The organism is Pseudomonas sp. GW823-FHT02E01 (assembly GCF_058797535.1).
The window spans coordinates 57672-115342 of sequence record NZ_JBXAJS010000010.1 but is presented as its reverse complement, the minus strand read 5'-3'; the positions used below and the strand labels follow the sequence as shown (position 1 = coordinate 115342).

Below are 57671 nucleotides of genomic sequence, written 5' to 3'. Positions count from 1 at the left end.
GGGTAGGATTTATCGTCGCGCAGCAGGATGTTATAGGGCGGGCGCCATTCCTTGATCAGCGTCTGCTCAAGCAGCAAGGCTTCGGTTTCGTTGGCGGTGATCGTCGTCTCGACCTGGGCGATACGCGCCACCAGCGCGGCGGTCTTGGGGGCAAGCCCGGTCTTGCGAAAGTAGCTCGACAGGCGATTCTTGAGGTTCTTCGCCTTGCCGACGTAGAGCAACCGCGCTTCGCTGTCGAACATGCGGTACACACCGGGGCGCCCGCTAACGGTCGACAGAAAGGCGCTCGGATCAAAGGTGTCGTTCATTTTCAGAGGCTGGCGTCGACCATGCCATGACGAACCGCCAACAGCGTCAACTCGACATCACTGCTGATCGAAAGCTTTTCGAAGATGCGGTAACGGTAGGTGTTCACGGTTTTCGGGGACAGGCACAGTTTATCGGAAATGATCTGTACTTTCTGGCAGCCGACGATCATCAGCGCGATCTGGATTTCCCGCTCCGACAAGGCATCGAAAGGCGAATCGTTGGTCGGCTGGAAGGACTTGATCGCCAATTGCTGGGCAATTTGCGGACTGATGTAGCGTTGCCCGGCAAATACCAGGCGAATGGCCTGGACCATTTCCGGCAAACCTGCCCCCTTGGTCAGGTAACCTGCCGCACCGGCCTGCAACAGCCGCGTAGGAAACGGGTCCTCTTCACACACGGTCACCGCGACGACCTTGATATCCGGATGACTGCGCAATAATTTTCGAGTGGCTTCAAGACCGCCGATACCCGGCATCTTGACGTCCATCAACACCACATCGGGTTTCAGCTCGCGCGCCTTGATCAGGGATTCCTCACCCGACTCGGCCTGGCCGACTACTTGCAGGCCATCGATGTCAGCCAGCATTCGTGTAATGCCTGTACGAACGAGATCATGGTCATCGACTACTAGCACCCTAATCAAGCAGACACCTCGCGATTTGGTCTTATTGGGTTGTCAGACACCTTAGCAAAAAGCATCTGGCAGACCTAGCGGAAAGCGTCAGATTAAAAGTTTCAATTCATCTTGAAAGGCTTGTCGCAAGCGTGTTGCAGCGATCCAGGCCGGGGATATCCAGCTGCATCCTCAGGAAACATTCGTCCTTGCCCACCACCCTCAATCCCTTACGCTCGTACAACGCTTGCGCCGGGTTGTTTTCGAAAACCGTCAGGCGCAACGCCGGGCGCCGTTCCTGGCGCGCCAGAACCAGCACCTGATCGATCGCCCAGGATCCAGCGCCCCGCCCACGAAACGCTTCGACGATATGCAATTCGCGGATATACAAGGCCCTGGCATCACGGCTCAGGCTGACATAACCCAGCACTTTGTCGCCCCATGCAATCAAGCGGTTGTCCCGCCCGGCCCAGGCCACGTCAAACGCTTCGTCCAGCCACAACAGGTCATGCTCAATGTAGTAACGCAGCATGCCTCTACAGGTCAGTTCGCGGGCAAATTCCAGGTCATCCGGTGTTGCCGGACGCCATTGGCATTCCATCATTCCAGCTCCACGGCGAGGGTCAGGTGCGTCCTTGTGACGATATGTTTTTTATTGAAGCGCAGAGTGTGTCACAACCTTCGGGGTACTCAAGCGATAGAAAGGGACGTCGTTGGCCGATAGCATTTTCTGATTGAATCTGCGTATCGGCCTCTAGTAAGCTCGACCCATCCATCGGAGACAGACCATGTTCAACGCCCTCTTACAGCTTGGTACCGCCAGCGCCCCGCGCTCGGTTGCGGCTGCCCGGGTGAACGACGGTTGTGCTCCGGTCAGCTTTTATTTTGGGTATTGGTTTAGCCACTGGCGCGCCTGATACCCACACGGCGCCCACTTTAAACGGGTCGCCACCAGAGAATTCTCAACCCCCGGTCGGCCTCCCGACCGGGGGTTTTGTTTTTTCGGCCCCAACACTTTTAGCGACACACCAGACATTCAGAGGATTAAGAACATGAACTACGCCACTTATTACCGTTACGACAGTTTTACCGCCTGGCGATTTACCACCCTCCGCTCGGGACAGCCTGCCGCCTCCGATCGGTCACCCACAGGTGGCAAGCACACACACACAGCCAATCCGGCCAATTGTCGAACACCCCAGTAGGGCCGAGCGCGCGGGCACGAACCCGCCACCAGCCCAGGAAGCCTTGAATATGAACTCGTCCGTCTCTGCACTGCCGCTGTCCACCTTGAGCCCTGCCAATGAAGCGCTGACCCTGCGGCTGCCCAGCTCATTGCAACTCAAACAGCAATTGCCCCTCGGCAACGCCCTGACCCGGCAAGTCACCGCCCACCGCCAGGCGGTTCGCGCGATCCTCAACGGTGAGGATTCCCGCCTGCTGGTCATCGTCGGCCCCTGCTCGATACACGATCCCGAATCAGCCCTCGAATACGCTGGCAACCTTGCCCGCCTCGCCGCCGAAGTCAGCGACGAAATGCTGCTGGTGATGCGTGCCTACGTCGAAAAACCCCGTACCACGGTTGGCTGGAAAGGCCTGGCCTACGACCCGCACCTCGATGGCAGCGATGACATGGCCGCCGGCCTGACGCTGTCCCGCGAGTTGATGCGCGAAATGCTCCGCCTGGGCCTGCCCGTTGCCACTGAACTGCTGCAACCGATGGCGGCCGGCTACTTCGATGATCTGTTGAGCTGGGTCGCAATTGGCGCCCGGACCACGGAGTCGCAGATCCATCGGGAAATGGCCAGCGGCCTGGGCATGCCTGTAGGGTTCAAGAACGGGACGGACGGCGGTGTTGGCGTCGCCAGCGACGCCATGCGTTCCGCCGCCCATCCCCATCGCCATTTCGGTGTCGATAGCCAGGGACATCCGGCAATCATTCAAACCCCGGGTAATGCGGACACGCACCTGGTACTGCGCGGCGGCCATCGCGGCCCGAACTACGACAGCGCCAGCATCGCCCAGGTGAATAGCGACCTCACCAGGCTCAGGATTCCGGCTCGAATCATGGTCGATTGCAGTCATGCCAACAGCGGCAAAGACCCGTTGCGCCAGCCAGCCGTTTTCAACGATGTACTTGAACAACGCCTGCAAGGCGATCGTTCGCTGATCGGCATGATGATCGAGAGCCATTTGTTCGAAGGCTGCCAGCCATTGAGTTCGTCATTGAAATACGGTGTGTCGGTGACCGATGGTTGCCTTGGTTGGGCCGGGACAGAACAGTTGTTGCTTGAAGCGGCAGATCGGCTGCGAGCGTCAAACAACGCCTGATAATCGACATCATCCGTCTGCCCTCCGGTCTTCATGGAAAGACTGGAGGGCAAATGGCAATCAATGTCCCATCAGGGACTGCACTTGAACCAGCGTCACCCCCGATTGCTGTCGGGTGCCGTCAAGGCGCTCGACTGAATAGGAAACACGGATCGCCGAATCTCGATGTTCCCTCCAGAACGGGTAGAGAACGATGAACACCAACGGCTCGCCAGCGGTGTCCCTGGTTATTTCGCGGTCGTCATGGTGATTGAGTTTCTCCCCGTCGCACTCCAGGTAAATCCGTTCTCCTTTTTCAGCGCTGGCGTTCTCGATGACGACGGTCACGCCATCCTGCGCATCATGCAGGTCCACCCAACCTTCGTCGGCTTCCAGCACAGTGGGTGCTTGCAGTGGTCGGCGCTCCAGGATGCCAATCATCAGTGCCGTTACTTCAGAATAACGGGGCCCCTGCCCTGATTGCTTGACGCAATAATCGACGGACACTGAGGAGCCCAGATTCCGCGTAATGCACTCCGGACTGACCCAAAACGACAGTTCGTCCCCCACCGCGAAGGACTCGACCTTGAGTGCATCACTGAAACTTGAGTCGACCGAAACGCCCGCCCAGGTCAGCAACACCCAGTCGCCCGCCGCCATGCGCGCATAGGGTTTGATCGTAACGATCGCCCCTTCTTTCACCCGATCCGGATCAAGCGTTCTACCCACCGCATCGTTCACCGTCGCGGGCAACAGGTTGCATTGCACGTCACCGACACTCAGCTGCAGACGATGGGAATGCACGGGCTCGGAAAATCGAGTGCTCGTGAGTGAGTAACCGATTTCCAGTGAGCCACCCTCAAGCGCCGCGATATGTGCACCACCTACGGCAAAGATGATGTCCTCGCCGACCCTTTCCTCACTGACAAAACGCGCCACCTGATGCTTGCAGGCGAGGCCATCGGCATCCAGCCCCGCCCAACTCAATAGTAATTTGTCGCCGCAGGTCATGCCTGGATACGGCTGGACCCTGATGACGGCTTTTTTGTCAGAAGGATTCAGAACACCGTTTTGCGCCTGCTCCAGCATGGGAGGTGGTAATGGTTGCTGCACGAGATTCAAGGTATCGGGTTCATAAGCAGTCATTCATTCGCTCCATTCCCTGGAATAGACACCGGACAGGTGGCCGGCTCTGGACGGCTATTTAACCCCATGGCAAACAATCGCGATGTCGGCCTCAAACGCTGACCCGCTCGGAAAGTCGATACACGCAAAGTAGGTCTTTGATCAGCAGCAAGCTGATTGCCGCGAAAAGTCCTCAAAGGATTCCGACCAAGGCTTCAGCCACTCTTGGGTATTCGCACTTGTTCTATTCCGTTTTCCGCAAGTTTCGCCGGACTTTTCATACATCGCGCCAACCTCGAGTGTTTTAGAGTGAAGCGCCATGCAGCCCCAATGAACTTCTGCGTAAAGGTATGAACATGCAAAGGAATGCAAGCACTTGTTACCCAATACTGCTGGTCCACGGCCTTTTCGGCTTCGAAAGAATCGGCAAGTTCGAGCTCTTTCACGACATCAGGCAGGCGCTGAGGAACGCCGGAGCCAGGGTGTTCGTTCCCCACTTGTCGGCCATCCATGACAACGAGGTACGCGGAGACCAATTGCTCGCACAGATCGAGCGGGTACTGGAAGGAACCGGTGCACACAAAGTCAACCTCATAGGTCATAGCCAGGGCGCACTGACCGCACGTTATGCCGCGGCGATTGCGCCACACAGCGTGGCATCGGTCACCTCTGTCAGCGGGCCGAACCATGGTTCGGAACTGGCCGACTTCCTGCGCAAGGCATTGACACCGGGCTGCCTGCCGGAACATGTGGCCGAGACAGTGGTGACCCTGTTCGCCGACTTCCTCGCGGCATTAAGCGACAATCAGTATCTACCGCGGAACGCCATTGCCGCCCTCAACGCGCTGACCACCGAAGGCGTAGGCGCATTCAACGACAAATACCCACAAGGACTGCCTGCCACCTGGGGTGGCAAGGGGTGCGAACGGGTCAACGGTGTTCATTACTACTCGTGGAGCGGCGTGCTGCCGCCGAATGCGCTCCAAGAAGGGCTTTATGCGCTCGATCCGTTCAACGTCTTCTGTCGAGCCCTTTCCGGTTATTTCGTCACGGAAAGCGAGCAGAACGACGGTTTGGTCGGTCGTTTCAGCTCCCATCTGGGAACGGTTATCCGGTCCGACTATTCACTGGATCATCTGGACACCATTGGCCAGCCGGCCGGTCAACTGCGTAAAGGTGTCAACCCGATTGAACTGTATGTCCAGCACGCCAGGCGCTTGAGGGACGCCGGCCTTTGAGGTGCGACTGCCGCGGATCCTGCGTGGAACGGAACTTTGAGGAGAAATAGCTCACTGAATCCGGTAGGCTCAGCACTTTATCGAGTATTGAAAGGAGTATTTTCCCATGGCTAAAGCCACTGCCCGTCACATCCTTGTTGCCTCCGAAGCCAAGTGCAACGAACTCAAGGCCCAAATCGAGGCTGGCGCCGATTTCGCCGAAGTTGCCAAGGCAAACTCCACCTGCCCTTCCAGCCGCCAGGGCGGTGACCTGGGTTCGTTCGGTCCGGGCCAGATGGTCAAGGAATTCGACACCGTGGTCTTCAGCGCACCGCTCAACGTGGTCCAGGGCCCGGTCAAGACCCAGTTCGGTTTCCACCTGCTGGAAGTGACCAGCCGTCAGGACTGATCGACGCCTGAGCTATTCACACAACGGCCCGCCTATTGGTGGGCCGTTGTGTTTTCAACGTGCAATACGGCTGGCGAGGGACGCGCCGCTAGCGTACAAATTGTCGTTAACGACCTCCGGCTCTAAGGCTGACAATGCGACTGGCTTTCCCTAATTTGCTGTTCACGGCCGTGGCCCTGCTGATGGGTGCCTGGGGCGTGCATGCGGCACCGCAACCGGCAATGACCGTGTACGGCGAACCGGCGAAATACCCTCCCGGCTTCAGTCATTTCGCCTACACCAACCCGCAGGCCCCCAAGGGTGGCACGATGCGGCGCTCGGCGATCGAAATCGGTCAGTTCGATCATGTTTTGCCTTACATCGACAAAGGCATCGGCGTTACACAGATTGACGGCTTGATCTACTCGCCACTGGCCCAACGCTCGCTGGACGAACCTTATACCGTTTACGGTCTGGTGGCTGAGAAGATGGAGCGCTCAGAGGACGGCCTGTCCCTGCGCTTTTACCTCAACCCCAAAGCGCGTTTTGCCGATGGCAAACCGATTACCGCCCAAGACGTGCGCTACACCTTCGACCTGCTGATGACCCAGGGCAGCCTGCGCTACCGAACCCAATTCGCCGATGTCAAAAGCGTCGAAGTGGAATCGCCACTGACCATCCGCTTTGATTTCAAGAACAACGAAAATCGCACCCTGCCCCTCGATATCGCAACCTTGCCGGTGTTTCCCGAACACTGGTGGAAGAGCCGCGATTTCGCCGGTGGCGGCGGCTATGAAGCGCCGTTGGGCAGCGGCCCCTATAAAGTCGGCAAGATCGATTCGGGGCGCAGCATCACGTTCGAACGCAATCCCGACTGGTGGGGCAAGGATCTGCCGGTCAGCCGTGGCCTGTACAACTTCGATCATTTCAGCATCGAATACTTCGGCGATACCGACGTGGCGCGCCAGGTCCTGCGCGGGGGCGCCTATGACTACAACCGGGAATTTTCCGCCACCGCTTACTCCATCGGCTACGAAAGCCCGGCCCTGAGCGATGGTCGCCTGCAAAAAGCCCACCTCGCCACAGAGGCGCCGCAACCGGCCCAGGGTTTTGTGTTCAATCTGCAAAAGCCCCTGTTCCAGGACCGTCGCGTGCGCCAGGCGCTGGTGATGCTGTGGGACTTCGAGTGGAGCAACCGGCAGATGATGCGCGACATGTACATCCGCCAGCAGAGCTTTTTTTCCAATACCGATCTCGCGGCCCGGCAACTGCCGGATGCCGGTGAGCGGGCGATTCTCGAACCGCTGCGCGGGCAGATTCCCGACGAGGTCTTCACCCAGGTGTTCGAGGCGCCGAAGACCGATGGCAGCGGCGTGATTCGTGACAAGCAGTTGCAGGCCCTGGACTTGCTCGAACAGGCCGGCTGGAAACCCGATGGCGACCAACTGGTCAATGCCCACGGCGAACCGCTGAGCTTCACGTTCCTGGTCAGTCAAAACGGCATGGACCGCCTGCTGTTGCCCTATAAACGCACGTTGAAACAGATCGGCATCGACCTGAACATCCGCCGCATCGACTCGTCCCAGTACGTCAATCGCCTGATGAGCCGCGACTACGACATGATCGTCACAGGCTACCCGGTCACCACCTCTCCGGGGGGCGAACTGGTCAATTACTTCGGTTCGGAGGCGGCCACCGACCCTGGCTCCAACAACTACATGGTGTTGAAGAACCCGGCGGTGGACACCCTGATCACCGGGCTGATCCGCGCCAATACCCAGGCTGACATGTTGCATTACGCCCATGCCCTGGACCGGGTGTTGCAATGGAATTACTACTGGATTCCCAACTATTACCCGCCGGGCACCTCAACGGTGTGGTGGAACCGCTTCGGCATCCCGAACGTGCAAGCGAGTAATGACGAAGCCATCGAGAGTTGGTGGGAGATGAGCACCACGCCATTGACCAACCAACAGATGACGGCCGAGCGTATCAGCCGAGGCAAACCCGGAGGGCCGCACTGATGTGGGCTTACATATTGCGGCGTCTGCTGCTGATCATTCCGACGCTGGTGATTATTCTCCTGGTCAACTTTGTCATCGTCCAGGCCGCGCCGGGCGGGCCGGTCGAACAGGCCATCGCGCACCTGCAAGGCATTGGCGGCGCCGCGGTTGGCGGCGGTTCCGGCGAGTCCATGAGCGGCAAATCACGGGCCAGTCGCGGGCTCGACCCGCAGTTGATCAAGGACATTGAAAAACAGTACGGCTTCGACAAACCGGCCCACGAACGCCTCTGGCTAATGCTCACCAGCTACGCGCGCCTGGACTTCGGCAAAAGTTTCTTCCGCGGCGCCACCGTCACCGACCTGATCCTCGAAAAAATGCCCGTGACCATTTCCCTCGGACTCTGGGCGACGCTGATCACCTACCTGGTGTCGATTCCCCTGGGCATCCGCAAGGCCGTGCACCATGGCAGCCAATTCGACATCTGGAGCAGTACCGCGATCATCATTGGCTATGCCATGCCGGCGTTCCTGTTTGCGATGTTCCTGATCGTGATCTTTGCCGGTGGCACTTCGCTGAACTGGTTTCCGGTCCGCGGGCTGGTCTCGGACAACTTCGAATCGCTGTCGACCCTTGGCAAGGTGGCCGACTACTTCTGGCATCTGGTGTTGCCCGTGACCGCCCTGGTGATCGGCGGATTCGCCACGCTGACCATCCTGACCAAGAACTCGTTCCTCAATGAAATCACCCGCCAGTACGTAGTCACCGCCAGGGCCAAGGGCTTGAGTGAACGACGGGTGCTCTACGGGCACGTGTTCCGCAACGCCATGTTACTGGTGGTGTCGGGCATTCCCCAGGCGTTCATCAGTGTGTTTTTTGCCGGTTCCCTGCTGATCGAGGTGATCTTCTCCCTCGACGGTCTCGGCCGCATGAGCTACGAAGCGGCAGTCTCCCGGGACTATCCGGTGGTGTTCGGCTCGCTGTTCATCTTCACCTTGTTTGGCCTTCTGATAAAACTGGTCGGCGACCTCTGCTACACCCTGGTCGACCCGCGTATCGACTTCGCCGCGAGGAACGCCTGATGCTCAAGCTTTCACCGCTGGCGCGTCGCCGCTTCGAGCGCTTCAAGAAAAACCGTCGGGGCTGGTGGTCGCTCTGGTTGTTTGTCGGCCTGTTCCTGATGACCCTGGGCGGCGAACTGATCGCCAACGACAAACCGCTGATGGTCAGCTATCAGGGCCAGTGGTACTTCCCGGTCTTCAAGCGCCACACCGAACAGGCCTTCGGCGGGCAACTGCCGTTCCAGGCCGACTACCGCAGCGACTACGTGCAGAAACTGATCAAGAAGGATGGCGGCTGGTTGCTGTTTCCACCGATTCCGTTCAGTGACGACACCCCCAACTACGACCTGAACAAGCCTGCCCCCAGCCCACCCTCCAGCGTCAATTGGCTGGGCACCGACGACCAGGCACGGGATGTCCTGGCCCGGGTGATCTTCGGGGCACGGGTGTCGATCCTGTTTGCCTTGATGCTGACCTTTGTCAGTGCCCTGATCGGCATCGCGGCCGGAGCCCTGCAAGGCTATTACGGCGGCTGGGTGGATTTGCTCGGCCAGCGTCTGCTGGAGGTGTGGTCCGGGTTGCCGGTGCTGTACCTGCTGATCATCCTGTCGGGCTTCGTCGAGCCGAATTTCTGGTGGCTGCTGGGAATCATGGCGCTGTTTTCATGGCTGGCCCTGGTGGACGTGGTGCGCGCCGAGTTCCTGCGCGGGCGCAACCTGGAATACGTCAAGGCCGCGCGCGCTCTGGGCCTGACCGACCGCAAAGTCATCGTGCGGCACATTCTGCCCAACGCCATGAACGCGACCTTGAGCTACTTGCCGTTCATTCTGACCGGGGCGATTTCCACCCTGACGGCGCTGGACTTCCTCGGCTTCGGCATGCCTGCCGGCAGCGCTTCCCTGGGTGAACTGATCGGTCAGGGCAAGCAAAACCTGCAAGCGCCATGGCTGGGACTGACGGCGTTCTTCACCCTGGCGCTGATTCTTTCTTTACTGGTGTTCATTGGCGAAGCACTGCGCGACGCTTTTGACCCTCGATCTTGATGCGGATGTTGATATGACCAACCTGATCGAAATCCGTGACCTCAGCGTGGCCTTCAGTGGCCAGACCGTGGTGCGCAATCTGTGCCTGGACATCCGCCCCGGCGAATGCCTGGCGCTGGTGGGCGAATCGGGCTCGGGCAAGTCGGTGACGGCCCACTCGATCCTGCAACTGCTGCCGCAAACCGATACCGAGACGACAGGCAGCATCCGCTATCGCGGCCAGGAACTGGTGGGCGCCGATGCCGGCAAGTTGCGCAAACTGCGCGGTAATCGCATCGCGATGATCTTCCAGGAGCCGATGACCTCCCTCAACCCGCTGCACAGCATCGAAAAACAGATCGGTGAAACCTTGCTGGTGCACAAAGGCCTGGCGGGCAAGGCGGCGCAAGCGCGGATCCTCGAATTGTTGCATCTGGTAGGCATCCAGAAACCCGAAGAGCGCCTCAAGGCCTATCCCCATCAATTGTCTGGCGGGCAGCGCCAGCGGGTGATGATCGCCATGGCCCTGGCGTGTGAACCGGAACTGCTGATTGCCGACGAACCGACCACCGCGCTGGATGTGACGGTGCAGCGCAAAATCCTGCTGCTGCTCAAATCCCTGCAACAGCGGCTGGGCATGTCGCTGCTACTGATCAGCCATGACCTCAATCTGGTGCGCAGCATCGCCCAGCGCGTGTGCGTGATGAAGGCCGGGGAAATCGTCGAGCAGGCGCCGTGCGAAACCCTGTTCACCGAACCCAGGCACCCTTATAGCTGCATACTGCTGCACGCCGAACCCGAGGGCGAAGCCTTGCCCCGGGACGAGCGCGAAAACGTACTGGAGGTGGACAACCTGCAGGTGCGGTTTCCCGTCGGTGGTGGCCTGTTTCAGCGCAAGACCTGGCTGCGTGCAGTGGATGGCATCAGCCTGAATATCCAACGCGGCAAGACCCTGGGCATCGTCGGCGAGTCCGGTTCGGGAAAGTCCACCCTTGGCCAGGCGATCCTGCGTTTGCTCGACTCCGAAGGCGGTATTCGCTTTCAAGGCCAGGCGCTGGACGGCCTGACGCAAAAACAGCTACGGCCGTGGCGCAAGAAGATGCAGGTGGTGTTCCAGGACCCTTTCGGCAGCCTCAGCCCGCGGATGTCGGTTGCGCAGATCATCAGCGAAGGCCTGGAAGTGCACAGCCAGTTGAGCACTGAAGAGTGCAATGCCGAAGTGATCCGGGCACTGAACGAAGTCGGCCTTGACCCCCAAAGTCGCCATCGCTATCCCCACGAGTTCTCTGGCGGGCAGCGTCAACGTATCGCCATCGCCCGGGCGCTGGTGCTGAAACCGGCACTGATCCTGCTCGACGAACCAACCTCGGCGCTGGACCGCACGGTGCAAAAACAAGTAGTCGCCCTGCTCCGCCAGCTTCAGGAAAAATACGGATTGACCTATCTGTTCATCAGTCATGACCTGGCAGTGGTGCGCGCCCTGGCCCACGACATGATCGTGATCAAGGACGGAAAAGTGGTGGAGCGCGGCGCCAGCCATGAGGTGTTTGACTCACCGCAGCATCCGTACACCAAGGAGCTATTGGCGGCGGCGATGTTGGGGCAGGCATAATCTGGCTGTTAAACCGCATCGCGGCCATCGTCGGAACGCCGCCCGGAGCAAGCTCGCTCCCACAGGGGATTTGTGAACGACACAGATCAACTGTGGGAGCGAGCTTGCTCGCGATGAGGCCACCACAAGCAATACACAATCAGGATCAGTGTCCATGAACACCACCGAAAGCCTCAAGGACTACCAGCGCGTTCGCTTGCTGGCGATCCGTTCGCTGTTCGAAATCATCGAACAATCAAGCGAGGGCACGGTGATTGTCGACCGCGATGCCAACATCGTCTGGATGAATGAGCGCTATGCCCGGCGCTTCGGCCTGCCATCGGCCGAAGTCGCGATCGGCAAGCCCTGCGAAAGCGTGATCCCCGGCAGCCTGCTGCGTGAGGTGGTGCGCACCGGCCGGCCGATTCTGCTGGATATGCAAGACACCTCCAAAGAACCGCTGGTGGTCATGCGCCTGCCGATTCACGACGATGCCGGCGTAGTCATCGGCGCCATCGGTTTCGCCCTGTTCGACGAGTTGCGTAGCCTGTCGCCGATGCTCAAGCGCTACATGAGCATGCAGGAAGAACTGGCCTCCACCCGCTCGCTGCTGCGGGCGCGGCAGACCAGATACAACTTCGCCCACTTCATCGGCACCAGCGCCGCCAGCCTGGAAGTCAAACGCCGCGCCCGGCGCAGTGCGAGTACCGAATCGCCGGTATTGCTGCTCGGCGAGACCGGTACCGGCAAGGAGTTGCTGGCCCAGGCGATCCACAATGCCTCGCCCCGCGCGCACAAGGCGTTTGTCAGTATCAACAGCGCGGCGATTCCCGAATCGCTGCTGGAGGCCGAATTCTTCGGCACCGCCCCCGGCGCTTTTACCGGTGCCGACCGCAAGGGCCGCGCCGGCAAATTGCAGATCGCTCAGGGCGGCACGCTGTTCCTCGACGAAATCGGCGACATGCCGCTGCCCCTGCAAAGCAAACTGCTGCGTGTACTGCAGGAAAAGGAATTCGAGCCGGTGGGCTCCAACGAAGTGATCCGGAGCGATGTGCGGGTGATCGCCGCGACCTCTACGGACCTGGAAGCCGCGATCAAGCGCGGCGAATTCCGCGCCGACTTGTACTACCGGCTCAACGTGCTGCCGATCCAGGTTCCGCCCCTGCGTGACCGCCTCGATGACGTGCCGGCGCTCAGTGAGGCCATTCTCGAAGAACTGCGCAGCCAGCATGAATTGCACCACGAAGCCCTGGAACTGCTGGGGCAACACGCCTGGCCGGGGAACATCCGGGAGCTGCGCAATGTGCTGGAGCGGGCCGCGCTGCTCAGTGATGATTTGCGCCTGACGGTGGCGGACATCCGCGGGGCGATCGGTACATTCATACCGGTGGAACGAGTGGCGCCCTTGACCATCGAACCGCTTGCCCACGAGACGTTCAGTGTGGCACGGGAGCGATTTGATCGGCAATTGATCGAAACCACCCTCGCGCAATGCGGGGGTAAGGTGCCTGATGCAGCGGCACGGCTGGGGCTTGGGCGGTCGACGCTGTACAAGAAAATGGCGGCACTGGGAATTGCAGAGTCTCAATAAAGAGACATTAGTCTCAATTGCTAGACAAACCATCGCGAGCAAGCTCGCTCCTACAGTAGACCGCGTTCTACTGAACTACTCCGTCCCCCTGCGGGAGCGAGCTTGCTCGCGATGAGGCCAGCACCATCGCCAAAAGTCTCGAATTAGAGACAACGCATCCGAACTCAACCCTCGCATATCAAATATACCCTTATATTTCAACAACTTAACAAGATGGCACAAAACTCGCTATACGCCTCTCCCACCAGGCTTCACCCAACAAAAATAACAACCCAGGAGACACACCATGAGTGTGATCATTGCCTTGGCAGCCCTCGCGCTGCTGATGCTGGCTGCCTACCGTGGCTACAGCGTTATCCTTTTTGCCCCGATTGCCGCCCTCGGCGCTGTCCTGCTGACTGACCCGTCTGCCGTCGCCCCCGCTTTCACTGGGGTGTTCATGGAAAAAATGGTTGGCTTCATCAAGCTGTATTTCCCGGTGTTCCTGCTCGGCGCGGTGTTCGGCAAGCTGATCGAACTGTCCGGTTTCTCGCGCTCCATCGTCGCGGCCGCGATTCGCCTGCTCGGCACCCGCCAGGCGATGCTGGTGATCGTGCTGGTCTGCGCCTTGCTGACCTACGGCGGCGTATCGTTGTTTGTGGTGGTGTTCGCGGTCTATCCGTTTGCCGCTGAAATGTTCCGCCAGAGCAACATCCCCAAGCGACTGATCCCGGCGACCATTGCGCTGGGCGCCTTCTCGTTCACCATGGACGCCCTGCCCGGCACGCCACAAATCCAGAACATCATCCCCAGCACCTTCTTCAATACCACCGCCTGGGCAGCGCCGTGGCTGGGCGTGATCGGCACGATCTTCGTGTTCTGCGCCGGCATGCTGTTTCTCCAGCGCCAGCGCAACAAGGCCCAGCGTACCGGTGAAGGCTATGGTTCGGACCTGCGCAACGAGCCGGAAACTGCCCCCGACCTGAAGCTGCCCAACCCGTGGCTGGCGCTGTCGCCACTGCTGGCGGTGGGCATCATGAACCTGCTGTTCACCCACTGGATTCCACAGGTGTACGGCAAGACCCACAGCCTCGCGCTGCCGGGCATGGCCACGCCGGTGACCACGGAAATCGCCAAGCTCACGGCGATCTGGGCGGTACAGGCAGCCTTGCTGGTCGGCATCCTCATGGTGCTGGTGTTCGGCTACAAGGCGATCAGCCGCAAGCTGGCCGAAGGCAGTAAAAGTGCGGTCAGCGGTGCCTTGCTGGCGGCGATGAATACGGCCTCGGAATACGGTTTCGGCGCGGTGATCGCGTCCCTGCCGGGTTTCCTGGTACTGGCCGACTGGCTCAAGAGCATTCCCAACCCACTGGTCAACGAAGCGATTACCGTGACCCTGCTGGCCGGCATCACCGGTTCCGCCTCGGGCGGCATGAGCATCGCGCTGGCGGCGATGTCCGAGCAGTTCATCAGCGCAGCCCATGCGGCGAACATTCCGCTGGAAGTGCTGCACCGGGTCGCCGCGATGGCCAGCGGCGGCATGGACACCCTGCCGCACAACGGCGCGGTGATTACCCTGCTGGCGGTCACCGGGCTGACCCACCGCGAGGCTTACAAAGATATTTTCTGTATTACGCTGATCAAGACCCTGGCGGTTTTCGTGGTGATCGGCACTTTCTACGCCACTGGCATTGTGTGAGGTATTCATGACGACTCTTTCGGGCAAGACCGCACTGGTCACCGGCTCCACCAGCGGCATCGGCCTAGGGATCGCCCTCAGCCTGGCCAAGGCCGGGGCCAACCTGATCCTCAACGGCTTTGGCGACGCCTCCCAAGTGATCGCCCAGGTGCAACAGTTTGGCGGCAAGGTCGGCCATCACCCGGCCGATGTCAGCGATCCGGCGCAAATTGCCGACATGATTGCCTACGCCGAACGCGAGTTCGGCGGCGTCGACATCCTGGTCAACAACGCTGGCATTCAACACGTGGCAGCAGTGGATGAGTTTCCGGTGGAGCGCTGGGATTCGATCATCGCCATCAACCTGTCGTCGGTGTTCCACAGCACCCGCTTGAGCCTGCCGGGCATGCGCGCCAAGGGCTGGGGCCGGGTGATCAACATTGCGTCAGTGCATGGTCTGGTCGGTTCGGCGGGCAAGTCAGCCTATGTCGCCGCCAAGCATGGGGTGATCGGCTTGACCAAAGTGGTCGCGCTGGAAACCGCAACCACCCAGGTCACCTGCAACGCAATCTGCCCAGGCTGGGTATTGACGCCGCTGGTGCAAAAGCAGATTGATGATCGTGCCGCCAGTGGAGTTGACCCGCAGCAGGCGCAGCACGATTTGCTCGCTGAAAAGCAGCCATCGCTGGAATTCGTGACACCGCCGCAACTGGGTGAACTGGTTTTGTTCCTGTGCAGCGAAGCCGGCAGCCAGGTGCGCGGCGCGGCGTGGAATGTTGATGGTGGGTGGTTGGCACAGTGACTGGCTGATAGACCCTTGTGGCGAGGGGGCTTGCCCCCGTTGGGTGGCGAAGCCCCCCCAAACACTCACAGACGATTCAGGTTGTCTGATTCACGACTGCTTCGCAGCCGAACGGGGGCAAGCCCCCTCGCCACACAAGCTCCCTCGCCACAAAAGCCGGCTCCACATCAGCCTGTGTGAAGGCATAAAAAAGAAGAGGCAAACCATGTCCGACATCCTCTGGCAACCCGACGCCAAACGCATTGGCAAGACCCGCATGGAAGCCTTTCGGCGCTTCATCAATCAGCGACACCACCTCAAGATCGACGACTACCCTGCCCTGCACCAATGGTCCATCGATCAGCGCTCGGACTTCTGGCAGGCCATCGTCGACTTCTTCGACATCCGCTTCCACGAGCAGCCCGACGCCGTGCTGCTCGAAGGCCCGCGGATGCCCAGCGCCCAATGGTTCCCCGGTGCAACGCTGAACTTTGCCGAACACCTGCTACAGCGTCGCGACGATGCGATCGCCGTGATAGCCGTCGGCGAAAACGGTCAGCGTGAACATTTGACCTGGGCTGAACTCGCCGAGCAGGTCGCCGGTTTTCAGAATGGCTTGATCGCCGCCGGCGTCGGTGTGGGTGACCGGGTCGCCGCGTGCATGCCCAACACCTGGCAGACACTGGTGGCCATGCTCGCCACCACCAGCCTTGGCGCTATCTGGTCCTGCTCCTCACCGGACTTCGGCACCCAAGGGGTGGTTGACCGTTTCGGTCAGATCGAACCGAAAGTACTGGTGACCTGCGCCGGCTACCGCTATGCCGGCAAGGAGATCGACCAGACCGCCAAGGTCAACGAGATCCTCCAGCGTCTGCCTTCGCTGCAACAGCTGATCGTCGTGCCTTACGCCCGGCCACAGGCGCACATCGAAGAATTCCACACCCAGGCCAACGTGACGCTGTGGGACGATTTCTACGAACCCGGCGGCGAGCCGGATTTCGTCCCCGTGCCCTTCGCCCATCCGCTGTACATCCTCTACTCCAGCGGCACCACCGGCGTGCCCAAATGCATCATCCACAGCACCGGCGGCGTGTTGCTGCAACACGTCAAGGAACACGGCCTGCATGGCGATCTAGGCCCCGGTGAACGGCTGTTCTACTACACCACCTGCGGCTGGATGATGTGGAACTGGTTGGTGTCGGCACTGGCCACCGGCAGCTCCGTGGTGCTGTACGATGGCTCACCGTTCCAGCCCGAGCCACAACGCTTGATCGACCTGATCGACGACGAACGCATCAGCGTCTTCGGCACCAGCCCCAAATACCTCGCTACCCTGGAAAGCAGCGGTATCAAGCCCCGTGAAAGTCATGATCTGGGCAGCCTCAAGACGTTGCTTTGCACCGGCTCGGCACTGTCGCCGCACAGTTACGACTTCGTCTATCGCGACTTCAAGGCTGACGTGTGCCTGGCTTCGATGTCCGGCGGCACCGACATCGTCTCGTGCTTCGTCAACGGCAACCCGATGTCGCCCGTGCGGCGCGGCGAAATCATGGGCAAGAGCCTGGGCATGGCCGTTGAAGTGTGGAACGACGAAGGCCACCCGGTGATCGGTGAAAAAGGCGAACTGGTCTGCACCCGGCATTTCCCGGCGATGCCCATTGGCCTGTGGAACGATCCTGATGGCGAAAAACTGCGCAAATCCTATTTCAGCCTGTTCCCCGGCGTCTGGGCCCAAGGTGATTACGCCGAACAGCTGACCCATGGCGCAATGATGATCCACGGTCGCTCGGATGCCGTTCTCAACCCCGGCGGCGTGCGCATCGGCACGGCGGAAATCTATCGCCAGGTGGAGAAAGTCCCCCAGGTGCTCGACTGCGTGGCGATCGGTCAGCAGTGGCAGGACGACGTGCGGGTGGTGCTGTTCGTGCGCTTGCGCGACGGGCTCGAACTGGACGAGGCCCTGCAACAGCAGATCCGCCAGGTGATTCGCGCCAATACCACGCCGCGTCATGTGCCGGCGAAGATTGTGGCAGTGACGGACATTCCCCGGACCATCAGCGGCAAGGTCGTTGAGCTGGCGGTGCGCAATGTGGTGCATGGGCAGAAAGTGAAGAACACTGATGCCTTGGCCAATCCCGAGGCGCTGGAGCAATTTCGTGACCGGCCCGAACTGATGGATTGAAATGGGATTACCTGTGGGAGCGAGCTTGCTCGCGATAGCGGAGTGTCAGTTCACATCAATGCAACGTGACCCGACGCCATCGCGAGCAAGCTCGCTCCCACAGGGTACTGTGTCGCCTACCGCTCACCCTGACGGGTCCTCCACAATCGACCACCTGTGCAAGAATAGACGCCAGCTATAGCGAATTGGCGCAGGACTCCCAGATGAACGCAATACCAACCGCCAGCGATGCCCAGGCCTTGATCGCCCGAATCGACTGGGCAAGCAGCCCGCTGGGCGCTGCCAGCACTTGGCCACAAAGCCTGCGAACCGCCGTGGACATCGTCATTCATTCACCGATGCCGATGCTGCTGTTATGGGGCCCGCAACTGACGCAAATCTACAACGACGGCTTCGCCCTGCTCGCCGGGAGCAAACATCCGCACGCTTTCGGACAACCGACACACCTGATCTGGCCCGAGTTGCAAGACTTCACCGACCCGATCTACAGCGCCGTCCTGCAAGGTCAGGTGCGCACCTACAGCGAGCAGCGCTTTACCCTGCAACGCGGGGGCCAGGAGTCTGACTTCTGGCTCGACCTGACCTACAGCCCGATCCGCGACGAAGGTGCCCAGGTGTCCGGGATCCTGGTCACCGCCATCGAAACCAACGAACGCCGGCGCATCGCCCTCGAACTCGAACAGCGCTCGGCGGCCAGCCTCAAGGCCCAGCGTGAAACCGAGGAACGCCTGCAACTGGCCCTCGCCGCCACCGATGCGGTCGGTACCTGGGACTGGGACATCAGCGAGGACCGTTTCATCGCCGATGCGCATTTTGCCCAACTGCATGGCATCGACCCGGCCATGGCCAGCCAATTGCCGATCAGTGAATACCTGCACGGCGTACACCCCGAAGACCGCGCGCTGATCGCCCGCAGCATCAAGCATTGCATCACCCATGGCACCGAATACGCCGAAGAGTATCGCCTGCTGCAAACCGACGGCCAGATGCGCTGGGTATTTGCCCGCGGTCGCTGCTACAAGGATCACCATGGCCGGCCAGTGCGCTTCCTCGGCGCCGCCCTGGACCTGACCGAGCGCAAACACACCGAACAGGCCCTGCGCCAGAGCCAGACCGAGCTGCAACTGATCATCAACGCCATGCCGGTCCTGATCAGCTACGTCGACCGCGAAGAACGCTTTCGCCTGAACAATGCGGCGTACCTCGACTGGTACGGGCTGACGCCGCAAGAACTTTACGGGCGAACCATTCTTGAGGTGCTCGGCGAAGAAGCCTATGCGCTGCGCGCCCCGCACATTAAGGAAGCGCTGTCCGGCAGGCCGTGCTGTTTCAGCATCAGCACGCCACACCGCGACGGCAGCATCCGCCAGGCCTTGATGAATTACCTGCCACGCCACGGCGCGGATGGCGCCGTGAACGGTTTCTACATCTTTGTGATCGACGAAACCGAGCGCAAAAAGACCGAAGAAGCCCTGCGTAACCTCAACGAAACCCTTGAAGAACGGGTTGCCGCCCGCACCCGCCAACTGGCCGAAGCCAACGAGCGCCTGCAAAACGAGATGTTCGAGCGCGAACGTGCCGAAGACGCCTTGCGCCATGCGCAGAAAATGGAAGCGGTCGGCCAGCTTACCGGCGGCATCGCCCATGACTTCAACAACATGCTCACCGGCATCATCGGCAGCCTCGACCTGATGCAACGCTACATTGCCGACGGCCGTGCCAGCGAGATCGGTCGATTCACCGAAGCGGCCGTGTCCTCGGCCAACCGCGCCGCCGCCCTCACCCATCGCTTGCTGGCGTTCTCCCGGCGCCAATCACTCAATCGCAAGCCGCTCAACCCCAACGAGCTGATCCACTCTCTGGAAGACTTGTTCAGGCGCACCAAGGGCGACCATATCGAGCTCGACCTGCAACTGGCCGAGAACATCTGGCGGGTCAACACCGATGTCAGCCAACTGGAAAACGCCCTGCTCAACCTGGTGATCAACGCCCGGGACGCCATGCCCGATGGCGGCGAGTTGCAGATCGAAACGGCCAACGTGTACCTCGACGGCAGTGACATGACGACCCTGGAACCGGTCAAGGCCGGTGACTACGTGATGATTGCCGTCAGCGACAACGGCACCGGCATGACGCCCTCGGTGCTGGCCAAGGCATTCGACCCCTTCTTCACCACCAAGCCCATCGGCCAGGGCACCGGTTTGGGCTTGTCGATGATTTACGGTTTCGCCCAGCAATCGGGGGGCCACGTCAGTCTGTTCAGCCTGCCGGGACGGGGCACCAGCGTGCGTTTGTACCTGCCGCGCCTGCATTCGACCGAGCCGGAAAAAGTTTTGTCGCCCGTCATCGGCGAGGCACCGGCGGCCATTGCCGGCGAAACCGTGATGCTGGTCGAGGACGATGCGGCGGTGCGCATGCTGGTATTGGACCTGCTCAATGAGCTCGGTTACCGAGCCCATGAAGCCGAAGATGCCAAGGGCGCCCTGCCGCTGCTGGAGTCGGACCTGCGAGTGGACCTGCTGGTGACGGACGTCGGGTTGCCGGGCATGAACGGCCGCCAACTGGCGGAAATCGCCCGTCAGCATCGTCCCGAACTGAAAGTGCTGTTCATGACCGGTTACGCCGAGATCGCCGCCGAGCGCCAGGGTTTTCTCGAAGAGGGCATGGACATGGTGGCCAAGCCGTTTTCCATCGATCTACTGGCCAACAAGATTCGCACGATGATCAGTCAACCGGACTGAGTTGAGGCATAATCGCGCGCCCCCCACTGCCGCCCACATAGCCACCACCGTTGCAAGGTACCGCCAATGAAAGCTCAAGCCCGCCATATTCTGGTGAAAACCTCGGAAGAAGCCGAGCAGCTCAAACAACGCATCGCCAAGGGCGAAGCGTTCGACGTGCTGGCCAAGAAGTATTCGACCTGCCCATCGGGCAAGCGCGGCGGCGATCTCGGTGAAGTGCGGCCGGGACAGATGGTCGGCGTGATTGATGCGGTGATCTTCAAGAAACCGCTGCGGGTGGTGCATGGGCCGATCAAGAGCAAGTTCGGGTATCACCTGGTGCAGGTGTTTTACCGGGATTGAGTGGCTGGTCAGGCCCCTGTGGCGAGGGGGCTTGCCCCCGTTCGAGTGCGCAGCACTCGTGAGTTCGCTGCACTCGGCATGTCAGATAAATCCGGTAGACAGGGTTTGGGGCTGCTTCGCAGCCCAACGGGGGCAAGCCCCCTCGCCACAAAGCCCCCCCTCGCCCCAGTTAATGCATTTCAATCTCTGGGAATCAGCGCCCCCGGCACCTGAATCACCCGGCTCGCCAACCGATGCCCGGCCTCGGCGGCTTGCGAAGGGCTGCCGCCCTTGAGCCGCGAAGCCAGATACGCCGCGCTGAACGAATCCCCCGCCGCCGTGGTGTCCACCACCCGCTCGACCTTCTGCGCCGGCACTTCGAACGACTCTCCATCACAACGAATCAGGCACTCTTGTGCGCCGCGCTTGAGCACCACTTCCGGCGTACCGATCTGCTCATACGCGGCAAACACCGCGTCAGCATCGGCATAACCAAACAACGCCTGTTCGTCATCCACCGTCAGCAACGCCAGGTCGACATACGCCAGCACACTGCGATATGCCGCCCGGGCGTCTTCGACCGATGCCCACAGCCGTGGCCGGTAGTTGTTGTCGAACACGATCCGCGCATCGCGCTGGCGGGCTTCGATCAAGGTTTCCAGCAGTTTTTCCCGACCTTGCGCTCCGAGTACCGCCAGGGTGATGCCGCTGAAGTACAGCACATCATAATCCGGCAGCGCGGCGAGAATCGGCGCGGCGGCCGGGGTGGTGAAGCAATCGCGGACGGCCGCTTCGTTGCGCCAGTACAGAAAGCGTCGCTCACCGGCGGCGTCAGTCTGGATGCAATACAAACCCGGTAGGCGTCCGGACAGACGCTGGACCATGGCGAGCCCGATATTTTCCGCCGCCCAACTCTGGCACATCGCGTCGCTGAAACTGTCATCGCCCAGGGCGGTGACGTAGTCCACGGAGCCGTCCTCTCCCAGTTCCCGGGACAGGTACACGGCCGTGTTCAATGTGTCGCCGCCGAAGCTCTGTTGCAGGCTGCCGTCGGCGCGATGCTGCAACTCGATCATGCACTCGCCGATCAGGGCGATGCGTGGAGTGTTGGGGCCCAGGGTGTTGATGGTGTTCATTGTTGTGGGGTCTCTGGTGTTTCGGTGTTGTCTGGTCGGCCGCCATCGCGAGCAAGCTCGCTCCCACATTGGATCTATGGCGTTTACAAAATCCCTGTGGGAGCGAGCTTGCTCGCGATGGCCGCAACTCGATCTCAAACCCTTAGAAACAGGTTTCCATGGTCTCGATGACGTTCAGTTGCTCATCCACCAGGCACCCGACACGCCACTTGTCGAACGTCAGGCACGGGTGCGAAGTGCCGAACGAAATGATGTCGCCCACCCGTAGATCAACCCCCGGTGCCACAGTCATGAACGCATGCTGGTCCATCACCGCAGTCACCCTGCAGACGCTCACATCATCGCCTTTGGCCGGCACGACGCCCGCCTTGTAGCGCAGCAATGGCACCGGCAAACCGGCGTCGTAGGCCACGTCGCGCTTGCCCAGGGCAATCACCGCAAACCCCGGCTCCGGCAGCGACTGCACGTGCGCCCACACCTCCAGCGCCGGACGCAGGCCTTCGTGCAGGTCGCTGCGACGGTCGAGCACGCAGCACTGCGCTTCCTTGTAGATGCCATGGTCATGGGCCACGTAACTGCCGGGACGCAGCACGCTGAGGAAACGCCCGGCGGCGTTCTGCGCTTCAAACGACTCGGCAATCAGGTCATACCAGGCCGAACCCGACGCGGTGATGATCGGCTTGGGAATGGCGAATGCACCGCTGTCCTGCAACTGCACCGCCAGGCGCACCAGTGACGCGGCGAAATCGCGGATACCGGTCACCGCGTGATCGCCGTGAATCACCCCTTCGTAGCCTTCGATCCCGGTCAGGGCCAGCGCCGGTTGCGCGGCGATGGCCTTGGCCAGGTCGAGCACTTGCTGCTCGCTGCGGCAACCGCAGCGACCACCGACCACGCCGTATTCGATCATGACGTTCAAACGCACGCCACGGGAGGCGAAATAGGCGCCGAGGTCGGCGACGTTGTCCGGGTGATCGACCATGCAATAGAAGTCGAACGTCGGGTCGGCCAGCAGGTCGGCAATCAGCGCCATGTTCGGCGTACCGACCAACTGGTTGGCCATCAGCACCCGGCGCACACCATGAGCGTAGGCCGCACGGGTTTGGGTGGCACTGGCCAGGGTGATGCCCCAGGCACCGGCGTCCAGTTGGCGCCGGAACAGCGCCGGGGTCATGCTGGTTTTGCCATGGGGCGCGAGTTCCGCTCCGCTGTCGCTGACGAACGCCTGCATCCAGCGAATGTTGTGTTCCAGCGCCTCGCGGTGCAGTACCAGCGCAGGCAGGCTGACGTCACGCACCAGGTTCGCGCCCTTGGGTGCGGTGCCTTTTTCCACGGCGGCAGTATTGGGGGCAGAAGACATGGTCGAACTCCTCGTTCACGCGGCCGCAGGCAGCCGCTGTTATTCGTTGATGCGACGGGCCAGGCTATTGGCGCTTTCGATCAGCACCCGGCGGTAGTCGTTGTAGTTGTTCTTGGCATCGGCCCGGGGGGCGACGATGCACAGGGTCGCGATGGCCACGCCGTTGGGGTCTTTGACCGGTGCGGCGAAGCAATGGGTAAAGGTGTCGGCGACGCTATCGAAGGAAAAGAAACCATCGATACCGGCCTGACGGATTTCCTTGAGAAATTGTTCCAGCGGCAAGTGTTCGCCATTGGGCAGGATGAAGTCGTCGTGGTCGATCAGGTCGACGATTGCCTGGTCGCTCAGGTGCGCCAGCAGCAAGCGCCCGGATGCGGTCCAGGGGATGGGCGCGTTTTCGCCGATGTCCGAGGAAATGCGGAAATGCCGCTCCCCCTCCTTCATCAGCGCAACGGTGTACTTGCGCCCGTTGAGCAGGCACATCTGCGCCGTTTCACGGGTCTGGCTGACAATTTCCTGCAAGGCGTGATCGGCCTCGCGAGTCAGGTCGAAATGTCGCAGGTGTGCCTGCCCGAGAAAGTACAACTGGCGACCGAGGTAGACATGACCGTCCTTACCCACCGGCTCCAGGATGCGTCGTTCCAGCAGCGAGGCCACCAGTTCGTAGACCGTGGATTTGGGGCTGCCGATGCCGTTGGCGATGTCGTTCGGGCGCAGGGGCTGGCCGATCTCCTTGAGGAAATCGAGGATATCGAACGCCCGGTCCAGCCCGCGTGCCCGGCGCTTGATGGTGTCTTCGGTCATTTCAGTGGTTCCCATTCATGGTCGCCGGGAGTTTACCCAGTGTGCCGCGCTGATCGTTAGGCCGCCTTCGCGGGTAAGCCCGCTCCCACAGGGGATGGTGGTGTGTCTGCAATCTGTGGCAGCACACAAACCTGTGGGAGCGTGGCTTGCCCGCGATGGGCGCGACTCGGTTCAAACCTTTTTCTTGTACGCAATGCAGTCGATCTCGACCTTGCAGTTGACCATCATGTTCGCCTGCACACAGGCCCGCGCCGGGGCATGTTCTGGCTTGAAGTACTCGGAGAACACCTTGTTGAAGCTCCAGAAATCCCGCGGGTCTTCCAGCCACACGCCGGTACGCACCACGTCTTCGAGGCCATAACCGGCCTCTTCAAGGATAGCGATCAGGTTCTTCATGGTCTGGTGAGTCTGCTCGACGATACCACCGACAATGATCTCGCCATCCAGCGCCGGCACCTGGCCGGACACGTGCAACCAGCCATCGGCTTCGACAGCGCGGGCGAATGGACGAGGCTGACCACCCCCGGCGGTGCTGCCGGTGCCGTAACGAGTAATGCTCATGGGTGTTTCTCCTGACTGGAAGTTATTGTTCCGCTATAGCGGAATTAATTGTGCAATAACGGAATAAGCGGCAGAAAGTGTGCCACAGGATGTGGAGGGAATGTGAGAGGGATTGAAGTTTGTTTTGAATCAGAGGGACGGGTATCTGGTTCTCAATTGGGTGCACATGACCCCACTCGAAGCAACACCCGCGACTCAGAGCAGCTTCATTGGACAACCGCCCACCCGACTGCTTTATTCTATGTTCAGGAAATTACCGGTTTTAGCAGCCGTGACGTGTTCGGCGTGCGCGGTCCCAGGAGGGTTGATGTCATTTAAAGTCATGATGGTTTTCGGTACGCGTCCGGAGGCCATCAAGATGGCCCCCCTGGCACGGGTCCTGCGCAATTGGCCAGGTATAACCCTGAACATCTGCTCCACAGGCCAGCACCGGGAAATGCTCAAGCAGGTCCTCGACTCGTTCGAGCTGACGGTCGATGAAGACTTGCAGGTGATGACCCAGGGCCAGACCCTCAACGGTCTCTCCGAACAATTGCTGGGGCATCTCGACAAAGCCTACGAGCGGGTGCATCCGGATATCGTGCTGGTACACGGCGACACCACCACCAGCTTCATTGCCGCCCTCGCCGCCTTCAATCGCCAGATACCCATCGGCCACGTCGAGGCAGGTTTGCGTACCGGTAACTTGCGTGCACCCTGGCCTGAGGAAGCCAACCGGCACCTGACCGGTGTCATCGCCGACCTGCATTTCGCGCCGACCACCATCAGCCAGGACAACCTGCTGCGCGAAGGTGTGTCCAAGGCCAACATCGAGGTCACCGGTAACACGGTGATCGATGCGCTGGTATGGATGCGCAAACACCAGCAGGAAATCCACTGGCACCCGGCCGCCGACTCGCCGCTGGCGGTGCTCGACGACAACAGGCGCATGGTGCTGATCACCGGGCATCGCCGGGAGAATTTCGGCGGCGGCTTTCGCAACATCTGCCTGGCTCTGGCCACCCTTGCCGAACGTTATCCCGATGCGCAATTCGTCTACCCGGTGCACCTCAATCCGCAGGTGCAAAAGGCGGTCTACAGCGTCCTCTCGGACAAACCCAATATCTATCTGGTGGCGCCGCAGGATTACCAGCATTTCGTCTGGCTGATGGACCGCGCCTATTTCATTCTCACCGATTCCGGTGGCATCCAGGAGGAAGCACCGGCCATTGGCAAGCCGCTTCTGGTGCTGCGCGATGTCACGGAGCGGCCATCGGCGCTCGAAGGCGGGACCGTGGTGCTGGTGGGCACCGACACCGACCGCATCGTCAGGGAATCGAGCCTGTTGTTCGATGATGAAGCCACCTTCCAGCGAATGAGCCGGGTCCATAGCCCCTATGGCGACGGACACGCCAGCGAACGCATCGCCAATCGCCTCGGCATCTGGCTCAAACACCGCACGGCGGGTAAAGCCGTATGAGCCTGGTGTTTGTCGACTTCTTTGCCTATGTGTTGTTCGGTCTCAAATACCTCGCGATTACCCTGGCCCTGCTGATGTTCATACTCGGCCTCGATGACCTGTTCATCGACCTGGTGTACTGGACCCGCAAGCTGATCCGGCGCTGGCGGATCTATGAAAAATTCGACCGAGCCGATGAGCAACGGCTGTATTCCATCGGCGAAAAACCCCTGGCGATCATGGTGCCGGCGTGGAACGAAGTCGGCGTGGTCGGTGAAATGGCGCGCCTGGCCGCCTCGACCATCGACTACGAGAACTATCAGATTTTCGTCGGCACCTACCCCAACGATGCCGAGACCCAGGCCGACGTCGATGCGGTGTGCCTGCATTATCCCAACGTGCACAAAGTGGTGTGCGCCCGTCCCGGTCCTACCAGCAAGGCTGACTGCCTGAACAACGTGATCGACGCCATCCTGCGCTTTGAAAACGATGCAAAGATCCAGTTCGCCGGCTTCATCCTGCACGATGCCGAGGACGTGATTTCGCCCATGGAGTTGCGCCTGTTCAACTACCTGCTGCCGGCCAAGGACCTGATCCAGATTCCGGTCTATCCCTACGCGCCGGAATGGCATGGCTTCACTGCCGGGCACTACGTCGACGAGTTCGCCGAGAACCATGGCAAGGACGTCATCGTGCGTGAAGCACTGACCGGGCAAGTGCCCAGTGCCGGGGTCGGCACCTGTTTCAGCCGTAAGGCCATCAGTGCCCTGCTCGAAGACGGTGACGGTATCGCCTTCGACGTGCAGAGCCTCACCGAAGACTACGACATCGGTTTCCGCCTCAAGCAAAAAGGCATGAAGTGCATCTTTGCCCGTTATTCGGTGACCGACCCGAAACTGGCACTGGAACAACCATGGGTGTTCGGCATGGACCGCGCCTTTTCCCAGGTGATCTGTGTGCGCGAGCACTTTCCCCGGGACTTGCAGTACGCGATCCGGCAGAAGTCGCGCTGGATCGTCGGCATCGTGTTCCAGGGCACCAAGAATCTGGGCTGGAGCAGCAAAGGCCTGCTCAATTATTTTCTGTGGCGCGACCGCCGTGGCCTGATTGCGTACCTGTTGAGCTTCCTGGTGAACATACTGCTGGTGGTGTTGCTGGCGATGTGGCTGGTCACCGTGATCGCGCCGAACGCCTGGCGGTTCCCGTCGATCCTCTCTGACAGCACGTTGTTGGCGGGCCTGCTGTGGCTCAATGGCTTCATGCTGCTCAACCGGCTATTCCAGCGCGGTTGGTTTGTCACCCGTTTTTACGGACTCGGCGAAGGACTGCTGTCGGCGCCCCGGATGGTGTGGAGCAATTTCGTGAATTTTTTCGCCAACGTTCGGGCGTTGCGCCAGGTGATGGAAATGGGCGATTCGCATCGCGTCGCCTGGGACAAGACCACCCATGAGTTTCCGGCCCTGGCTGAAGCCCAGCGCACCCCGCTGGGCCATCGTCTGGTGGAAAAAGGCCTGCTGTCTGAAGATCAACTCGAAGCCGCGATCACCAACCCGGTACGCCGACGCCTGGGTCAGGAACTGCTGCTGCGCGGGCACATCGACACCACGCAACTGGTGCAGGCCCTGGCCGAACAACTGGACCTGGAATGGGCGCCACTCAATCCGTTCAAGCTCGACAAACGCCTGATCGATGCCGTGCCGCGCAAAATCGCTACACACTACGGTGTGTTGCCGGTCGCCGAGGAGAACGAAACCCTGGTGCTGGCCTCCGAAGGTCCGGTGAGCCAAGTGTCCCTGGGCGCCATCAGCCGTCAACTGAAACGCCCGGTGCGTTGCCGCCTTGCACCACAAGGCCGGGTGACGCTGGGGATCCGCTACTGGTACGCCAGCCCTCGTCAAAGCGAGGAAGTGCATCAGATGCTTGAGGTGCTTGAGCAAAATCAGGACGACGAAGACCTGATTGAGCGCGTCAGCCATCACCAAGTGTTGCTGGGCAATCTGTTGCAAGTACGCGGCATGGTGCCGCCAACCCTGTTCAATCAGGCGCTGATCGATTTCGATGCGGAAAAAATGTCTCTCGGTGAACACTTGATTGAACGCGGCATGATCACACAGGAAATCCTCGAACAGGCCCTGGTCGATCAGACGAGCGAGCAGCACGCAGCGTACTGCATTGCCCGGGAGGCCGCATGAAGCCTGTCCATCGTCAGACCTTGATGGCCGGTAGCCTGTTGCTCTGCCTGAACACCACGGCGTGGGTGCAAGCCGAACCCTTGACCGATTTCGATCAGTTCCGCAGTTACCCCTATATGGACCGCAGTTACCGCGAAGCGAAAAACGGCAACTGGAAGGAAGTCGAACGGCTGATGCGCCACCTGCTGAGCAAAGTGCCGCAAAACGATGAAGCACGGGCGTTACTGGTGCAGTCGCTGGTCAAGCAGCAACGCTACGAAGATGCCCTGCAAGCGCTGCCGGATACCCCGTCCAACAGCGATAGCCTGCTCAACCTGCGCCTGGCCTGGATCGAACAGGATCCGCCGGACAGAAAACAGGTGGAGCAATGGATAGCCTCCAGCAATCTGGAGCATCGCGTGCGCCTGTGGCAGGCCTACAGCGCGAGCCTGGCCAAGCGCGGCGGCGCGGCCTCGGCCCATGACTGGCTGGCGCAACTGCCACCCAAGGGTGATGAGCAAGCGCTGCAACAGGCCCGGGCCAACTGGTCCGAGCAACTGCGCGATTGGGATGGCACCATCAAGGAACTGGCGCCACTGGCCGCTAACCAACAACTCGATGCCCAAAGCTGGCAACGCCTGGCCAACGCCTACGTGCAACGCCTCGACGAGCAATCCTTGCAGCAACTGCTGCAAACAGCGCCAAGCCCGGAAGCCGCGCGCAAGACCCGGCTGGCCATGGTCGACCGGGCGATTGCCATGGGCCAGGTCCAGCAGGCGCAGCGCTGGATGCAATCGCTGCCGCCTGCCGATCTTGCCGACCCGGCGCAACGCCAGCGTCTGTGGGAACTGGCGCGGCAAACCGGCGACAGCGCCACGGTACAACGCTTGAGTGGTGAGCTGCAGCGGCCATGCCTGGAGACCGCCGACTGGCTGTCGCGTCGTGATCCGCAAGCTGCGCTGAGCCAGTTGAAAAGTTGCCAACCCGAAGAAAACCCGCAGGCCTGGCTGGTCCTCGCCCAGCGCCTGCAAGCCACCGACCTGCTGCAAACGACCCGTCTGCCGGAGCCTTGGGACACGCGACGCCGCGAACACCTGCTCGACGTCTGGCAGGATGAAGGCCGCAGCGACAAAGTCATGGCCTACCTCGCCAGCCAGCCGCAGACCGCCGACGTGGTCAAACGCCGCGCTGAACTGCTCCAGGCATCGGATCACGATACCGAAGCGGCGGCATTCTGGGAGCGGCATTACCAGCAGACCGGCAACCTCGATTCGCTCAACCAGGCTACCTACCTGGCGCTGAATGCCGGCCATCGTGAACATGCGCAACAGTTGCTCGAGAGCGCCTTCGACCGCCACGGCGGCAAGCTGCCGACGCCCCTGCTGCAAAGGTTGGCGGGGTTGTATGCCGCGTCGACACCGACCGCGGCACAACAGCAACGCATTGTTTCGCTGCTCAAGCGCGTCGACCCCGCCACTCGCGGGCAACTGCTGGCGCAACTGGCGGAAAACGGCCAGTGCGGCGCGGTTCAACAGGCCATCGGTGATCTCCCGCAAGCTGCGGGCGACTACCGCGCCCTCGGCCGTTGTGCAATGCCCGAGCGCCCCGGCGAAGCAGTGGTGTATTACCAGACCGCCGAAAAAATGGGTGACCAGAACACTCGCCTGCCACTCGCCTACGCCCTGGAGGCGGCCGGAGACTCGGCCGGTGCCCTGGCCATCTGGCGCAGCATTCCAGATACCGAACTCAGCGACAATGCCCGCCTCACCGCCAGCCGCGGCGCCCTGAATATCGGCGACACGCAAACAGCTGAACGCTACTGGCAACTAAGCCGCACCCGTGGTGCCAATGAGTGGACCTTGGGCGCGGCGATTGCCGATGCCCAGGGCGATCACACCCTCGCGCTGCAACGCCAGCGGTCCGCCCTGCAGCTGGTACCGGATGCCGAGCATTACTATGCGGCCTCGGTCACGGCGCAAAAGGCCGGCGACCTGCAACAAAGTACCGAATGGCTTGCCGAAGCGGCGCGCCGCGAACCGGACAATCCCCGTTATCGGGCCGACTACGGCGTGCGTCTGGCCGGTGCCGAGACCAAGGCAGCACGCGCCGGCTCCATCCCGTATCTGCAACGCGCCACCCAGGATTTCCCGGAAGACTATCGCCTCGGCGAAACCCTGGCCTGGCGTTATGACGAGGTCGAAGACAGCGCTTCGGCGCGCAAGGAACTGCGCCGGGTGATCGATCTGGAGCAGAACCCGGTGGCCGCCGATGACGAGGATGGCAGCATGGAAGCGCGCCGCTATCGCCAGCGTCGCGCCCACGAAAGCCTGTCCCGTCGCGACACAGTCACCATCGCCAGCACCTGGTCACCGGCCGGGATATCGACCAACGACATCCTGCGTCCCGACGACAGCATCGGCACACAGCGACGCTCCAGTTCACAGAACGTGCAACTGGCCATGTGGGACCACGCACTGGGCGATGAACCCAGCCGCGCCGGCAGCACGCTGTCGGTCTATGGCCGCGTGTTGCTTGGCGGCGTGGGCAGGTCGAGCTATGCCGAATCCCTGGGTACCGGCGTCGGCCTGCGCTACAAGCCCTGGGGCACCGCCAACATCAACTTCTATGGCGAGATCTACAAGCAAAGCCAGTTCGATGATCAGGACAACCATGGCCTGAGCCTCGGCCAGATGCTGGTCCCCGACAAGGTGTCCGATCAGGCCGAGGATCACCGCAATGATGGCCACACCACCACCGACTACCTGCTGCGGACAACCGCGTCGTTCCTTGATCAGGGTCGATTCCGCAACGATTGGCGGGTCGATGAAAGCGACTGGGAGGAGCGCTTCCTCTACCTCGACGCGGCGTGGTGGACCAAGGCCGGCGACCATCAATGGTTATCGCGCTTCCAGCAAGGGCACACCTGGAAACTTCCGTTCAACGGCGCACAAACGATCATGCCGTACGGCTTTCTCGAATTCGCTACCCAGGACCCGAGCAACGACTGGCGCCAGGATCTGCGCACCGGTCTGGGCCTGCGTTGGCAATGGTGGTTCGACGACGATGTCTACAACGCCTATCGCGCGCACTTGACGGTGCGCACCGAGTATCAACAAGCGTTGGGTGGCAATCTGTATGAAGGCGGCAACGGCGTGCTGGTGGGCGTGGAGTTGAATTTCTGATGAAGCGACTTCTTTTGGCCTTGTGCCTGTTGCTGGGCGCCGCGGCGACCCATGCCGACGAACGGATTTTCTATCAACCGCTCAATGTCGATGCCAACCTGAGCCAGGCGCAATGGCAGCGGATCTGGCAGGACAGCGCCCGCCAGGGCGTGCACACGGTGATCGTACAGTGGACGGCCTACGGCGATTCGGACTTCGGCGGTGCCGACGGCTGGCTTGCCCGCAGCCTGAAACAGGCCCAGGCCCAAGGCCTGAAACTGGTGCTGGGCCTGTACATGGACCCGGCCTATTACCAGCGTATCAATGAGCTTGACAGTGCCGGGCTGGCAACGTACTGGCAGACGCAACTGGGGCAGTCGCTGGCCCGGCAGCAGAAACTGCGCAAGGACTGGAAACTCCCCGTCAGCGGCTGGTATCTGCCCATGGAACTGGATGACCTGCACTTTCTGGCGCTGGATCGCCGACAAAGATTGCAACGCCAGCTCAAGGATTTTTCCGGCAAGCTCGACGCACCATTGCACATCAGCGTGTTCAACGTCGGCAAACTCGCGCCACAAGTGAATGGCCTATGGCTGGGGGAATTGGCGAACGCCGGAATCCAGGTGTGGTGGCAAGACGGTGCCGGCACCGGACGCTTGCCACCATTGATTCGCAATGGCTACGCCAATGCGCTGCCCTGCTCCATCGGCATCGTCAGGGAAGCCTTCCGGCAAGTCAGCGCTGCCGGACAACCCTTCCGTGCCGAACCGATGCCGCCACAAACCTCTTCACCGGGTTGCCACCCGACATCGGTTTTCTCCCTGCGCTACCGACCCTGGGGCAAGGTGATTCTCGACAACCAGCACAAGGGCAAGGTCGGCGATGTACAAAACCATTGAAGACGAAGTGCTGAAAAAATCGGCGCCGGCTGAGCTCAAGGCCGAGTTCCTCCAACATGAATTCGATCGGCTGCACACATTTTGCGTACTGATCTACATCGCCAGCATCGTGGTCTGGGTTGCTTACGACCTGATCCTGAGTTTCATCGGCGGGCAGCCATTCACCTGGCGTTCGCTGGTGTTCTTCGGTGTCTTCACCATTCTCGTCATCATTCTGCTGTTTATCCGCGACGCCCGGCACTTCCAGAAACTCAACCTGCTGTTTGTGCTCACCATTGCCTTCGGCACACGGCTGCTCATCGAAGGCCTGGGAAACGACCACCAACCGGCCTGGCTGTTGCTGGCTGCTTCGACCACCCTGTTCACAGCCTCGGTGTTGCCGCTGAGCCGCTGGTCATTCTTTGCCGCGCAGTTGGTGACCTGGTGGTTTCTCAATCCCTTCTACAACACCGGTATCGAACAGTTTGAACTGGGGGGCGTGATGGCCCTCAGTTACACGACATTTATCTGCGGCCTGACCCTCTACAGCTTCCTGACGCTGCACAAGGCCAAGCTCAACAACTTCATCATGTCCAGGCTGCTGCTGGACCAGGCCTACATCGACACCCTCACCGAAATCCCCAATCGCCGTTCGTTCATGACCCGCGCAAGCCTGCAGTTGAACAGCATGCCGCGGGAAAACGACCACTACCTGGCGATGATCGACATCGACAACTTCAAGAAGGTCAACGACGTCTACGGCCATGACATTGGCGATGAGGTGCTCAAGCGCATCGCGCAGGACATCAAGTCGGTGACGGCCCACCACGAATATGCGCGATTGGGTGGCGAGGAGTTCGCGATTTACCTGGCCGGGGTTAGCCGCGAAGACGTCGAGACGCTGGCCGGCGACCTGTGTCGGGTGGTACGCGAGCAACCCACTCGACACCCGGTGACCATCAGTATCGGCCTGGCCCGGGTGCTCGACGGTGACACACTGAACCAGGCGCTGATCAAGGCCGATGCGGCCTTGTATGAGTCAAAACATACCGGGAAGGATCGCTACACATTTCATCAATAAAGCTATCTATCCCACCTACTGCAAAGCGCCTCCTCATCGCTAACCGAGCGATGTGTGCCATCGAAAAAAGATCTGTTTAAACCCGACCAATCTGCTTGCTACTGTCAAATATGACAGTAGACGCTTCTGAGTAGGCAAGGAAATACTGGCGCCGCATCTGACTATCGAAACCAAAGGGGATCGAACATGAATACGGCGAGAACTTTATTTGTTTGCGCGACGCTGGGGATGGGTTTAACGGGTTGCAATATTGATCCGGACGCGACTGTTTCCACGGTCAGCGAAGAGTGCAGCAGCTTGGTCAATGGAAAGTACATCGGCCAGAATGGCCCTGAAGTTTGCATCACGACACCGCTTTCAAAAAGTGCCACATCCATCTCGGGCACGATCGTTGGGACCACGGCTACAGGCCCGTTCATGGTAACGGCGAAAACCAGCGATGACGTCATTTTGAAGCAGGTATCCACGCTGTCTAACGGTAACTTCACGATGTCACAATTGAATCTGCAAAACCTGCCAGGCAAGAGCATTTCATTTTCGGTTGTGGTAACGGGTGTAAGTTCACCGCCCACCAAACTGGTAGTCGGCCAGGAGCCACCGTCAAAATGTTCACAAGGAGCTCCGGGCTATCCGTTATGTGGCACTTATCCCGGCGCGATCTTTTTTCCAATCAAAACCTCCGTTACCACCATTTTCTCTGTTTCACCTGGGGAATTTTATACTGGGGCTACCTTGCTCCCGTCTTTCATGGGTTTAAGTACAACCCGCTGGAGGCCAGACCGATACATCAGCTTCTTACGAAACGTTTCTGCTCCCATAAAGCCGGGAGAGGAGCAAACCGTTTTTGCGACTATCGATAACACTGAGTCTTTTGCCTACCCTGTCACTCAAACTGTTTTGCCCGCTCAACAGTAAAAATCCCCCTTCGGGCCGGGCCTGGAGGGTGTCGATCCAACCCGGCAACTGCGCCTTGCCATGGGTCATCCGCGATGCGGTCAACCCGCTCAACTGCGCCAATTCACCGATCTTCATTGCGGGCCCATTTATCTGCTTGACATTAAAGTTAACTTTAAGGTTAGCCTCTGCTCATCACTACGAGGAGCCAAGCATGTCGCCCTTTCAAGCGTTGAATTTGCCCAACGGCCAGACCATCGGCAATCGCATTGCCAAAGCCGCGATGGAAGAGAACCTCGCCAATACCGATCAAGTACCCGACAAGGCCCTGCTTCGTCTGTATCAGGCCTGGGCCGAGGGCGGGGCCGGCTTGTTGCTGACCGGCAATGTAATGATCGACCGTCGCGCCATGACCGGTCCCGGCGGAGTAGCGCTGGAAGACGAGCGCCACCTGGAGCGCTTCCGCCAGTGGGCCAGCGCTGGTCGGGCCGGCGGTGCGCATTTCTGGGTGCAGCTCAACCATCCTGGCCGCCAGACCATGGCCAACCTTGGCCAGCAAGCTCTGGCGCCGTCGGCGGTTGCGCTGGATCTGGGCCCGTTCTCGAGGATGTTCGCCGAACCCAAACCCATGAACGCGGACGACATCCAGGAGGTGATCCGACGTTTCGCCACCAGCGCCGCACTGGCCGAGAAAGCCGGTTTTACCGGCGTGCAAATCCACGCCGCCCACGGCTACCTGATCAGCCAGTTCCTTTCGCCGCTGACCAATCGGCGCACCGATCAATGGGGCGGATCCCTGGAAAATCGTGCGCGACTGCTGTTGTCCGTCGTCGAGGCGGTTCGCCAAGCGGTGTCGCCGCAATTTTGTGTGTCGGTAAAACTCAACTCAGCAGATTTCCAGCGCGGTGGTTTCGATGCCGATGATGCGCGGCAAGTGATCCAGTGGCTCAACGAACAACCGATCGACCTGCTGGAACTCTCCGGTGGCAGTTACGAAGCACCTGCCATGCAAGGCGAGGCGCGCGACGGCCGAACCCTGGCGCGGGAGGCGTACTTTCTGGAAATGGCCGGCGAACTGGCCAGCGTGGCGCGGATGCCGGTGATGGTGACCGGCGGGATCCGGCGTCTGGCAATCGTCGAACAGGTCCTCGACAGCGGCCTTGCCATGGCCGGCATCGGCACCGCGCTCGCTGTGGAACCACACCTGGTCAAGCACTGGCGCGAAGGGCAGGACAGCCATCCGCAACTGCCGCCGATCCGCTGGAAACGCAAGCCCCTGGCGGCGCTGGCGAGCATGGCGGTGGTCAAATTCCAGCTGCATCGTTTGAGTCGTGGACGCAGAACCCGGCCTGAAGTCTCGGCGTTGTGGGCGTTGATTCTCGACCGGTTATACATTGGCAAGCGCACCCGGCAGTATCGGCAGGCGATGGGTAAGTAATCTGGAATTGATGTTGACTGACCCTCCGCTTTCGCGAGCAAGCTCGCTCCCACAGGGATCATTCGGTGTTCACAGACTTTGTGTTCACCCGGACCAATATGGGAGCGAGCTTGCTCGCGATGAGGCCCGTGCAGACAAAGCAAACTTCAGCCAGGAAGCAGCTCGTCAATGTGCCGATACTCGGCCTGCAACTGCGTCGCCAACACCCTGCTGCGCCCGAGCCGGATCGGCCCGCGCTCGATGTCGATCAGCACCCCCGGGCACTCCAGCACGGGCAACAACGGCCAGTCCTTCAGCCGTCCATCGGTCACCAGCAACAACCGCTGCTGCTCTGCCGGAAAACGCTTTTTCCGTGCACCAAGCCATCGCCCCGCTTCGCCCAACGCGGCCAGTAACGGCGTGCCGCCCCCGGCGCCAAGGCCATCGAGCCAATGGCGCAACCCGGTCGAGGCCTTCAATCCCTGCACCTGCCACTTCGGTGTAGCACCGCTGGCTGTGAGCAGCGCCAGACGCGCACGCTGGCGATAGGCATCGTCGAACAACTGCGCCAGCAAGCCCTTGGCATCGCTCAATGCCTGATGACGGCGGGTCGATGCGGAGGCATCAACGATCACCAGCCACAGTTCGTGGGGCGAGCGAGTTCGCAGCTGAAACAACAGGTCGTCGCGCTGACGCGGTCGGCCATTGAGCAATGTGCCAGGCCAGTTGACCGAGCCGCTACGGGCCGTATGACGCTTACCCTGTTTGCCGTGGTCCAGCCGCCCGGCTCGGGGTCTGGCATTCGCCCCCGCATCGGAGCGTGGGCGAATGCCTAGGGCTTTTTTGGCCAGCTCGGCACTTCACGTCGAGCACCGACCGCCAGCGCCTGGGCAGGCAACTCGCCCCACTGGCCCTGCCCTTCGCTCGGGTTGGCGTGCTGAGGCGCCGATTGTTGCGTCGCCTGGGATGACTGAGGCGTCGGTGCGCAATGTTCGCGACGGCGATGGCGCAAGGCGAACTCGGCGACTGCGTCGATATCTTCCTCGGCGATGGCGTTCGCCCCGCGCCAGGCAGCGTGAGCCCGGGCAGCGCGCAGCCAGACCAGATCGGCGCGCAAACCATCGACGCCAGCGGCGAAGCAACGTTCGGTGATGTGTGCCAGCGCCTGGTCGTCGAGGGGAATGCTTGCCAGTGCATTGCGTGCGTTCTGGCAACGGTCACGCAGAGTCGCCTGTGCGGATTCCCATTCGGCGCAGAAACCTTGCGGGTCGGCGTCGAAATCCAGGCGACGACGGATGATCTGACCACGCTCGACCGGCGCGGTGTGACCACCGAGGGCGACGTTCAAACCGAAACGGTCAAGCAATTGCGGACGCAGTTCTCCCTCTTCCGGGTTCATGGTGCCAATCAGCACGAATTTTGCCGAATGCCTATGGGAAATGCCGTCACGCTCTACCAGATTGGTGCCGCTGGCGGCCACATCGAGCAGCAGGTCAACGAGATGATCGGGCAACAGATTGACCTCGTCGACATAGAGCACGCCACCGTCAGCCTTGGCCAGTACGCCGGGGGAAAACTGTGCGCGACCTTCGCCCAGTGCCGCATCGAGATCGAGGGTGCCGACCAGCCGCTCCTCAGTGGCGCCCAGCGGCAAGGTGACGAACTGACCGCTGGCCAGCAGATCCGCCAGACCGCGGGCCAGCGTCGACTTGGCCATGCCCCGCGGGCCTTCGATCAGGACACCGCCGATTTTCGGGTCGATGGCGGTCAGGCACAGGGCCAGCTTCAAATCGTCGGCGCCGACCACGGCGCAGAGCGGGAAATGCGGGGTGTCGGTCATTGTTCTATCTCGGTCATGGTCGGTGATCTTACAGGCGCCCCAATCCCTGTGGGAGCGAGCTTGCTCGCGATGGCGGAATGTCAGGCAACATTTTTGTCGACTGAACGCATGTCATCGCGAGCAAGCTCGCTCCCACAGGTTTAAGTGCGTCAGCCATCTTCTTCTATATCCAGCAACAGATTCTCCAGCGCCTCGCGGTACTCGCCGGGCTCCTTCCACATTCCCCGTTGTTGCGCCTCGAGCATGCGCTCGGTCATGTCGCGCAAGGCATGGGGATTGTGTTCGCGGACAAAATCCCGGGTGCCCGGATCGAGCAAATAGGCATCGGCCAGCAACGCGTACTGGTGATCGTCGATCAACTGCGTGGTGGCGTCGAAGGCGAACAGGTTGTCGACCGTCGCAGCCATTTCGAACGCCCCTTTGTAGCCGTGACGTTTAACGCCTTCAAGCCACTTCGGGTTGGCAGCCCGGGAGCGGATCACCCGGTTCAGCTCTTCCTTCAAGGTGCGAATCTTCGGCAGGTCCGGCTGGCTGTGGTCGCCATGATAGCTGGCCGCCGCCTCGCCTTTCAGGCTTTCCACCGCCGCGAGCATGCCGCCCTGGAACTGGTAGTAATCGTTGGAGTCGAGCAGATCGTGCTCGCGGTTATCCTGGTTTTGCAGCACCGCCTGTACCTGGCTCAGGCGCTGGCTGAACTGTTCCCGGGCGGCGGTGCCTTCGTCGGAACCGCCGTAAGCGTAGCCACCCCAGTTGAGGTAGACCTCGGCCAGGTCCTCGCGGCTCTGCCACAGGCGACCGTCGATGGCGCCCTGCACACCCGCGCCGTAGGCACCGGGTTTGGCCCCGAATATCCGCCAGCCGGCCTGACGTCGCGCTGCGTCTTCATCGAGCCCCGCCTGCAGCAAGGCTGCACGCTCGGCGCGTACCTTGGCCGCCAACGGGTTCAGGTCGTCCGGCTCATCGAGATCGGCCACCGCTTGCACCGCCGCGTCGAACAAACGAATCAGATTGGCAAAGGCATCACGGAAGAAACCGGACACACGCAAGGTCACGTCCACCCGCGGGCGGTCGAGCAAACTCAACGGCAGAATTTCGAAATCATCGACCCGCTGGCTGCCGGTGGCCCAGACCGGACGCACGCCCATCAACGCCATCGCCTGGGCGATGTCATCGCCACCGGTGCGCATGGTTGCGGTACCCCAAACCGACAAGCCGAGCTGGCGCAAATGATCGCCGTGGTCTTGCAGGTGCCGTTCGAGAATCAGGTTGGCCGACTGGAACCCGATGCGCCACGCCGTGGTGGTCGGCAGGTTGCGTACATCCACCGAATAAAAGTTGCGCCCGGTGGGCAGCACGTCAAGACGACCACGACTGGGCGCGCCGCTGGGACCGGCCGGGACGAAGCGACCGCCAAGCGCGTCGAGCAATCCGCGCATTTCCGCCGGACCGCAGGCGTCCAGCCTTGGCGCGACCACTTCGCGCAGGCTGTCGAGGATGGCTTGCACCTCAGACCAACCCGCCTCCTGTAGGAGCGAGCTTGCTCGCGATGGTGTGTCAGCCACATTGGTGTCGACTGACACACCATCGCGAGCAAGCTCGCTCCCACAGGGGTCAGCTAATGCCTGCGAAATCAGTTGTGTGGCGAACAGTTCGAGGCGTTCGCGGGTATCGCCGGTGGTGCGCCACAGTTCAGTGCTGATCAACGACAAGGCATTCGGTCGTGGTCCAATCCACGGCTCGGCCAAGGCGCAATCAAGCGGATCGAATCCTAGTCCGAAGGCCTTGGCCAGCGCCCGCAGCAGACTCGACTGCGCACCCCGGCCATCGCCCCGTGGAATGCGCAACAGCGCCAGCAAGGTATCGATGCGCAATCGCCCGGTGGGCGATTCGCCGAACACATGCAGGCCGTCGCGGATCTGCGACTCCTTCAAGTCGCACAGGTAAGTGTCGAGCCGCGGCAACCAGATCGCCGCGTCGGCATCGCTGTCGAGTTGTTCGTCCAGTTGCAGTTCACGGTCGATGTGGGTGTCACGCACCAGTTGCAGGATGTCGCGCTGCAACTCTCGGGCGCGGCGCGGATCGAGCAGCTGCGCTTCGTAATATTCGTCGGCCAACAGCTCGAGGTTACGCAGCGGGCCGTAAGTTTCGGCGCGGGTCAGCGGTGGCATCAGGTGATCGATGATCACCGCCTGGGTCCGCCGCTTGGCCTGGGCGCCCTCGCCCGGGTCGTTGACGATGAACGGATAGATGTTCGGCAGCGGCCCGAGCAAAGCGTCTGGCCAGCAATGTTCCGACAGCCCCACGCCCTTGCCCGGCAGCCATTCGAGGTTGCCGTGTTTGCCGACGTGGATCACGCCGTGGGCGCCATAGGTGTTGCGCAGCCAGAAGTAGAAAGCCAGGTAGCCGTGGGGCGGCACCAGGTCCGGGTCGTGATACACCGCGCTCGGGTCGACCTGATAACCCCGGGCCGGCTGAATGCCGACGAAGGTCAGGCCAAAACGCAGGCCGGCGATCATCATCCGCCCGCTGCGATACATCGGGTCGTTTTCCGGCGCACCCCAACGTTCGAGCACCGCCGCGCGATTGGCTTCAGGCAGGGCGTTGAACATCACTAGATAATCATCCATGCCCAGGCTTTGCTGGCACGGACGCAGGTCAAGGGTATCGAGGTCGTTGCTGACGCCGCCCAGTAACTGCTGGATCAGCGCGGTGCCGCTGTCTGGTAACTCAGCCGGTAATGGATAACCTTCGGCATGCAACGCCTGCAGGATATTCAGCGCCGCTGCCGGGGTATCGAGGCCGACGCCATTGCCGATGCGACCGTCGCGGGTCGGGTAGTTGGCGAGAATCAAGGCAATGCGTTTTTCAGCATTGGGCACCCGCGCCAGATCGATCCAGCGCCGCGCCAGTTCGGCAACGAAGTCCATGCGCTCCGGTTGTGGCCGGTAGCAGACTACATCCGACTGACTACGCTCACTGCGCCACGCCAGGTCCTTGAAGCTGATCGGGCGGCTGATGATGCGCCCGTCCAGCTCAGGCAACGCGATATGCATCGCCAGGTCACGGGGGCCAAGCCCCTGTTCGCTGGCGCGCCAGCCGGGTTCGTTGTCCTGGGCGCAAATCGCCTGGATCACCGGGATATTGCGGCGAAACGGGCGCAGATGAGGTGCTTCCGGACTGGATTGAGCGAAGCCAGTGGTGTTCAGAATCACTGAAGCTTCGACTTCATCCAGCCAGTCCTCGACCACCGAGAGGCAGCCGGGTTCTTTCAAACTGGCCAGCGCAATCGGCAATGGATTCAACCCCGCCGCCTGCAAACGCTGGCAAAAAACATCAATGAATGCGGTGTTCGCCGCCTGCAAATGCGAGCGGTAGAACAGCACCGCCGCCACCGGTTGACCCACGTGCCAGTCGGCCTGCCAGTCGCTCAGCGCGGCAGAGTGTTTGTGCGGATGGTAAATCGCCGTACGCGGCAGGATTTGCGGCTCATCCCAGGTGTAATCACGGGCCAGCCAGCGGTTGGCCAGGCAGCGGAAGAAGTCGAGGGCGTTGCCCATGCCGCCCTGGCGCAGAAACTGCCAGAGGCGATCGCGATCCTCGGCACCGACGGTGCTCAAGTCGCTGAGCTCCGGGTCCGGGCGATCATCACCTGGCACCAGAATCAGCTGCACGCCGCGCTGCGACAGCTCGACCAGACGCTCGATGCCGTAACGCCAATAGGCGATGCCGCCGTGCAGCGAGATCAGAATGACCTTGGCGTGGCGCAAGACTTCATCGACGTACAGGTCAACCGAGGCATGGTTCTGCACCTGCATCGGGTTGGCCAGGCGCACGCTCGGGTAATCGTCGGGCAACTGCTGCGCCGCTTCGGCGAGCAGCGCCAGGCTGGAATCACCGCTGCACAGGACCACCAGCTCGGCGGGGGTTTGTCCAAGGTCGGCAATGTTGTCATCCGACACGAAACCGCCGGGCTGGGTCCTGAGCAGGTGCATGGCTTACACGCTGAGCGCGGCGCGCAATTGCGCTTCGAGAACAGTGGCGTCCAGTTTCTGGCCGATCAGCACCAGGCGAGAGACTCGCGCCTCTTCGGCGCCCCACTGGCGGTCGAAATGCTTGTCAAAACGCGTACCCACGCCCTGGATCAGCAGGCGCATCGGCTTGTTCGGAATCGCCGCAAAGCCCTTGACGCGCAGGATGCCGTGCTGGACCACCAACTGGGTCAGCGCGTCCAGCAGCAGGCTTTCGTCGGCTTGCGGCAGTTCGATGGAGATCGAATCGAAGGCGTCGTGATCGTGGTCATCATGATCGTCGTCGCCATCGTGATGATGGTCGTGGTGGCTGTGGCGGCTGTCGATGTGTTCTTCGGAGCCGACACCGAGGCCGATCAGCACGTCCAGCGGCAGGCGACCACTGCTGGCTTCGATGATTTTCACCGCTGGCGGCAACTCTTCGGCGACTTCCAGGCGCACACGGGCCAGGTCCGTCGGGTTGATCAGGTCGGTTTTGTTGAGGATCACCAGGTCAGCGCTGGCCAATTGGTCGGCGAACAGTTCGTGCAGCGGCGATTCGTGGTCCAGGTTCGGGTCGAGTTTGCGCTGGGCGTCGACCTGATCCGGGAACGCGGCGAAGGTGCCGGCGGCCACGGCCGGGCTGTCGACCACGGTGATTACCGCATCCACCGTGCAGGCACTGCGGATTTCCGGCCACTGGAAGGCCTGCACCAGCGGCTTGGGCAACGCCAGACCGGACGTTTCGATGAGAATGTGGTCCAGATCGCCGCGACGGGCCACCAGTTCGCGCATCACCGGGAAGAATTCTTCCTGGACGGTGCAGCACAGGCAGCCGTTGGCCAGTTCATAGACACGGCCGTTGGCTTCTTCTTCGGTGCAACCGATGGAGCATTGCTTGAGGATTTCGCCGTCGATGCCCAACTCGCCAAATTCGTTGACGATCACCGCGATGCGGCGACCCTGGGCGTTGTCGAGCATGTGGCGCAGCAGCGTGGTTTTACCCGAGCCGAGAAAGCCTGTAACGATGGTGACGGGGAGTTTGGCCAGTGTTTTCATCGGATGCCCTATGGCTAAGCTGGCGGGCATACGGGACGACGACCGGCAACGCGCACGCGCGTGCCTGAAGAGTTCGCCACCGGATCACCCCGCCCGGTTGAAAGTGAGAATCTGTGACGAGGCAGGTCTCCTGGCTGACGATGTGCCGGGCTTGAGCCTGGCATTCGCTGCGCCTTCCCGCCGGCCTCATGGATTGAGTCAGCAGTGGCGTGGCAACGAACATCACCGTTCACAGTTGCGGGGGCAGCCGCGGCATTGACCGCGTTCCCTTCTTAGCTTCGACAAACGCCGAAGAACCTCGAAAGCGCAAGGCTACGCATGGTCTTGGGGCGGGTCAATGCTTGCGATCCCTGTGGCGAGGGGGCTTGCCCCCGTTCGGCGGCGAAGCCGTCGCAAATCCAGAGTGCACGCTTTGTCTGGATAAAAGTAAGGGGGCCGCTTCGCAGCCCAACGGGGGCAAGCCCCCTCGCCACAGAAACTCAAACGAGAACCCCTGCCAATTGACGCCCAACCCCCGCCCATGCTCTCCTACACACCTTGTTACGGGTGCCCTTCACAGGGTGAAACGGGAAACCGGTGAATCATGTGCTTTACTCTTAAGCCATGTCAGTCCGGTGCTGCCCCCGCAACGGTAAGCGAGCGAAGCGTCAGATCCACTGTGCCACTGCGGCATGGGAAGGTGATGCTTTCAGGTCCAGGCGCAAGCCTTTGCCCCTCGTGAGCCCGGAGACCGGCCCGCAACACAAAGTGACCAGTACGATCACTGAACCAACAAACCCGCGGTGGGCGGGCGCTGTTTGAAACCTTGCGCGCCTGGTCGTGCGGGGTTTTGCATGCGCTCTTATTCCCCGCTGACAGACCAGAGGGAAACGCCATGTCGATCATCAGCAGCGCCGAACACACAGCCGCAAGCACCACCTCAACCCTGACCCAACGTCTGGCCGCCGCCGTCTGCGCGTCGATCCTGGGCGCATGCCTTGTGTATTTCGCCGGTTTCTCGCACATCGAAGCGGTGCACAACGCCGCCCACGATACCCGTCACAGCTCCGCGTTCCCGTGCCATTGAGAGCTGTCGACATGATCAAGCGTATTGCGCAAACCGCAGGTTTCACCGGGCTGCTGGCCGCCCTGTTGCTGACCCTGCTGCAAAGTTTCTGGGTCGCCCCGCTGATTTTGCAGGCCGAGACCTACGAAAAAGCCGAACCGGCCGCTGTTGAAATGCATGAACACGCCGACGGTGCGATGGCTGCTCACACTCATGATGCACAAGCCTGGGAGCCGGAAGATGGCTGGCAGCGCGTGCTGTCGACCACTGGTGGCAACCTGGTGGTGGCGGTCGGTTTCGCCCTGATGCTGGCCGGCCTGTACACCTTGCGTGCGCCGACCAAAACCTCTCAAGGCCTGCTCTGGGGCCTGGCCGGTTACGCAACCTTCGTGCTCGCGCCGACCCTCGGTCTGCCACCTGAATTGCCAGGCACTGCCGCCGCCGACCTCGCACAACGGCAACTGTGGTGGGTCGGTACCGCCGCCTCCACCGCCGTCGGTATTGCGCTGATCGTGTTCAGCCGTCACTGGCTGATGAAAGTCCTCGGCGCGGCGATCCTCGCCGTCCCCCATGTGATTGGCGCGCCGCAACCGGAGGTGCATTCGATGCTTGCTCCAGAGGCACTGGAAACCCGGTTCAAAATCGCTTCGCAACTGACCAACGTGGCATTCTGGCTGGCCCTGGGCCTGATCAGCGCCTGGTTGTTCCGTCGCAAAAGCGATGGTCAATACAACGCATGACTGACGTCAGCACAGCGCCGACCCTGGTGGTCGGTCTGGGCTGCCAACGGGGCTGCCCCGTCAGCACGTTGCTGGCGCTGCTCGATCAGGCGCTGGAGGCGCACCAGATAGCTCGTCATGAAATCAAGGCGCTGGCCAGCATCGATTCGAAGCGCGACGAACCTGCACTGATCGAACTGGCTCAGCAACTCGGCCTGGAACTGATGTATTTCAGCAGTGAGCAACTGGCCGCTTATGAACCGCAACTCAGCCATCAATCGCAAATCGCGTTTGAACGCACCGGTTGCTACGGCGTTGCGGAAAGCGCCGCACTGGCCCTGGCCGAACAACTGGCCCAGGCCCCGGCAAAACTGCTGATTCCACGACAAAAATATGCCCAGGCAACCCTGGCATTGGCTGGCGCTGCGTAAAAACCGATAATCCCCGCCTTTGATCATGAACATTCTTCATCTGAAGGCCTGTTCAGCCCCTTTTTCCCACAGGAACCGACGATGACCGTCTACTTCATTGGCGCAGGTCCCGGCGACCCCGAACTGATCACCGTCAAGGGCCAGCGGCTGATTCGCAGTTGCCCGGTGATCATATATGCCGGCTCACTGGTGCCGGCCGCCGTACTGGAAGGTCACTGTGCCGAACAGGTGGTCAACAGCGCCGAACTGCACCTGGAACAGATCATCGACCTGATCAAGACCGCCCACACCAAAGGCCAGGATGTGGCCCGGGTGCACTCTGGCGATCCAAGCCTGTATGGCGCAATTGGCGAGCAGATTCGCTATCTGCGTGAACTGGGCATTGCGTTCGAAATCGTACCCGGCGTGACTGCCGCAGCCGCTTGCGCAGCGCTCTTGGGCGCGGAACTGACCCTGCCGGACATTTCACAGAGCGTGATCCTGACTCGCTACGCCGACAAAACCGCCATGCCACCCGGAGAGGAATTCTCCAGCCTGGCGCAGCACGGCGCGACCATGGCGATTCATTTGGGGGTCAGTCACCTGGCGAAGATCGTCGAGGAACTGCTGCCCCATTACGGCGCCGATTGCCCGATTGCAGTGGTGCATCGAGCGAGCTGGCCGGATCAGGATTGGGTGGTGGGCACGCTGGCAGATATTGCCGGGAAGGTTGAATCGAAGGGATTTCGTCGTACGGCGTTGATTCTGGTGGGTCGGGTGCTGGGCAGTGACCACTTCAGCGAGTCATCGCTGTATCGCGCGGGGCATGCGCATCTCTATCGCCCATAGCGCCCTCTTCGCGAGCAAGCCCGCTCCCACATTTGGAATGCATTCCCCTGTGGGAGCGGGCTTGCTCGCGAAGGCTTCAGTGAATTCGACCCATAAAAAAACGGCGCTCACGGGGCGCCGTTTTTTCAATTCGCAGCGAACACCTTAGTAGTAGGCGTTTTCTTTCTGCGTGTGGTCGGTCACGTCGCGAACACCTTTGAGCTCCGGGATGCGCTCGAGCAAGGTGCGCTCGATGCCTTCCTTCAGCGTCACGTCGGCCTGGCCGCAGCCCTGGCAACCACCACCGAACTGCAGGACGGCGATGCCGTCTTCGACCACGTCGATCAGGCTGACCTGACCGCCGTGGCTGGCCAGCCCCGGGTTGATCTCGGTTTGCAGGTAGTAGTTGATGCGCTCGTTGACCGGGCTGTCGGCGTTGACCATCGGTACCTTGGCGTTTGGCGCCTTGATGGTCAGCTGGCCGCCCATGCGGTCGGTGGCGTAGTCGACAACGGCATCGTCCAGGAAGGCTTCGCTGAAGTGGTCGATGTACGCGGTGAAGCTTTTGAGCCCCAGCGCGGTGTCTTCGGGTTTTTCTTCGCCCGGCTTGCAGTAGGCAATGCAGGTTTCGGCGTACTGGGTGCCAGGCTGGGTGATGAAGACGCGGATGCCGATGCCAGGGGTGTTCTGCTTGGAGAGCAGATCAGCCAGGTAATCGTGGGCGGCGTCAGTGATGGTAATAGCGGTCATGGAAACTCCTCGCAGGCTTGGGCGCAGTTTACGCCAATCAACGCGCCGGACAAAGTCCTAGTATTTTTGTCGGGAAAGATTCCGACAATTCCCCTTATGGGAGTGGTCTTATGTGGCGAGGGGGCTTGCCCCCGTTGGACTGCGCAGCGGTCCCATTTTTTAGGGCCGCTTCGCGACCCAACGGGGGCAAGCCCCCTCGCCACACAAGCTCGCTCCTACAAGGGGATCTGCGGTGGTTCAGAGGTTCTCGTAGCGATTCATGTCCAGCACGCCCTCTTCCACCGGATCGGTTTCGTGGATGTAGCGGCTCAGGTCATGGAAATAAGCCCAGAATTGCGGATGACTGCGGCGTATTCCCCAGCGTTCGACGATTTTCTCGAAGCTGTCGGTGTCCTTGGCGCTTTCCATCGCATCAACAAACGCCGGAACTTGCCCGGCCGGGATGTTGAACATGAAGTTCGGGTAGCTGCTGAGCACACCCGGGAAAATCGTCAGGGTGTCGAGCCCCGGTTGATAGCGCAATGATTCACCGAGCAAAAACGCCACGTTGCTGTGGGCACGGTTACGCAACAGGCTGTAGACCTCACGCTTGCCGCTGCCGGTTTCAATACGCAGCAGCGTGGCCTCCGGCAACTGATCGATGACCTTCAGTCCGGCGGCCGGACGCGAAGTCAGGCGGCTCAATGCCTGCTCGGCACTTTGCAGGTCCGGATCGATGTTTGGCCGCGAACAGTAAGCGCCGTCGCAGCGATTGATCGGGTCGGGCCTTGCATTGAGATCGCCATAACGGGCCAGCAACTGCATGGCAAAGTCGCGTTTGGGGTCCAGCGCGTCAAGCTTCAGCGCGGTCGGCTTGTCGTCGTCGATGGTCTCGTAGTCGAGCCACATCTTGAATTTGCCACTGTTCTGATACCAGTCATCAAGGTAGTCATCCCGGGAGTCGGCGGGCATCAGGCGCAGGAAATTCTGTTCGGCGCCGTTGCGGATCAAGTCGAAATACAAGCGCGTCTGAGCCTGATGGGACAGGTTCCCGAACACATCGAAGTTCACTGCCAGTTGATAGTAGGTGCGCTCCAGCAGCGGATAGTCGAACAGCCATATCGTTTGCGGCACCTCGCCGATCAGGCCTTTGGTCACCGAAGCACTGTCGAAATGGCGGAAGATACTCAGCAACGCATTGTCGTTGCCGGCCCACAGGGTCGACCAGCTCGGTGCTGGTTCATCGGCGTAGCTGTCCCGGCGCAAGGCTTCATATTCGTTACGCTTGTCGCGGTAGTCGTGCCACAGGCTGAGGACGCTGCCGACATCATCGTTCTGCCCCGGCATCGCCAGCAATGGCGTGGCCTGCCCGCGATAATTCGGATCCGTGACATACAGGTCGTGCTCGGGCGCCTGGAACAGCGCCCAGAAATTATCGCGGATCACGTCCGTGGCGATCTGGCCGCGACACACTGGCCCACGAATGAACGTGCGCACAAAGTATTCGGCGTTATCGAGCATGAACTGATAGCGCGCCTGGGCCGGAATCGCTTCGAAAGTGGCAAACGGGTTGGCCCGGCTCTGCGGTCCATAGCCCGGCAATGCGTCGACCTGCCAGTTGCCGCTGTAGAACAGGCTCTTGACCCGCGCCAGCTTCGCCGGACCCAGCGGATAGGTGATGTGGGTCTTGTGCACGATCACGCCCTGTACCGGCCACAGGCGATAGTAAAACTGCGTGCCCGGATCATCGTTCGGGCGACGGGTGTTGATCAGGTCGATCGGCTGGCCGGTCGGGGTGCGCGAACGCACCCACTGGAAGAAATGCCCAGGCTCACCGTCCTTGAAGTAGAGATGGGCCAGGAACCAGTGCTCGTACAGCCAGCGCCCCACCAGGCTTTCCCGGGCTCCCGGCGAATTGAGCAGGTTTTCCCATTGCGCCACCTGCAAGGCTTCCCTGGCGCTGGGCGCCAGCGCCTGCTGATCGATCGGCGCGCCTGCCGCCAGCCAGCGTTGCAGCGTCTGGTACTGCTGGTCGGTCAGGCCGGTCACTGCCAGCGGCATGCCCTCCTTCGGATGCTTGGCGGCGTAGCCGTCGAACTCCCCGGGCATGGCACACATGTTTTCCCGGTTCAGGCCCAGGACGATGTCTTCCGGCAGCTTCGCGTTGGGTTGCAACGGAGTCTTGTGGCCAAGCTCCAGCATCCGCGCCATCAGTGCGGCCTGACTGCCCTGGGCATCAAGCACCGAATAGAAGCCCTTTTGTTGCCAGGCCTGTTTGCCGGAGGCGTCATAGAACAGTCGGGTCGGTGCAACCGCCTGACGGCGGTCACCGTCGTAGACCGGGACTTTGGTTGCGCCACGTGCCGCGCCCTCACCGCTGCCCAGGTTGAGCTGACAGGCGGCGTCATTGCAGGCGTGGCAGGCCACGCACTTTTCAGTGAAGATCGGTTGAATGTCGCGGCTGTAGGAGATAACAGGTGACATGGCAGAGGAAATCGCCGGGCCTTGCGCCAAGGCGCCCCAGCTTAAAAACAGCAGCAATGTGCCGATGACGAAGCGATACGACATGTCCCTGGTCCCGAATCCTGAAAAAACGTCGCGATTCTACCGGTCTGTCACCCTTACCAACATGAACGATATTCATGCAAATTCGAGTCACGCTCCAAAAGCGCACAGGTTTGCTATCATCCCGGCCCTTCGTCATGGCCTTACCGAGTAGTCCAAATGTCCGATCGCAGCGTTCGCCTTCAAGCTCTCAAGCACGCCCTCAAAGAGCGCATCCTGATTCTCGATGGCGGTATGGGCACGATGATCCAGAGCTACAAGCTCGAAGAGCAGGATTACCGTGGCAAACGCTTCGCTGACTGGCCAAGCGATGTCAAAGGCAACAACGACCTGTTGGTACTGACTCGCCCGGACGTGATTGGCGGCATTGAAAAAGCCTACCTGGACGCCGGCGCCGACATTCTGGAAACCAACACCTTCAACGCCACCCGGATTTCCATGGCCGATTACGGCATGGAAAAACTGGCGTACGAATTGAACGTAGAAGGCGCTCGCCTGGCGCGCAAGGTCGCCGATGCGAAAACCCTCGAGAACCCGGACAAACCGCGTTTTGTTGCCGGCGTGCTCGGCCCGACCAGCCGTACCTGCTCGTTGTCCCCGGACGTCAACAACCCTGGTTACCGCAACGTCACCTTTGATGAGCTGGTGGAGAACTACACCGAAGCCACCAAAGGCCTGATCGAGGGCGGCGCCGACCTGATCCTGATCGAAACCATCTTCGATACCCTCAACGCCAAGGCCGCGATCTTCGCCGTACAAGGCGTGTTCGAAGAGCTGGGCGTCGAATTGCCGATCATGATTTCCGGCACCATCACCGACGCCTCCGGCCGCACCCTGTCGGGCCAGACCACCGAAGCATTCTGGAACTCCGTGGCCCACGCCAAGCCGATTTCCGTCGGCCTGAACTGCGCCCTCGGCGCCCGCGAATTGCGCCCGTACCTCGAAGAGTTGTCGAACAAGGCCAGCACCCACGTTTCCGCGCACCCGAACGCCGGCCTGCCGAACGAGTTCGGCGAGTACGACGAATTGCCGTCGGAAACCGCCAAGGTCATCGAAGAGTTCGCCCAGAGCGGCTTCCTCAACATCGTCGGCGGCTGCTGCGGCACCACGCCGGGCCACATCGAGGCCATCGCCAAGGCCGTGGCCGGTTATGCGCCGCGCGAGATTCCGGACATCCCGAAGGCTTGCCGCCTCTCGGGTCTGGAGCCGTTCACCATCGATCGCAACTCGCTGTTCGTCAACGTCGGTGAGCGGACCAACATCACCGGTTCCGCCAAGTTCGCCCGCCTGATCCGTGAAGACAACTACACCGAGGCCCTGGAAGTCGCCCTGCAGCAGGTCGAAGCCGGCGCCCAGGTGATCGACATCAACATGGACGAAGGGATGCTCGATTCGAAGAAGGCCATGGTGACCTTCCTCAATCTGATTGCCGGCGAACCGGACATCTCCCGCGTACCGATCATGATCGACTCCTCCAAGTGGGAAGTGATCGAAGCCGGCCTCAAGTGCATCCAGGGCAAGGGCATCGTCAACTCGATCAGCATGAAAGAAGGCGTCGAGCAGTTCATCCATCACGCCAAGCTGTGCAAGCGCTACGGTGCCGCGGTGGTGGTGATGGCCTTCGACGAAGCCGGCCAGGCCGACACCGAAGCGCGCAAGAAAGAAATCTGCAAACGCTCCTACGACATTCTGGTCAACGAAGTGGACTTCCCGCCGGAAGACATCATCTTCGACCCGAACATCTTCGCCGTGGCCACCGGTATCGAAGAACACAACAACTACGCCGTCGACTTCATCAATGCCTGTGCCTACATCCGTGACGAGCTGCCGTATGCGCTGACCTCCGGTGGCGTGTCCAACGTGTCGTTCTCGTTCCGTGGCAACAACCCCGTGCGCGAGGCGATCCACTCGGTGTTCCTGCTGTACGCGATCCGTTCCGGGCTGACCATGGGTATCGTCAACGCCGGGCAACTGGAGATCTACGACCAGATCCCGGTGGAGCTGCGCGACGCCGTGGAAGACGTGATCCTCAACCGCACCCCGGAAGGCACCGACGCCCTCCTCGCCATCGCCGACAAATACAAGGGCGACGGCAGCGTCAAGGAAGCCGAGACCGAAGAGTGGCGCAACTGGGACGTCAACAAGCGTCTGGAGCATGCACTGGTCAAGGGCATCACCACCCACATCGTCGAAGACACCGAAGAATCGCGCCAGTCCTTCGCCCGCCCTATCGAAGTGATCGAAGGCCCGTTGATGGCCGGCATGAACATCGTCGGCGACCTGTTCGGCGCCGGCAAAATGTTCCTGCCTCAGGTAGTGAAATCCGCCCGCGTGATGAAGCAGGCCGTGGCCCACCTGATCCCGTTCATCGAACTGGAAAAAGGCGACAAGCCGGAGGCCAAGGGCAAGATCCTGATGGCGACCGTAAAAGGCGACGTGCACGACATCGGCAAGAACATCGTCGGTGTGGTGCTGGGCTGCAACGGCTACGACATCGTCGACCTGGGCGTGATGGTGCCGGCGGAAAAAATCCTGCAGGTGGCCAGGGAACAGAAGTGCGACATCATCGGCCTGTCCGGCCTGATCACCCCGTCGCTGGATGAGATGGTCCACGTCGCCCGCGAAATGCAGCGCCAGGACTTCCACCTGCCGTTGATGATCGGTGGCGCCACCACTTCCAAAGCGCACACGGCAGTCAAGATCGAGCCGAAATACAGCAACGACGCGGTGATCTACGTCACCGACGCCTCCCGCGCCGTGGGCGTGGCGACCCAGTTGCTGTCCAAGGAACTGAAGGCCGGTTTTGTCGAGAAAACCCGCCAGGATTACATCGAAGTTCGCGAGCGCACGTCCAACCGCAGTGCCCGCACCGAGCGCCTGAGCTACGGCGCAGCCATCGCCAAGAAGCCGCAATTCGACTGGGCGTCCTACACGCCGGTCAAACCGACCTTCACCGGAGCGCGGGTGCTGGACAACATCGACCTCGACGTGCTGGCCGAATACATCGACTGGACGCCGTTTTTCATATCCTGGGACCTGGCCGGCAAGTTCCCGCGCATTCTCCAGGACGAAGTGGTCGGTGAAGCCGCCACCTCGCTGTACAACGACGCGAGGGAAATGCTGCGCAAATTGATCGACGAAAAGCTGATCAGCGCTCGCGCGGTGTTCGGCTTCTGGCCGGCCAACCAGGTGCATGACGACGACATCGAGCTCTATGGCGATGACGGCAAGCCAATGACCAAGCTGCATCACCTGCGCCAGCAGATCATCAAGACCGACGGCAAACCGAACTTCTCCCTGGCCGACTTCGTCGCGCCCAAGGACAGTGAAGTGACTGACTACGTGGGTGGTTTCATCACCACCGCCGGCATCGGCGCCGAAGAAGTGGCCAAGGCCTACCAGGACGCCGGCGACGATTACAACTCGATCATGGTCAAGGCCCTGGCCGACCGCCTGGCCGAAGCCTGCGCCGAGTGGCTGCACCAGCAGGTGCGTAAAGACTATTGGGGTTATGCCAAGGATGAAGCGCTGGATAACGAGGCACTGATCAAGGAACAGTACAGCGGTATCCGCCCTGCTCCGGGCTACCCCGCCTGTCCGGATCACACCGAGAAAGCTCAGCTGTTCGCCCTGCTCGATCCAGAAGCCCAGGAAATGCGCGCAGGCCGCAGTGGTGTATTCCTCACCGAGCACTACGCGATGTTCCCGGCGGCAGCGGTCAGTGGCTGGTACTTTGCTCACCCGCAGGCGCAGTACTTCGCCGTGGGCAAGATCGACAAGGACCAGGTGCAGAGCTACACGTCGCGCAAAGGCCAGGAACTGAGCGTTACCGAGCGCTGGCTGGCGCCGAATCTCGGTTACGACAACTGAGTGATCAACTGAAAAAAACCTTGTGGGAGCGAGCTTGCTCGCGATAGCGGCGTATCAGTCAACATTGATGTTGAACATCAAGCCCCCATCGCGAGCAAGCTCACTCCCACAGGTGATTTACCTGCTTGAGGCAGCCGTCAGCTCCGCGACCTCCTGTCGGGACAATTCGATCATCTTCGCGTTGCGCGCCGCCCTCTGCTCGAAAAGCTGAGTCAGTAATGCCGCATCGTCAGCGCTTTCAACTTCCTCCTGAACATCCATCTCATCCAGCGCCTTGAACACGTCAGGATGTTTTTCCTTGAGATAACTTTCCCAATAGTCGCGCTGGATCAAGTCTTCAAAGAAACCATCGGACTGCTCTGCGTTGACGATCTCGATGCGCGCGTCCGCCAGTTGTTGAGCGGTCACTCCCGAGGCATAGGTCATGTGTTTCGGTTGCCCTGGCAGCTCCAGGCCGTCCGCCCATCCTTGTGTCAGCCCGATTCGATAGCCTAAGCGTATTTCGGCCTCATCCTGCCCGGTTTGCGCGGCGATTTTCCTCGCGAGGTCGTCGACCTTGTCCAGTCGAAACAGCTGCCGGGATAAATTCAGCAGTGCATGCCCCTTCACACTCGGGCGCCCGACGGGAATATCAAGCAAGGCATTGTGGGTGAAGACTCTGCTTTCCAGCCCACTGAACGTCAGGATTCGACCGTCGACACACGTGCCGTGGGTGCTGGAACTGGCAAACAGGATCTCCCGTAGTTCGGTATTGCTGGCGGCGGCTTCAATGACCGTCCAGACCCGCCGCGTCAGATCGGCGTTAGCCACCCTGAACTCCTGCGTATCCTGCAGTCGCGAAAGCAGGTGAAAGAACGCCGCATTGTCCGGTTCCGCCGCGAGTTGATTCCACATCCCGGTTTTACTGGCCACTTCCTCGGGAGGAAGATGGGTTAACCACGGTGTTTTTTGCTCGGTATCCGGCTCAGTCTCAGGCAGTTCCTCATCCGTATCGATGCCTTCACTGCTATCGTCGCCATCGCCGTTGGCGTCATCGATCAACTCGTCAAGATCGGCCCGCGAGATCCCCAGCACCCTGTCGTGGAAACCCGCTTCACGGTAATCCCTGAGTCGTTCAAGGCTCTCAAGCGACAGGTTGAAGTTGTCGCTCAAATCCGTACCGGCCGTCAAAACGTCATGGTCGCCACTCAGGGCCTGCTCGGGGATCGACGTGATGTCGTTGCCACTGAGATTGAGCGTGCCCAGGTGCTGGCTGTCGAACACCCCGTCCGGCCATTCGGTCAAATTATTGTTGCGCAGATCCAGCGTCTCCAATTGCTCGAAAACGCCGATATCAAAGGTATCCAGTTCGTTGTAGCTCAAGTCCAGCCAGCGCAGACGCTCCAGATTACTCAATGCGGCATACAGCAGCTCGGCATCGTCCATCCGGTTCGAGGACAACTCCAGACGCTCGAGCCTGTCCATGTCACAGACCGGCTCTGGAACGCCATCCAGCCCATTGCCATTGAGGTCCAGGGTTTTCAGGCGGGTGAAGGCCTTGAGGAACCCGTCGGAACCTTGCCGGGTAAGTTTTACGCTCGTCAGTTTCAACGTGCCGACATGCTCGAACGATGCCGGCACCTCAGGCAGGTCACCCAGTTGCAGACCGTTCAGATCCAGCACCGCATCAGCCACCGCGCCCGTGCTGCTCAGACCTTTTTGCCAGCATTCGACGATCCGCAAGGCAGCCTGCCTGCGAATGCTGGAAGATGTCATCCAGCCGTTTCCGCGAGATCCCCGGGTAAACAGCCAGCCATTCAATTGGCGCGTGAGCGATTCATAGGTTTTCTCCCATTCGCCAATTTTCACGCTCGCAGCTTCGCTGCCCTGCATCTGTTCGATCATTTGCAAGGCGTCATCATCGGCGAGTGTCGGTTTCAGCCGTTGCAGGCGCTTTGTCAAAACCGCAACCCCTTCTCCCGCCGGGACTTCCGACAGCGGCAACAATTGACGTGCGATCGAACTGGCGCTTTCGAACGGAGGGAAATCCTGTGGCACCTGCTCCAGATCGAACCGTTCCAGCGCGCCGGCCGGAAGACCTTTGGCCATTTCCATTCGATGTCGAGCCGCATTGCGCGCGGCGACGGCTTGAGGGGTTAAAGGTATGCCCGTGAGGTTGGCCTTGAGCAGCGTCTCATCCGCAAGCGGCTCCGGCAGCGCGTTGACCTTGCTATCCCGCAAGTCCAGCCAATACAGCTCTGGCAGCTCCTGTGCCCCGGTCGGCCATTCTTGCAGCGCCGTGCCACTTAGATTCAAGGACTTGAGGCGGGTCATTGCACTGACATCCAAGGTATTCAACGGGTTGTTGCTCAAGTCCAGGTATTGCAGTGCCTGCAATCCATCAAAAGCCTGCTGAACCCCGGCGTCGCCAACAATCCGGTTATTGGAAAGATCCAGATCAGTCAGTTTTTCAAGATCACCGGGCGCAAAGGGCACTTCGGTCAAACCGCTGCCACTCACGTCGAGTTTTTCAAGCCCGGGAAAACCGCGGACGAACTTGCGAGTCTGCTCGACGGGGGCACTATTACCCTTCAGATACAAGGTTCGTACTTCAGGGAAGGCACCGTCCGGCAATTCTGGAAACTCGCTCAACGCCAGGCTCGGCAGATCCAGTACCGAGGCATCGGCCGTCGAGCCGTAGCGTTTGAATGCGCCATTGCGCCAGCAGATTCTCAGGGCATCTGCCGTCCATGTACGTCCGATGATTTCGTTGGCCGCTGCAGGCATTCGCAGCGCGCGTTGGGACCAGTCCTCAAGATGCCGGTTGAGCTGATGATGCTGCTCACTCAATGCTTCGACGGCGTCGAATCTCGCCCCTGCGTCTTGCCACTGTTCGACAAATTGATTGAATAATCCCGCGGACGGGTCATTGATGCCTTCAGCAAGACGTTTCAACTCGCCCTTGCAGTAATCCCTGACCATTTCTTCCAGATCAACAAGGTGCCGGGGCTGACGCCTGAGATACTCATAGGCCTGCTTGAAGTTTGGGCGCGGCATGTTCGACCAATCCAGCGACAACCCGGACCAGAGTTTTTCATGCCCTTCGAAAATGCCTCCGAGGAATGTACTGATGGCTGTCCCGGTGAGGTTCAGACGTTCAAGACGGGGCAGTTCCAGAACCCCGGTTGGCCACTGATCCATTGACGGCGCGATCACGTCGAGCAGACGCAGATTGCGCAGCCGGCTTACGTCCAACGGCACGGGAACGCCCCAGGTTGAATACACGCTGAGCTCCTCGAGCGCCGTCAACGCACCCAGTCTCGACGGCATGTCTGCGGCGAAGGGCGCGGCTGAATACAGGCTCAGCCCCCTGAGGTCCGGCATGCTGCTCAGCACTTGGGGCACGGTGCCGAAATCGTTGCCCGTGGCATTGATCCGCAGTCTTTTGAGCTTGGGAAAATTCGCCAACAACGCATCGACATTGGCGTCGGTGATGCTTCGACCCCGGACATACAGATCACCCACATGGGAGAAGTCCGCCGACAGCGCAGGGATCGGGTCGTCACAGACCAACTCAAGCAATCTGTAGCGCGGATGCTCCCCGGCCAGCGGCGAATTACGCCAGGATTGCTTGAGGCTCTGCGCGACCGAGGCCTTGCCTCCGAGCATCGACTCCAGGACAGAACCCGCTATCGGCTCGCCGACCCATTGATCGAGCGTCGCCTCGAGGGTCTCCCACTCGCGCATACGCTCCTGCAGGAGGCTATAAATCTGTGCATCGGTTTTACCCGCGCGCAGCTGCGCCAGGATAAACCCATTGGCCTGCTGATCCGTCAGCGCTGGATAGACGTCCTGAACCCGCGACACCAGAGAAGGATTCAAACCTTGCCCGCGCCCGCTGGCGTAGTAGCCCACCCGACGCTCCGTTACGCGTACGGGCGGCTTGAACGCCTTGCCGTTACCGCTGCGCTGTTCCAGCATTTGCGACAATTGCGCCCGATGCTCGAAGGCCGAGTCGATGACAGCCTGCTTCAGATCGACGCTTTGGCCCACGTGTGGAACGCCCAATGCGCGACGGGATTCATCGGGCAATGCGTGCATGATCGAGGCGTAAAAGTTATCGCCGGTGGCGGGCACGCCATTGAGCGTCTCGCCACGCTCATCAAATGCCTGATAGGACGGGCCGTTTTTAACCACGTACTTACGGATTGTCGCGGCCTCGCTACCAATGCCGTCGATGAGCGGACCCTCGATGTGGCCGTCGCGAATCTCCAGCCGCACCTCGCCGGACCACCCCGGCATTTTTTCCAGGGCATGCAGTGCGAGCCACCGGCTGTCAGCGGACAGCGCGGATTCCATGCGCAGGCCAGTGAAAGCCCGGGCCTGACGCCCCTGTTGTGCATACCAACGGGCCTCCTCCAGCATTTTCAGGGGAATTCGACTCGTTGTTTTCAGGCGGGTGAGCTCTTCGGCATTGGCATCGAGCAGAACCCTGCGAGCGGCGGCATTACTCAGCCCCGGGCTGGCGCGTTGCAATTTTTCGAGCAGTGGTCCGCCAATGCCTGGGTCGGCTTCGAACAGCCGCAAGGCGTGGGACAGCTCCGGCGGCGGCGCAAGATGATCCATGTGCATCTTGCGCAAGGCATTGTCCTCGACACCACAGGCCTCGGCGATGTCGAGCAGTTGCTCATCGGAAAAAGCCTCGGTGATATGGCCGATGCGCCGCAGCAGTGTCAGCCGATCCCAGGTCCGGGGACGCTCCAGCGCATGGCGCCAGGCGCCGTGCCCGTTGTGTTCTAGTATGGGT

The 57671-nt window shown here is 60.8% G+C and carries 40 protein-coding genes and 2 riboswitches (2 of these 42 cut by a window edge); of the genes, 25 read left to right on the top strand and 15 right to left on the bottom strand.

Annotated elements, in window-relative coordinates; translation table 11 throughout:
• The 3 genes from uvrC to AC1RDQ_RS22890 form a co-directional block, all read right to left on the bottom strand.
• Window positions 1–308, bottom strand: partial view of an excinuclease ABC subunit UvrC gene (gene uvrC, locus AC1RDQ_RS22900; RefSeq protein WP_057714618.1) — the beginning only. It extends 1516 nt beyond the left edge of the window; only the first 308 of its 1824 coding nucleotides appear in the window; it begins with the start codon at window positions 306–308; its stop codon lies beyond the left edge, outside the window.
• A gap of 2 nt (window positions 309–310) precedes the next feature.
• The gene (gene gacA, locus AC1RDQ_RS22895; RefSeq protein ID WP_032829778.1) at window positions 311–952 is read right to left on the bottom strand and encodes a response regulator transcription factor GacA; all 642 of its coding nucleotides are present in this window, start codon (window positions 950–952) and stop codon (window positions 311–313) included.
• 97 nt (window positions 953–1049) lie between these two features.
• Window positions 1050–1523, bottom strand: coding sequence for a GNAT family N-acetyltransferase (locus tag AC1RDQ_RS22890; RefSeq protein ID WP_492588274.1), 474 nt, complete (start codon window positions 1521–1523; stop codon window positions 1050–1052).
• A gap of 653 nt (window positions 1524–2176) precedes the next feature.
• Between AC1RDQ_RS22890 and AC1RDQ_RS22885 the strand changes: the two genes are divergently transcribed.
• Window positions 2177–3253, top strand: coding sequence for a 3-deoxy-7-phosphoheptulonate synthase (locus AC1RDQ_RS22885; protein WP_492588208.1), 1077 nt, complete (start codon window positions 2177–2179; stop codon window positions 3251–3253).
• 60 nt (window positions 3254–3313) lie between these two features.
• Here the strand turns inward: AC1RDQ_RS22885 and AC1RDQ_RS22880 are convergent, their stop codons facing one another.
• Window positions 3314–4378 carry a hypothetical protein gene (locus tag AC1RDQ_RS22880; protein WP_492588207.1) on the bottom strand — a complete coding sequence of 355 codons (1065 nt, stop codon included), beginning with the start codon at window positions 4376–4378 and terminating at the stop codon, window positions 3314–3316.
• Window positions 4379–4713: 335 nt separating this feature from the next.
• On the opposite strand from AC1RDQ_RS22880, the gene AC1RDQ_RS22875 reads away from it, so the two are divergent.
• From AC1RDQ_RS22875 to AC1RDQ_RS22820, 12 genes are all read left to right on the top strand, one after another.
• On the top strand, window positions 4714–5595 hold the full coding sequence (locus AC1RDQ_RS22875) for an esterase/lipase family protein (protein ID WP_057716595.1): 882 nt from the start codon (window positions 4714–4716) through the stop codon (window positions 5593–5595).
• Between the two features lie 106 nt (window positions 5596–5701).
• The gene (locus AC1RDQ_RS22870; RefSeq protein ID WP_008051985.1) at window positions 5702–5983 is read left to right on the top strand and encodes a peptidylprolyl isomerase; all 282 of its coding nucleotides are present in this window, start codon (window positions 5702–5704) and stop codon (window positions 5981–5983) included.
• 134 nt (window positions 5984–6117) lie between these two features.
• On the top strand, window positions 6118–7986 hold the full coding sequence (locus tag AC1RDQ_RS22865; protein ID WP_492588205.1) for an extracellular solute-binding protein: 1869 nt from the start codon (window positions 6118–6120) through the stop codon (window positions 7984–7986).
• Window positions 7986–9047: a microcin C ABC transporter permease YejB gene (locus tag AC1RDQ_RS22860; RefSeq protein WP_090455614.1), complete on the top strand. Its 1062-nt coding sequence runs from the start codon at window positions 7986–7988 to the stop codon at window positions 9045–9047. Before AC1RDQ_RS22865 ends, AC1RDQ_RS22860 begins: the two co-directional genes overlap by 1 nt.
• Window positions 9047–10069, top strand: a complete 1023-nt coding sequence (locus AC1RDQ_RS22855) for an ABC transporter permease (protein ID WP_154909245.1) — start codon at window positions 9047–9049, stop codon at window positions 10067–10069. The genes AC1RDQ_RS22860 and AC1RDQ_RS22855 overlap by 1 nt, the downstream gene beginning before the upstream one ends.
• Window positions 10070–10082: 13 nt before the next feature.
• A complete protein-coding gene (locus AC1RDQ_RS22850; RefSeq protein ID WP_057714606.1) occupies window positions 10083–11660 on the top strand; it encodes an ABC transporter ATP-binding protein in 1578 nt (525 codons plus the stop codon).
• Window positions 11661–11814: 154 nt separating this feature from the next.
• Window positions 11815–13230, top strand: a complete 1416-nt coding sequence (locus tag AC1RDQ_RS22845; RefSeq protein WP_492588204.1) for a sigma-54 interaction domain-containing protein — start codon at window positions 11815–11817, stop codon at window positions 13228–13230.
• A gap of 286 nt (window positions 13231–13516) precedes the next feature.
• A complete protein-coding gene (locus AC1RDQ_RS22840; RefSeq protein WP_090455620.1) occupies window positions 13517–14908 on the top strand; it encodes a GntP family permease in 1392 nt (463 codons plus the stop codon).
• A 7-nt stretch (window positions 14909–14915) separates the two neighbouring features.
• Complete coding sequence (locus tag AC1RDQ_RS22835) at window positions 14916–15689, top strand: 3-hydroxybutyrate dehydrogenase (protein ID WP_223501973.1); 774 nt, start codon at window positions 14916–14918, stop codon at window positions 15687–15689.
• A 205-nt stretch (window positions 15690–15894) separates the two neighbouring features.
• A complete protein-coding gene (locus AC1RDQ_RS22830; protein WP_492588203.1) occupies window positions 15895–17850 on the top strand; it encodes an acetoacetate--CoA ligase in 1956 nt (651 codons plus the stop codon).
• Between the two features lie 203 nt (window positions 17851–18053).
• A complete protein-coding gene (locus tag AC1RDQ_RS22825) occupies window positions 18054–20591 on the top strand; it encodes a PAS domain-containing hybrid sensor histidine kinase/response regulator (protein ID WP_492588201.1) in 2538 nt (845 codons plus the stop codon).
• A gap of 66 nt (window positions 20592–20657) precedes the next feature.
• Entirely contained in the window at window positions 20658–20933 is a 276-nt protein-coding gene (locus AC1RDQ_RS22820; protein ID WP_007898282.1) for a peptidylprolyl isomerase, read from the top strand.
• Between the two features lie 179 nt (window positions 20934–21112).
• Here the strand turns inward: AC1RDQ_RS22820 and kdgK are convergent, their stop codons facing one another.
• From kdgK to AC1RDQ_RS22800, 4 genes are all read right to left on the bottom strand, one after another.
• Complete coding sequence (gene kdgK, locus AC1RDQ_RS22815; protein WP_492588200.1) at window positions 21113–22048, bottom strand: 2-dehydro-3-deoxygluconokinase; 936 nt, start codon at window positions 22046–22048, stop codon at window positions 21113–21115.
• A gap of 142 nt (window positions 22049–22190) precedes the next feature.
• Entirely contained in the window at window positions 22191–23408 is a 1218-nt protein-coding gene (locus AC1RDQ_RS22810) for an amino acid deaminase (protein WP_154946729.1), read from the bottom strand.
• Between the two features lie 39 nt (window positions 23409–23447).
• Complete coding sequence (locus AC1RDQ_RS22805) at window positions 23448–24212, bottom strand: IclR family transcriptional regulator (RefSeq protein ID WP_223502071.1); 765 nt, start codon at window positions 24210–24212, stop codon at window positions 23448–23450.
• Between the two features lie 171 nt (window positions 24213–24383).
• Complete coding sequence (locus AC1RDQ_RS22800) at window positions 24384–24773, bottom strand: RidA family protein (protein WP_492588199.1); 390 nt, start codon at window positions 24771–24773, stop codon at window positions 24384–24386.
• 307 nt (window positions 24774–25080) lie between these two features.
• Here AC1RDQ_RS22800 and wecB point away from each other — a divergent pair, with 307 nt between their 5' ends.
• From wecB to AC1RDQ_RS22765, 7 genes are all read left to right on the top strand, one after another.
• Entirely contained in the window at window positions 25081–26232 is a 1152-nt protein-coding gene (gene wecB / locus AC1RDQ_RS22795; RefSeq protein ID WP_057714588.1) for a non-hydrolyzing UDP-N-acetylglucosamine 2-epimerase, read from the top strand.
• The gene (gene nfrB, locus AC1RDQ_RS22790) at window positions 26229–28403 is read left to right on the top strand and encodes a cyclic di-3',5'-guanylate-activated glycosyltransferase NfrB (protein ID WP_492588198.1); all 2175 of its coding nucleotides are present in this window, start codon (window positions 26229–26231) and stop codon (window positions 28401–28403) included. The genes wecB and nfrB overlap by 4 nt, the downstream gene beginning before the upstream one ends.
• Window positions 28400–31564, top strand: a complete 3165-nt coding sequence (locus AC1RDQ_RS22785; RefSeq protein ID WP_492588197.1) for an NfrA family protein — start codon at window positions 28400–28402, stop codon at window positions 31562–31564. Before nfrB ends, AC1RDQ_RS22785 begins: the two co-directional genes overlap by 4 nt.
• Window positions 31564–32442 carry a DUF4434 family protein gene (locus AC1RDQ_RS22780; protein WP_492588195.1) on the top strand — a complete coding sequence of 293 codons (879 nt, stop codon included), beginning with the start codon at window positions 31564–31566 and terminating at the stop codon, window positions 32440–32442. Before AC1RDQ_RS22785 ends, AC1RDQ_RS22780 begins: the two co-directional genes overlap by 1 nt.
• Complete coding sequence (locus AC1RDQ_RS22775; RefSeq protein ID WP_492588194.1) at window positions 32426–33502, top strand: GGDEF domain-containing protein; 1077 nt, start codon at window positions 32426–32428, stop codon at window positions 33500–33502. The genes AC1RDQ_RS22780 and AC1RDQ_RS22775 overlap by 17 nt, the downstream gene beginning before the upstream one ends.
• Window positions 33503–33688: 186 nt before the next feature.
• Complete coding sequence (locus AC1RDQ_RS22770; RefSeq protein ID WP_492588193.1) at window positions 33689–34417, top strand: hypothetical protein; 729 nt, start codon at window positions 33689–33691, stop codon at window positions 34415–34417.
• A 193-nt stretch (window positions 34418–34610) separates the two neighbouring features.
• Window positions 34611–35834, top strand: coding sequence for an NADH:flavin oxidoreductase/NADH oxidase family protein (locus AC1RDQ_RS22765; protein WP_492588192.1), 1224 nt, complete (start codon window positions 34611–34613; stop codon window positions 35832–35834).
• Window positions 35835–35980: 146 nt separating this feature from the next.
• On the opposite strand, the gene AC1RDQ_RS22760 is transcribed toward AC1RDQ_RS22765, so the two are convergent.
• From AC1RDQ_RS22760 to cobW, 4 genes are all read right to left on the bottom strand, one after another.
• Window positions 35981–36526 (bottom strand): vWA domain-containing protein, encoded by a 546-nt coding sequence (locus AC1RDQ_RS22760; protein WP_407516950.1) that lies wholly within the window; start codon window positions 36524–36526, stop codon window positions 35981–35983.
• Between the two features lie 119 nt (window positions 36527–36645).
• A complete protein-coding gene (locus AC1RDQ_RS22755) occupies window positions 36646–37653 on the bottom strand; it encodes a magnesium chelatase ATPase subunit I (protein ID WP_492588190.1) in 1008 nt (335 codons plus the stop codon).
• 149 nt (window positions 37654–37802) lie between these two features.
• On the bottom strand, window positions 37803–41645 hold the full coding sequence (gene cobN / locus AC1RDQ_RS22750) for a cobaltochelatase subunit CobN (protein ID WP_492588189.1): 3843 nt from the start codon (window positions 41643–41645) through the stop codon (window positions 37803–37805).
• A 3-nt stretch (window positions 41646–41648) separates the two neighbouring features.
• A complete protein-coding gene (cobW, locus tag AC1RDQ_RS22745) occupies window positions 41649–42719 on the bottom strand; it encodes a cobalamin biosynthesis protein CobW (protein ID WP_057714567.1) in 1071 nt (356 codons plus the stop codon).
• Window positions 42720–42822: 103 nt separating this feature from the next.
• Window positions 42823–43035: riboswitch (cobalamin riboswitch) on the bottom strand.
• A 211-nt stretch (window positions 43036–43246) separates the two neighbouring features.
• A riboswitch (cobalamin riboswitch) is annotated at window positions 43247–43472 on the top strand.
• Between the two features lie 121 nt (window positions 43473–43593).
• Here cobW and AC1RDQ_RS22740 point away from each other — a divergent pair.
• From AC1RDQ_RS22740 to cobM, 4 genes are all read left to right on the top strand, one after another.
• Window positions 43594–43785, top strand: a complete 192-nt coding sequence (locus AC1RDQ_RS22740) for a CbtB domain-containing protein (RefSeq protein WP_057714565.1) — start codon at window positions 43594–43596, stop codon at window positions 43783–43785.
• Window positions 43786–43796: 11 nt separating this feature from the next.
• Window positions 43797–44504, top strand: coding sequence for a CbtA family protein (locus AC1RDQ_RS22735; RefSeq protein ID WP_057714563.1), 708 nt, complete (start codon window positions 43797–43799; stop codon window positions 44502–44504).
• The gene (locus AC1RDQ_RS22730) at window positions 44501–44914 is read left to right on the top strand and encodes a cobalamin biosynthesis protein (RefSeq protein ID WP_102671349.1); all 414 of its coding nucleotides are present in this window, start codon (window positions 44501–44503) and stop codon (window positions 44912–44914) included. Before AC1RDQ_RS22735 ends, AC1RDQ_RS22730 begins: the two co-directional genes overlap by 4 nt.
• 81 nt (window positions 44915–44995) lie before the next feature.
• Window positions 44996–45742, top strand: coding sequence for a precorrin-4 C(11)-methyltransferase (cobM, locus tag AC1RDQ_RS22725; protein ID WP_492588188.1), 747 nt, complete (start codon window positions 44996–44998; stop codon window positions 45740–45742).
• Window positions 45743–45886: 144 nt separating this feature from the next.
• Here the strand turns inward: cobM and nfuA are convergent, their stop codons facing one another.
• Both nfuA and AC1RDQ_RS22715 read right to left on the bottom strand, forming a co-directional pair.
• On the bottom strand, window positions 45887–46471 hold the full coding sequence (gene nfuA / locus AC1RDQ_RS22720; protein WP_007912592.1) for a Fe-S biogenesis protein NfuA: 585 nt from the start codon (window positions 46469–46471) through the stop codon (window positions 45887–45889).
• Between the two features lie 237 nt (window positions 46472–46708).
• Window positions 46709–49018 (bottom strand): fatty acid cis/trans isomerase, encoded by a 2310-nt coding sequence (locus AC1RDQ_RS22715; protein WP_492588187.1) that lies wholly within the window; start codon window positions 49016–49018, stop codon window positions 46709–46711.
• Window positions 49019–49174: 156 nt separating this feature from the next.
• Between AC1RDQ_RS22715 and metH the strand changes: the two genes are divergently transcribed.
• Window positions 49175–52885 carry a methionine synthase gene (gene metH, locus AC1RDQ_RS22710; RefSeq protein ID WP_407516946.1) on the top strand — a complete coding sequence of 1237 codons (3711 nt, stop codon included), beginning with the start codon at window positions 49175–49177 and terminating at the stop codon, window positions 52883–52885.
• Between the two features lie 117 nt (window positions 52886–53002).
• Here metH and AC1RDQ_RS22705 read toward each other — a convergent pair whose 3' ends face one another.
• Window positions 53003–57671, bottom strand: partial view of an NEL-type E3 ubiquitin ligase domain-containing protein gene (locus AC1RDQ_RS22705; protein WP_492588186.1) — the 3' portion only. Its footprint extends 1910 nt past the window's final position; only the last 4669 of its 6579 coding nucleotides appear in the window; the start codon falls outside the window, past its right edge — the gene reads right to left on this strand; its stop codon occupies window positions 53003–53005.

What these genes read in the sequence shown, in the direction of transcription:
- AC1RDQ_RS22890 (WP_492588274.1), bottom strand. Translation starts at nt 1,523, where the DNA reads ATGGAATGCCAATGGCGTCCGGCAACACCGGATGACCTGGAATTTGCC.
- AC1RDQ_RS22885 (WP_492588208.1), top strand. Translation starts at nt 2,177, where the DNA reads ATGAACTCGTCCGTCTCTGCACTGCCGCTGTCCACCTTGAGCCCTGCC.
- AC1RDQ_RS22880 (WP_492588207.1), bottom strand. Translation starts at nt 4,378, where the DNA reads ATGACTGCTTATGAACCCGATACCTTGAATCTCGTGCAGCAACCATTA.
- AC1RDQ_RS22875 (WP_057716595.1), top strand. Translation starts at nt 4,714, where the DNA reads ATGCAAAGGAATGCAAGCACTTGTTACCCAATACTGCTGGTCCACGGC.
- AC1RDQ_RS22870 (WP_008051985.1), top strand. Translation starts at nt 5,702, where the DNA reads ATGGCTAAAGCCACTGCCCGTCACATCCTTGTTGCCTCCGAAGCCAAG.
- AC1RDQ_RS22865 (WP_492588205.1), top strand. Translation starts at nt 6,118, where the DNA reads ATGCGACTGGCTTTCCCTAATTTGCTGTTCACGGCCGTGGCCCTGCTG.
- AC1RDQ_RS22860 (WP_090455614.1), top strand. Translation starts at nt 7,986, where the DNA reads ATGTGGGCTTACATATTGCGGCGTCTGCTGCTGATCATTCCGACGCTG.
- AC1RDQ_RS22855 (WP_154909245.1), top strand. Translation starts at nt 9,047, where the DNA reads ATGCTCAAGCTTTCACCGCTGGCGCGTCGCCGCTTCGAGCGCTTCAAG.
- AC1RDQ_RS22850 (WP_057714606.1), top strand. Translation starts at nt 10,083, where the DNA reads ATGACCAACCTGATCGAAATCCGTGACCTCAGCGTGGCCTTCAGTGGC.
- AC1RDQ_RS22845 (WP_492588204.1), top strand. Translation starts at nt 11,815, where the DNA reads ATGAACACCACCGAAAGCCTCAAGGACTACCAGCGCGTTCGCTTGCTG.
- AC1RDQ_RS22840 (WP_090455620.1), top strand. Translation starts at nt 13,517, where the DNA reads ATGAGTGTGATCATTGCCTTGGCAGCCCTCGCGCTGCTGATGCTGGCT.
- AC1RDQ_RS22835 (WP_223501973.1), top strand. Translation starts at nt 14,916, where the DNA reads ATGACGACTCTTTCGGGCAAGACCGCACTGGTCACCGGCTCCACCAGC.
- AC1RDQ_RS22830 (WP_492588203.1), top strand. Translation starts at nt 15,895, where the DNA reads ATGTCCGACATCCTCTGGCAACCCGACGCCAAACGCATTGGCAAGACC.
- AC1RDQ_RS22825 (WP_492588201.1), top strand. Translation starts at nt 18,054, where the DNA reads ATGAACGCAATACCAACCGCCAGCGATGCCCAGGCCTTGATCGCCCGA.
- AC1RDQ_RS22820 (WP_007898282.1), top strand. Translation starts at nt 20,658, where the DNA reads ATGAAAGCTCAAGCCCGCCATATTCTGGTGAAAACCTCGGAAGAAGCC.
- kdgK (WP_492588200.1), bottom strand. Translation starts at nt 22,048, where the DNA reads ATGAACACCATCAACACCCTGGGCCCCAACACTCCACGCATCGCCCTG.
- AC1RDQ_RS22810 (WP_154946729.1), bottom strand. Translation starts at nt 23,408, where the DNA reads ATGTCTTCTGCCCCCAATACTGCCGCCGTGGAAAAAGGCACCGCACCC.
- AC1RDQ_RS22805 (WP_223502071.1), bottom strand. Translation starts at nt 24,212, where the DNA reads ATGACCGAAGACACCATCAAGCGCCGGGCACGCGGGCTGGACCGGGCG.
- AC1RDQ_RS22800 (WP_492588199.1), bottom strand. Translation starts at nt 24,773, where the DNA reads ATGAGCATTACTCGTTACGGCACCGGCAGCACCGCCGGGGGTGGTCAG.
- wecB (WP_057714588.1), top strand. Translation starts at nt 25,081, where the DNA reads ATGTCATTTAAAGTCATGATGGTTTTCGGTACGCGTCCGGAGGCCATC.
- nfrB (WP_492588198.1), top strand. Translation starts at nt 26,229, where the DNA reads ATGAGCCTGGTGTTTGTCGACTTCTTTGCCTATGTGTTGTTCGGTCTC.
- AC1RDQ_RS22785 (WP_492588197.1), top strand. Translation starts at nt 28,400, where the DNA reads ATGAAGCCTGTCCATCGTCAGACCTTGATGGCCGGTAGCCTGTTGCTC.
- AC1RDQ_RS22780 (WP_492588195.1), top strand. Translation starts at nt 31,564, where the DNA reads ATGAAGCGACTTCTTTTGGCCTTGTGCCTGTTGCTGGGCGCCGCGGCG.
- AC1RDQ_RS22775 (WP_492588194.1), top strand. Translation starts at nt 32,426, where the DNA reads ATGTACAAAACCATTGAAGACGAAGTGCTGAAAAAATCGGCGCCGGCT.
- AC1RDQ_RS22770 (WP_492588193.1), top strand. Translation starts at nt 33,689, where the DNA reads ATGAATACGGCGAGAACTTTATTTGTTTGCGCGACGCTGGGGATGGGT.
- AC1RDQ_RS22765 (WP_492588192.1), top strand. Translation starts at nt 34,611, where the DNA reads ATGTCGCCCTTTCAAGCGTTGAATTTGCCCAACGGCCAGACCATCGGC.
- AC1RDQ_RS22755 (WP_492588190.1), bottom strand. Translation starts at nt 37,653, where the DNA reads ATGACCGACACCCCGCATTTCCCGCTCTGCGCCGTGGTCGGCGCCGAC.
- cobN (WP_492588189.1), bottom strand. Translation starts at nt 41,645, where the DNA reads ATGCACCTGCTCAGGACCCAGCCCGGCGGTTTCGTGTCGGATGACAAC.
- cobW (WP_057714567.1), bottom strand. Translation starts at nt 42,719, where the DNA reads ATGAAAACACTGGCCAAACTCCCCGTCACCATCGTTACAGGCTTTCTC.
- AC1RDQ_RS22740 (WP_057714565.1), top strand. Translation starts at nt 43,594, where the DNA reads ATGTCGATCATCAGCAGCGCCGAACACACAGCCGCAAGCACCACCTCA.
- AC1RDQ_RS22735 (WP_057714563.1), top strand. Translation starts at nt 43,797, where the DNA reads ATGATCAAGCGTATTGCGCAAACCGCAGGTTTCACCGGGCTGCTGGCC.
- AC1RDQ_RS22730 (WP_102671349.1), top strand. Translation starts at nt 44,501, where the DNA reads ATGACTGACGTCAGCACAGCGCCGACCCTGGTGGTCGGTCTGGGCTGC.
- cobM (WP_492588188.1), top strand. Translation starts at nt 44,996, where the DNA reads ATGACCGTCTACTTCATTGGCGCAGGTCCCGGCGACCCCGAACTGATC.
- nfuA (WP_007912592.1), bottom strand. Translation starts at nt 46,471, where the DNA reads ATGACCGCTATTACCATCACTGACGCCGCCCACGATTACCTGGCTGAT.
- AC1RDQ_RS22715 (WP_492588187.1), bottom strand. Translation starts at nt 49,018, where the DNA reads ATGTCGTATCGCTTCGTCATCGGCACATTGCTGCTGTTTTTAAGCTGG.
- metH (WP_407516946.1), top strand. Translation starts at nt 49,175, where the DNA reads ATGTCCGATCGCAGCGTTCGCCTTCAAGCTCTCAAGCACGCCCTCAAA.